This window comes from Nocardioides zeicaulis, assembly GCF_042432345.1.
Taxonomy (GTDB): Bacteria; Actinomycetota; Actinomycetes; order Propionibacteriales; family Nocardioidaceae; genus Nocardioides; species Nocardioides zeicaulis.
Window position 1 is genome coordinate 2580222 of sequence record NZ_JBHLXH010000001.1, and the last position, 53467, is coordinate 2633688.

63 protein-coding genes and 1 pseudogene (2 of these 64 only partly in view) are annotated in these 53467 nt (G+C 73.4%); 40 read left to right on the plus strand and 24 right to left on the minus strand.

Translation table 11 applies throughout. The features are described 5' to 3' along the window. The 6 genes from folP to ACFFJG_RS12650 all read left to right on the plus strand — a co-directional run. Positions 1-537 carry the 3' portion of a dihydropteroate synthase gene (gene folP, locus ACFFJG_RS12625; RefSeq protein WP_446686234.1) on the plus strand. Its footprint begins 330 nt before the window's first position, so only the last 537 of its 867 coding nucleotides appear in the window; the start codon falls outside the window, past its left edge; the stop codon is at positions 535-537. Next, positions 534-902 (plus strand): dihydroneopterin aldolase, encoded by a 369-nt coding sequence (gene folB / locus ACFFJG_RS12630; protein WP_378519085.1) that lies wholly within the window; start codon positions 534-536, stop codon positions 900-902. Before folP ends, folB begins: the two co-directional genes overlap by 4 nt. Continuing rightward, positions 899-1468 (plus strand): 2-amino-4-hydroxy-6-hydroxymethyldihydropteridine diphosphokinase, encoded by a 570-nt coding sequence (gene folK, locus ACFFJG_RS12635; protein ID WP_378519086.1) that lies wholly within the window; start codon positions 899-901, stop codon positions 1466-1468. Before folB ends, folK begins: the two co-directional genes overlap by 4 nt. Continuing rightward, positions 1465-1956: a DUF3180 domain-containing protein gene (locus ACFFJG_RS12640; protein ID WP_378519087.1), complete on the plus strand. Its 492-nt coding sequence runs from the start codon at positions 1465-1467 to the stop codon at positions 1954-1956. The genes folK and ACFFJG_RS12640 overlap by 4 nt, the downstream gene beginning before the upstream one ends. A 9-nt stretch (positions 1957-1965) precedes the next feature. Then, complete coding sequence (locus tag ACFFJG_RS12645; protein WP_378519088.1) at positions 1966-2583, plus strand: hypothetical protein; 618 nt, start codon at positions 1966-1968, stop codon at positions 2581-2583. A gap of 73 nt (positions 2584-2656) precedes the next feature. Continuing rightward, positions 2657-3751, plus strand: coding sequence for a GNAT family N-acetyltransferase (locus tag ACFFJG_RS12650; RefSeq protein WP_378519089.1), 1095 nt, complete (start codon positions 2657-2659; stop codon positions 3749-3751). A 166-nt stretch (positions 3752-3917) separates the two neighbouring features. On the opposite strand, the gene ACFFJG_RS12655 is transcribed toward ACFFJG_RS12650, so the two are convergent. Next, positions 3918-4913, minus strand: a complete 996-nt coding sequence (locus ACFFJG_RS12655) for an ABC transporter ATP-binding protein (RefSeq protein ID WP_378519090.1) — start codon at positions 4911-4913, stop codon at positions 3918-3920. 3 nt (positions 4914-4916) lie between these two features. On the opposite strand from ACFFJG_RS12655, the gene ACFFJG_RS12660 reads away from it, so the two are divergent. From ACFFJG_RS12660 to ACFFJG_RS12670, 3 genes are read left to right on the plus strand one after another with little or no spacing between them, the layout of a single operon-like run. Next, a complete protein-coding gene (locus ACFFJG_RS12660; protein WP_378519091.1) occupies positions 4917-5615 on the plus strand; it encodes an ABC transporter permease in 699 nt (232 codons plus the stop codon). Next, positions 5612-6376 (plus strand): ABC transporter permease, encoded by a 765-nt coding sequence (locus ACFFJG_RS12665; RefSeq protein WP_378519092.1) that lies wholly within the window; start codon positions 5612-5614, stop codon positions 6374-6376. The genes ACFFJG_RS12660 and ACFFJG_RS12665 overlap by 4 nt, the downstream gene beginning before the upstream one ends. 52 nt (positions 6377-6428) lie before the next feature. Beyond that, positions 6429-7391, plus strand: a complete 963-nt coding sequence (locus ACFFJG_RS12670) for an ABC transporter substrate-binding protein (protein WP_378519093.1) — start codon at positions 6429-6431, stop codon at positions 7389-7391. Between the two features lie 32 nt (positions 7392-7423). Here ACFFJG_RS12670 and ACFFJG_RS12675 read toward each other — a convergent pair whose 3' ends face one another. Beyond that, positions 7424-8542, minus strand: coding sequence for a glycosyltransferase family 2 protein (locus ACFFJG_RS12675; RefSeq protein ID WP_378519094.1), 1119 nt, complete (start codon positions 8540-8542; stop codon positions 7424-7426). Positions 8543-8609: 67 nt separating this feature from the next. Between ACFFJG_RS12675 and ACFFJG_RS12680 the strand changes: the two genes are divergently transcribed. From ACFFJG_RS12680 to ACFFJG_RS12740, 13 genes are all read left to right on the plus strand, one after another. After that, positions 8610-9713: a sulfotransferase family protein gene (locus ACFFJG_RS12680; protein WP_378519095.1), complete on the plus strand. Its 1104-nt coding sequence runs from the start codon at positions 8610-8612 to the stop codon at positions 9711-9713. Continuing rightward, complete coding sequence (locus tag ACFFJG_RS12685; protein ID WP_378519096.1) at positions 9710-10672, plus strand: hypothetical protein; 963 nt, start codon at positions 9710-9712, stop codon at positions 10670-10672. Before ACFFJG_RS12680 ends, ACFFJG_RS12685 begins: the two co-directional genes overlap by 4 nt. Before the next feature lie 191 nt (positions 10673-10863). Next, positions 10864-11802 (plus strand): MetQ/NlpA family ABC transporter substrate-binding protein, encoded by a 939-nt coding sequence (locus ACFFJG_RS12690; protein ID WP_378519097.1) that lies wholly within the window; start codon positions 10864-10866, stop codon positions 11800-11802. A gap of 30 nt (positions 11803-11832) precedes the next feature. After that, on the plus strand, positions 11833-12861 hold the full coding sequence (locus ACFFJG_RS12695) for a methionine ABC transporter ATP-binding protein (RefSeq protein ID WP_378519098.1): 1029 nt from the start codon (positions 11833-11835) through the stop codon (positions 12859-12861). Further along, positions 12858-13523, plus strand: coding sequence for a methionine ABC transporter permease (locus tag ACFFJG_RS12700; protein WP_378519099.1), 666 nt, complete (start codon positions 12858-12860; stop codon positions 13521-13523). Before ACFFJG_RS12695 ends, ACFFJG_RS12700 begins: the two co-directional genes overlap by 4 nt. A gap of 134 nt (positions 13524-13657) precedes the next feature. Then, positions 13658-14578 carry a Rossmann-like and DUF2520 domain-containing protein gene (locus ACFFJG_RS12705; RefSeq protein ID WP_378519100.1) on the plus strand — a complete coding sequence of 307 codons (921 nt, stop codon included), beginning with the start codon at positions 13658-13660 and terminating at the stop codon, positions 14576-14578. Further along, the gene (panC, locus tag ACFFJG_RS12710) at positions 14575-15501 is read left to right on the plus strand and encodes a pantoate--beta-alanine ligase (RefSeq protein ID WP_378519101.1); all 927 of its coding nucleotides are present in this window, start codon (positions 14575-14577) and stop codon (positions 15499-15501) included. The genes ACFFJG_RS12705 and panC overlap by 4 nt, the downstream gene beginning before the upstream one ends. Before the next feature lie 18 nt (positions 15502-15519). Next, the gene (gene panD / locus ACFFJG_RS12715) at positions 15520-15936 is read left to right on the plus strand and encodes an aspartate 1-decarboxylase (protein ID WP_446686228.1); all 417 of its coding nucleotides are present in this window, start codon (positions 15520-15522) and stop codon (positions 15934-15936) included. Positions 15937-15945: 9 nt separating this feature from the next. Further along, positions 15946-17658: an L-aspartate oxidase gene (locus tag ACFFJG_RS12720; protein ID WP_378519102.1), complete on the plus strand. Its 1713-nt coding sequence runs from the start codon at positions 15946-15948 to the stop codon at positions 17656-17658. Beyond that, complete coding sequence (gene nadC / locus ACFFJG_RS12725) at positions 17655-18557, plus strand: carboxylating nicotinate-nucleotide diphosphorylase (protein WP_378519103.1); 903 nt, start codon at positions 17655-17657, stop codon at positions 18555-18557. The genes ACFFJG_RS12720 and nadC overlap by 4 nt, the downstream gene beginning before the upstream one ends. Then, positions 18554-19327, plus strand: a complete 774-nt coding sequence (locus ACFFJG_RS12730; RefSeq protein ID WP_378519104.1) for a type III pantothenate kinase — start codon at positions 18554-18556, stop codon at positions 19325-19327. The genes nadC and ACFFJG_RS12730 overlap by 4 nt, the downstream gene beginning before the upstream one ends. A 109-nt stretch (positions 19328-19436) precedes the next feature. Then, positions 19437-19763 (plus strand): histone-like nucleoid-structuring protein Lsr2, encoded by a 327-nt coding sequence (locus tag ACFFJG_RS12735; protein ID WP_378519105.1) that lies wholly within the window; start codon positions 19437-19439, stop codon positions 19761-19763. A 7-nt stretch (positions 19764-19770) separates the two neighbouring features. Continuing rightward, positions 19771-20313 (plus strand): basic secretory protein-like protein, encoded by a 543-nt coding sequence (locus ACFFJG_RS12740; RefSeq protein WP_378519106.1) that lies wholly within the window; start codon positions 19771-19773, stop codon positions 20311-20313. Positions 20314-20322: 9 nt separating this feature from the next. On the opposite strand, the gene ACFFJG_RS12745 is transcribed toward ACFFJG_RS12740, so the two are convergent. The 3 genes from ACFFJG_RS12745 to ACFFJG_RS12755 all read right to left on the minus strand — a co-directional run bounded on the left by ACFFJG_RS12745 (position 20323) and on the right by ACFFJG_RS12755 (position 23164). After that, entirely contained in the window at positions 20323-21144 is an 822-nt protein-coding gene (locus ACFFJG_RS12745) for an ABC transporter ATP-binding protein (RefSeq protein WP_378519107.1), read from the minus strand. Continuing rightward, positions 21141-22223: a taurine ABC transporter substrate-binding protein gene (locus tag ACFFJG_RS12750; RefSeq protein ID WP_378519108.1), complete on the minus strand. Its 1083-nt coding sequence runs from the start codon at positions 22221-22223 to the stop codon at positions 21141-21143. Before ACFFJG_RS12750 ends, ACFFJG_RS12745 begins: the two co-directional genes overlap by 4 nt. 62 nt (positions 22224-22285) lie before the next feature. After that, positions 22286-23164 carry an ABC transporter permease gene (locus ACFFJG_RS12755; RefSeq protein WP_378519109.1) on the minus strand — a complete coding sequence of 293 codons (879 nt, stop codon included), beginning with the start codon at positions 23162-23164 and terminating at the stop codon, positions 22286-22288. 222 nt (positions 23165-23386) lie between these two features. On the opposite strand from ACFFJG_RS12755, the gene ACFFJG_RS12760 reads away from it, so the two are divergent. Next, on the plus strand, positions 23387-25981 hold the full coding sequence (locus tag ACFFJG_RS12760) for an ATP-dependent Clp protease ATP-binding subunit (RefSeq protein ID WP_378519110.1): 2595 nt from the start codon (positions 23387-23389) through the stop codon (positions 25979-25981). Between the two features lie 22 nt (positions 25982-26003). Here ACFFJG_RS12760 and ACFFJG_RS12765 read toward each other — a convergent pair whose 3' ends face one another. Continuing rightward, complete coding sequence (locus ACFFJG_RS12765) at positions 26004-26885, minus strand: iron-sulfur binding domain-containing protein (RefSeq protein ID WP_378519111.1); 882 nt, start codon at positions 26883-26885, stop codon at positions 26004-26006. Between the two features lie 69 nt (positions 26886-26954). On the opposite strand from ACFFJG_RS12765, the gene ACFFJG_RS12770 reads away from it, so the two are divergent. After that, entirely contained in the window at positions 26955-27755 is an 801-nt protein-coding gene (locus ACFFJG_RS12770; protein WP_378519112.1) for a hypothetical protein, read from the plus strand. Positions 27756-28063: 308 nt separating this feature from the next. Here the strand turns inward: ACFFJG_RS12770 and disA are convergent, their stop codons facing one another. From disA to ACFFJG_RS12785, 3 genes are all read right to left on the minus strand, one after another. Next, positions 28064-29146, minus strand: a complete 1083-nt coding sequence (disA, locus tag ACFFJG_RS12775; RefSeq protein WP_378519113.1) for a DNA integrity scanning diadenylate cyclase DisA — start codon at positions 29144-29146, stop codon at positions 28064-28066. Between the two features lie 88 nt (positions 29147-29234). Then, entirely contained in the window at positions 29235-30635 is a 1401-nt protein-coding gene (gene radA, locus ACFFJG_RS12780) for a DNA repair protein RadA (RefSeq protein ID WP_378519114.1), read from the minus strand. A gap of 36 nt (positions 30636-30671) precedes the next feature. Further along, entirely contained in the window at positions 30672-31604 is a 933-nt protein-coding gene (locus tag ACFFJG_RS12785; RefSeq protein WP_378519115.1) for an ankyrin repeat domain-containing protein, read from the minus strand. Positions 31605-31824: 220 nt separating this feature from the next. Between ACFFJG_RS12785 and ACFFJG_RS12790 the strand changes: the two genes are divergently transcribed. After that, positions 31825-32868, plus strand: a complete 1044-nt coding sequence (locus ACFFJG_RS12790; protein ID WP_378519116.1) for a LacI family DNA-binding transcriptional regulator — start codon at positions 31825-31827, stop codon at positions 32866-32868. A gap of 3 nt (positions 32869-32871) precedes the next feature. Here ACFFJG_RS12790 and ACFFJG_RS12795 read toward each other — a convergent pair whose 3' ends face one another. From ACFFJG_RS12795 to ACFFJG_RS12820, 6 genes and pseudogenes are all read right to left on the minus strand, one after another. Beyond that, a complete protein-coding gene (locus ACFFJG_RS12795) occupies positions 32872-33042 on the minus strand; it encodes a hypothetical protein (protein WP_378519117.1) in 171 nt (56 codons plus the stop codon). Positions 33043-33121: 79 nt separating this feature from the next. Beyond that, positions 33122-33538 (minus strand): annotated as a pseudogene (locus tag ACFFJG_RS12800) (CU044_5270 family protein); the annotation flags it as partial. Positions 33539-33553: 15 nt separating this feature from the next. Further along, positions 33554-34099 (minus strand): hypothetical protein, encoded by a 546-nt coding sequence (locus tag ACFFJG_RS12805; protein WP_378519118.1) that lies wholly within the window; start codon positions 34097-34099, stop codon positions 33554-33556. Continuing rightward, positions 34096-34719 (minus strand): RNA polymerase sigma factor, encoded by a 624-nt coding sequence (locus tag ACFFJG_RS12810; protein ID WP_378519119.1) that lies wholly within the window; start codon positions 34717-34719, stop codon positions 34096-34098. Before ACFFJG_RS12810 ends, ACFFJG_RS12805 begins: the two co-directional genes overlap by 4 nt. Positions 34720-34785: 66 nt before the next feature. Beyond that, complete coding sequence (locus ACFFJG_RS12815) at positions 34786-35631, minus strand: ERCC4 domain-containing protein (protein WP_378519120.1); 846 nt, start codon at positions 35629-35631, stop codon at positions 34786-34788. Positions 35632-35745: 114 nt separating this feature from the next. Beyond that, positions 35746-36063: a hypothetical protein gene (locus tag ACFFJG_RS12820; protein ID WP_378519121.1), complete on the minus strand. Its 318-nt coding sequence runs from the start codon at positions 36061-36063 to the stop codon at positions 35746-35748. 489 nt (positions 36064-36552) lie between these two features. Between ACFFJG_RS12820 and ACFFJG_RS12825 the strand changes: the two genes are divergently transcribed. Continuing rightward, positions 36553-36693, plus strand: a complete 141-nt coding sequence (locus ACFFJG_RS12825; protein WP_378519122.1) for a hypothetical protein — start codon at positions 36553-36555, stop codon at positions 36691-36693. 19 nt (positions 36694-36712) lie between these two features. Here ACFFJG_RS12825 and ACFFJG_RS12830 read toward each other — a convergent pair whose 3' ends face one another. From ACFFJG_RS12830 to ACFFJG_RS12840, 3 genes are all read right to left on the minus strand, one after another. After that, the gene (locus tag ACFFJG_RS12830) at positions 36713-37396 is read right to left on the minus strand and encodes a class I SAM-dependent methyltransferase (protein WP_378519123.1); all 684 of its coding nucleotides are present in this window, start codon (positions 37394-37396) and stop codon (positions 36713-36715) included. Next, positions 37393-38031, minus strand: coding sequence for a VOC family protein (locus ACFFJG_RS12835; protein ID WP_378519124.1), 639 nt, complete (start codon positions 38029-38031; stop codon positions 37393-37395). The genes ACFFJG_RS12830 and ACFFJG_RS12835 overlap by 4 nt, the downstream gene beginning before the upstream one ends. A gap of 91 nt (positions 38032-38122) precedes the next feature. Beyond that, positions 38123-38899 carry a DUF3109 family protein gene (locus tag ACFFJG_RS12840; protein ID WP_378519125.1) on the minus strand — a complete coding sequence of 259 codons (777 nt, stop codon included), beginning with the start codon at positions 38897-38899 and terminating at the stop codon, positions 38123-38125. Positions 38900-38925: 26 nt separating this feature from the next. On the opposite strand from ACFFJG_RS12840, the gene ACFFJG_RS12845 reads away from it, so the two are divergent. The 5 genes from ACFFJG_RS12845 (at position 38926) to ACFFJG_RS12865 (ending at position 42917) form a co-directional block, all read left to right on the plus strand. Next, positions 38926-39870, plus strand: coding sequence for a Ppx/GppA family phosphatase (locus tag ACFFJG_RS12845; protein WP_378519126.1), 945 nt, complete (start codon positions 38926-38928; stop codon positions 39868-39870). 2 nt (positions 39871-39872) lie between these two features. Further along, positions 39873-40676, plus strand: a complete 804-nt coding sequence (locus ACFFJG_RS12850; protein ID WP_378519127.1) for a sugar phosphate isomerase/epimerase family protein — start codon at positions 39873-39875, stop codon at positions 40674-40676. After that, positions 40673-41269, plus strand: a complete 597-nt coding sequence (locus tag ACFFJG_RS12855) for a TetR/AcrR family transcriptional regulator (RefSeq protein WP_378519128.1) — start codon at positions 40673-40675, stop codon at positions 41267-41269. The genes ACFFJG_RS12850 and ACFFJG_RS12855 overlap by 4 nt, the downstream gene beginning before the upstream one ends. Positions 41270-41463: 194 nt before the next feature. Beyond that, complete coding sequence (locus ACFFJG_RS12860) at positions 41464-42183, plus strand: ABC transporter ATP-binding protein (RefSeq protein WP_378519129.1); 720 nt, start codon at positions 41464-41466, stop codon at positions 42181-42183. After that, a complete protein-coding gene (locus ACFFJG_RS12865) occupies positions 42180-42917 on the plus strand; it encodes an ABC transporter permease (RefSeq protein WP_378519130.1) in 738 nt (245 codons plus the stop codon). The genes ACFFJG_RS12860 and ACFFJG_RS12865 overlap by 4 nt, the downstream gene beginning before the upstream one ends. On the opposite strand, the gene ACFFJG_RS12870 is transcribed toward ACFFJG_RS12865, so the two are convergent. Next, positions 42898-43287: a hypothetical protein gene (locus ACFFJG_RS12870; protein ID WP_378519131.1), complete on the minus strand. Its 390-nt coding sequence runs from the start codon at positions 43285-43287 to the stop codon at positions 42898-42900. The genes ACFFJG_RS12865 and ACFFJG_RS12870 overlap by 20 nt on opposite strands. 82 nt (positions 43288-43369) lie before the next feature. On the opposite strand from ACFFJG_RS12870, the gene ACFFJG_RS12875 reads away from it, so the two are divergent. The 4 genes from ACFFJG_RS12875 to ACFFJG_RS12890 are packed head-to-tail and all read left to right on the plus strand — an operon-like array spanning position 43370 to position 46273. Then, positions 43370-44305 carry a proline dehydrogenase family protein gene (locus ACFFJG_RS12875; protein ID WP_446686229.1) on the plus strand — a complete coding sequence of 312 codons (936 nt, stop codon included), beginning with the start codon at positions 43370-43372 and terminating at the stop codon, positions 44303-44305. A 29-nt stretch (positions 44306-44334) separates the two neighbouring features. Further along, positions 44335-45135: a pyrroline-5-carboxylate reductase gene (gene proC, locus ACFFJG_RS12880; protein WP_378519132.1), complete on the plus strand. Its 801-nt coding sequence runs from the start codon at positions 44335-44337 to the stop codon at positions 45133-45135. A 54-nt stretch (positions 45136-45189) separates the two neighbouring features. After that, on the plus strand, positions 45190-45699 hold the full coding sequence (locus ACFFJG_RS12885) for a SigE family RNA polymerase sigma factor (protein ID WP_378519133.1): 510 nt from the start codon (positions 45190-45192) through the stop codon (positions 45697-45699). Continuing rightward, positions 45683-46273 (plus strand): hypothetical protein, encoded by a 591-nt coding sequence (locus tag ACFFJG_RS12890; RefSeq protein WP_378519134.1) that lies wholly within the window; start codon positions 45683-45685, stop codon positions 46271-46273. The genes ACFFJG_RS12885 and ACFFJG_RS12890 overlap by 17 nt, the downstream gene beginning before the upstream one ends. Position 46274: 1 nt before the next feature. On the opposite strand, the gene ACFFJG_RS12895 is transcribed toward ACFFJG_RS12890, so the two are convergent. Genes ACFFJG_RS12895 through ACFFJG_RS12905 form a run of 3 tightly spaced genes read right to left on the minus strand, consistent with a single transcriptional unit; the run spans position 46275 to position 47810 of the window. Next, a complete protein-coding gene (locus ACFFJG_RS12895; RefSeq protein WP_378519135.1) occupies positions 46275-46943 on the minus strand; it encodes a TetR/AcrR family transcriptional regulator in 669 nt (222 codons plus the stop codon). A 10-nt stretch (positions 46944-46953) separates the two neighbouring features. Continuing rightward, complete coding sequence (locus ACFFJG_RS12900; protein WP_378519136.1) at positions 46954-47400, minus strand: hypothetical protein; 447 nt, start codon at positions 47398-47400, stop codon at positions 46954-46956. Then, positions 47397-47810, minus strand: coding sequence for a hypothetical protein (locus ACFFJG_RS12905; RefSeq protein WP_378519137.1), 414 nt, complete (start codon positions 47808-47810; stop codon positions 47397-47399). The genes ACFFJG_RS12900 and ACFFJG_RS12905 overlap by 4 nt, the downstream gene beginning before the upstream one ends. Before the next feature lie 108 nt (positions 47811-47918). Here ACFFJG_RS12905 and ACFFJG_RS12910 point away from each other — a divergent pair, with 108 nt between their 5' ends. The 5 genes from ACFFJG_RS12910 (at position 47919) to ACFFJG_RS12930 (ending at position 51910) form a co-directional block, all read left to right on the plus strand. Then, on the plus strand, positions 47919-49100 hold the full coding sequence (locus ACFFJG_RS12910; RefSeq protein ID WP_378519138.1) for an acetoin utilization protein AcuC: 1182 nt from the start codon (positions 47919-47921) through the stop codon (positions 49098-49100). 175 nt (positions 49101-49275) lie between these two features. Further along, positions 49276-49482 carry a helix-turn-helix domain-containing protein gene (locus ACFFJG_RS12915; RefSeq protein ID WP_121141967.1) on the plus strand — a complete coding sequence of 69 codons (207 nt, stop codon included), beginning with the start codon at positions 49276-49278 and terminating at the stop codon, positions 49480-49482. A gap of 116 nt (positions 49483-49598) precedes the next feature. Beyond that, on the plus strand, positions 49599-49700 hold the full coding sequence (locus ACFFJG_RS12920; RefSeq protein ID WP_008356322.1) for a 30S ribosomal protein bS22: 102 nt from the start codon (positions 49599-49601) through the stop codon (positions 49698-49700). Positions 49701-49713: 13 nt separating this feature from the next. After that, the gene (locus ACFFJG_RS12925) at positions 49714-50691 is read left to right on the plus strand and encodes an NAD-dependent epimerase/dehydratase family protein (protein WP_378519139.1); all 978 of its coding nucleotides are present in this window, start codon (positions 49714-49716) and stop codon (positions 50689-50691) included. Beyond that, positions 50684-51910, plus strand: coding sequence for a lysophospholipid acyltransferase family protein (locus tag ACFFJG_RS12930; RefSeq protein WP_378519140.1), 1227 nt, complete (start codon positions 50684-50686; stop codon positions 51908-51910). The genes ACFFJG_RS12925 and ACFFJG_RS12930 overlap by 8 nt, the downstream gene beginning before the upstream one ends. Positions 51911-51943: 33 nt before the next feature. Here the strand turns inward: ACFFJG_RS12930 and ACFFJG_RS12935 are convergent, their stop codons facing one another. Next, positions 51944-53224: a DUF5667 domain-containing protein gene (locus ACFFJG_RS12935; protein ID WP_378519141.1), complete on the minus strand. Its 1281-nt coding sequence runs from the start codon at positions 53222-53224 to the stop codon at positions 51944-51946. Positions 53225-53309: 85 nt separating this feature from the next. Then, positions 53310-53467, minus strand: the end of a protein-coding gene (locus ACFFJG_RS12940) for a sigma-70 family RNA polymerase sigma factor (protein ID WP_378519142.1). It continues 613 nt past the right edge of the window; only the last 158 of its 771 coding nucleotides appear in the window; its start codon lies beyond the right edge, outside the window; the stop codon is at positions 53310-53312.

A 53467-nucleotide genomic window follows, 5' to 3' on the forward strand; every position in this document is an offset into this window, starting at 1 on the left:
GTCGTCGCGGCGACCGGCGCCGTCTACGTCGCCATGCACTGGCGCGCTCACGCCGACCGGATGCGCGACTTCACCGACTACGGCCCCGACGGCGTCGTGCAGTCCGTGCGCCGCGAGCTCGGCGAGCGGCTCGAGGCGATCGAGGCGGCCGGCGTGGCCGTCGACCGGGTCGTCCTCGACCCCGGGCTCGGCTTCGCCAAGCGCCCGCAGCACAACTGGGAGCTGCTCGCAGCCCTCGACGCGGTCGAGGGGCTCGGTCGCCCGGTGCTGGTCGGGGCGAGCCGCAAGTCGTTCCTCGGCTCGCTGCTGGCCGAGGACGGCGTGCCGCGGGCCGTCGACGGCCGCGAGCACGCGCACGCCGCGCTCGTCGCCCTGCTGGCCGCCCGCGGGGTCGCCTGCCTGCGCGTCCACGACGTGCGCGCCACCCGCGACGCGCTCGCGGTCGTGGCGGCGATGGGGCTCACGGAGGAACCGGCCACCCCCGGGTGGCCGTCGGACACGCTGCCGGGACGACCCGGCGAGGAGGAGGACCGGTGACGGACGAGCTGGCGATCACGGGCATCGAGTGCTTCGCGCACCACGGGGTCTTCGACTTCGAGAAGCGCGAGGGGCAGGTCTTCCTGGTCGACCTCGTGCTCGGCATGGACACCCGTGCCGCGGCCGCGTCCGACGACCTGGCCGACACCGTCAACTACGGCAGCCTCACCACGGACGTGAAGGCCGCCGTCGAGAGGGATCCGGTCGACCTGATAGAAACCGTCGCTCAACGCATCGCGGACGTGTGCCTGTTGGACAGTCGTGTTGAATGGGCCCGGGTCACCCTGCACAAGCCTGATGCGCCCATCGACGCGACGTACTCGGACGTCGCGCTGACGATCACCAGAACGCGAGGTAGCTCATGACTGAGACCCCCAACCCCAACATCGTGGACACCGACGCCCTCACCGGCGAGATGCACCCGATCCGCCGGGTCGTGGTGGCGCTCGGGTCCAACCTGGGGGAGCGGCTCTCCTCGCTCCAGGGCGCCGTCGACGCCCTGGCCGACACCCCCGACTTCTTCGTCACGGGCGTGTCGCCGGTCTACGAGACCGAGCCGGTCGACTCCCCGGAGGGCTCCGGCCCCTACCTCAACGCCGTCGTCCTGGCCGACACCACGCTCCCGGCGGCGCGCCTGATGGAGCGCGCGCTGGCCATCGAGGACGCCTACGAGCGCGAGCGCAGCGACGTGCGCAACGCCCCCCGCACCCTCGACGTCGACCTCATCGTGGTCGGCGACCGCCGCTCCAACGAGGACTTCCTGCGCCTGCCGCACCCGCGGGCCCACGAGCGCGCGTTCGTGCTGCAGCCGTGGTACGACCTCGAGCCCGACGCGGTGTTCCCCGAGCGCGGCCCGATCGCCGACCTGCTCGACGCCGTCGACGGCTCGGGTGTGAAGCGGCGCGAGGACCTCACGCTCGACCACCAGTGAGCACGCCCGGGCCCGAGGAGCCGGACGAGCCCCGCGGCTCGCTGCGGCCCACGTCGGCGCGGGCGCTGACCGCCTGCGCCGTGGCCGGCCTCGTGCTCGGCTGGGGCGTGCACCCGCTGTGGACCCAGCTGTTCGGGCACCCGCCCGCGCTGTCGTGGGTGCCGGGCCTCGCGCTGGTGCTGGTCGCGGCGATCATGGTCTTCCTCGCCGCCCACACCTGGCAGACCGTCCAGGTGCGGGGCGAGCGGCTCGAGGTGCACCAGGCGGTCAACCGGCTCGTGCTGGCCCGCGCGAGCGCGCTCGCCGGCACCGTCGTCGCCGCCGGCTACGTGGGGTACGCCGTGAGCTGGCTCGGGGACGGGTCGGTGATCGCCGACCGGTGGATCGCCCGTTCGCTGGTCGCCGCCGCCGGCGCCGCCGTGGTGACGATCGCCTCCCTCGTGCTGGAGCGAGCGTGTCGCACCGACGGGGGCTCGCCCCGGCCCTAGGGTGGCGACATGCCTTCCCAGCAGCCCCAGCAGTCACAGGCGTCGCGGACGCCCGCCCGCCGCCGGCAGCGCAGCACGCGTCTGGCCGTGGCCGTCGCCCTGCTCGTGGCCGCCGCTGCCCTGGTGGTGGCCGCCCTCGCCGTCTCCTCGGGGGTGCTGACCACGGTCGCGGCCGTCGTCGCGCTGCTCGCCGGCGCCGGCGCCACCAAGATCACCCACGCCGAGCTGGTGCTCACCCGCCGCGAGGCCGCGCGCGACCGCGCCGCCCAGGCCCAGGAGTACCGCGCCATCACCGAGCGCCGCACGGCAGAGTCGGTCGCGTTCGCGAACGACATGAAGCGCAAGATCGCCGAGCGCGAGCACGCCATCGACGTCCTCGAGCACGCCCTGTCCTCCGCGCAGAAGAACGCCGCCGAGCAGACCCTCAAGCGCGGCCAGGAGGCTCGTCGCGCCGACCAGGCCGAGCGCCAGCGCGACGAGGTCCAGCGCTTCCGCGACGACGCCGACGAGCGTGCCGCCGAGGCCATCGTGCGCGTCGCCGAGCTCGAGGCCGAGCTCGACGTGATGAGGGCCGAGCTCGACACGCTCCGCACCGCCGCCGCGCGGCGGACGCACCGCAGCGCCTGACACGCCACCCCCGCACGCCCACCCCCGCACGCCACTCCGCCCGCTCTCGTCGGGATGCGGGAGGATGGGGTTCGTGATCCCCGAGGACAACCGGTTCGAGAGCGACCCCTCCGACGTCCTGCCCGACGACCCCGGACTGCCGGAGGGCTGGAGCGCCGAGGCGCCCGACGGCACGGACGCCGCCACGGTGGAGCGGCTCACCGCGCTGCTGCGCGCGCACGAGCGGGCCGGACGCGGCTGGGCGGCCTCGGGTGAGGACGACGTCCGGGTCGAGGTGTCCGAGCACGGCCTGGCGATGCGGGAGAACCTCGTCGTGCGCGACCCCGACGGCGTCATCCGCGCCTGGGGCAGCGTGCACGACCGCGCCGAGGGCCGGATGCTCTTCGTGCACATCGTCGACCGCGAGGTCGACGAGCGGCTGGCCGACCGCTGCAGCGACGTGCTGTTCGAGTGGGCCGAGGCACAGGCCCGCGCGGTCGGGGCGGCGCGCGGCCTCGCCGTCCAGCAGATCGACACCGGCGCCTTCGCCGAGGACGAGCGGCAGCACGCCTGGCTGGCCGACGCCGGCTTCGACCGGGTCCGCACCTGGTGGCAGATGACCCGCTCGGTCGTGGCAGACGAGGCCGAGCTGGTGCCCGACCCGGTTCGCTGGGAGCGGCAGGGCGTGGTCTTCAGGCTGGTCGCGCGCTCCGAGGACGGGATGCCCGACGTCGCCGACCTGCGCGCGGTGCACGAGGTGCTGGAGGGCGCCTTCACCGATCACTTCAACTCCACGGAGGAGACCTTCCAGGAGTTCATCCACCGCCTGCGCGAGGACCCCGGCCACCGCTGGGACCACTGGTGGCTCGCCGAGATCGTCGACGGCGACGGTGAGCCCGAGCCGGCAGGCGCACTGGTCGGCACGGTCAGCGAGTCGGCCACCGGCGCCGACGGCTCCTACGTGTCCTACCTCGGCGTCCTGGAGTCCGCCCGCGGCCGCGGGGTCGCGACCGGGCTGCTCCGCACGATCATCGCCGACGCGGCCGCACGCGGGCGCGACCGCGTCGGCCTCGAGGTCGACGCCGACTCACCGACCGGCGCCGACGGGCTCTACGTCGCGATGGGGTGGGGCACCAAGTACGTCACGGAGTCGTGGCACCGGGACGTGACCATCGTGACGGGGAGCTGACACGGCCCGCGCCGCCTCCCACGGGGGATGTGCGGCCGTGGTGACACGGCTCGTGCCACTTCGGTGACGATCCGGAAGCGGGAGTCAGCACGGCCTGTGTCACCTCGATGACCGCCCGGCCGTGGGAGTCGGCCCCCACCGTGTCACGTCCGGTGGACGGCCGCTGTCAGCGCAGGGAGGCCCGCAGGGCGCGGTGCACGCCGGCGGGGGTGAGGACGCCGACGAACTGGGCGCCGCGCCTGACCCCGACCATCGGACGGTCGTCGCGCAGCATCGTGGCCAGCGCCTCCTCCAGCGAGGAGTCGAGGTCGATGGCGGCCCCGAGGTCGCCGGTCGCGACGCCGTCGAGCGGCTCGAGGTCCTCCTCGCGCAGCCGGGTCACGGTCAGGGTGCGCAGGCCGCCCGCCCCCACGAAGTCGGCGACCTGCTCGTCGGCGGGGTGGGCGAGCAGCTCGGCCGGGGTGGCGTACTGCAGGAGCCGGCCGCCGGTGGCGAAGACCGCGACCCGGTCGCCCATCCGGATCGCCTCGTCGATGTCGTGGGTCACCAGGACCACGGTCTTGTCGAGCTCGGCCTGGAGCCGGCGGAACTCGTCCTGGAGCCGGTGGCGCACGATCGGGTCGACCGCGCCGAAGGGCTCGTCCATCAGCAGCACGGGCGGGTTCGCGGCGAGCGCGCGGGCGACGCCGACGCGCTGGCGCTGGCCGCCGGAGAGCTCGTGGGGGTACTTCCGGGCGTACTGCTCGGGCTCGAGCCCGACGGTGGCGAGCAGCTCGTGGGCGCGCTCACGCGCGGTGGAGCGGGACTCGCCGTAGAGCAGCGGGACGGTCATCACGTTCTGCTCGATGCGCTGGTGGGGGAACAGCCCGATCTGCTGGATGACGTAGCCGATGCCGCGACGCAGCTCGACCGGGTCGGCGTCGGTGACGTCCTGCCCGTCGAGCCAGATCCGGCCCGCGGTCGGCTCGATGAGCCGGTTGATCATCTTCAACGTCGTCGACTTGCCGCAGCCCGACGGGCCGACGAGGCAGACCATCTCGCCGCGGGCGACGTCGAGGTCGAGCTCGTGGACGGCCACGGTCCCGTCCGGGTAGGTCTTGCCCACGCCCTCGAGCCGGATCATCGACCCGCTGCCCGACTCGCCGCTCCGTGTAGCGTCCATGCCGTGACCCTACTGGGAACGGCCGAGGGGCCGAGCTGCTACAGCCGGCTGGTCAACGACTGGATCTGCGGGGACTACGTCGCCGACCGTCGCCAGGAGATCGTCGACGCGACCGTCCAGCACCTCGGGATCACGGTCGTGTCGGTCCTGGTGGGGCTGGCCATCGCGTTCCCCCTCGCCCTGCTCGCCCGGCGGCTGCCGCGCCTGGAGTCGACGGTGCTGGCGGTCACGACCGGCATCTACACCGTCCCCTCGCTCGCGCTGTTCCCGCTGCTCGTGCCGTTCACCGGGCTGACCGCCACCACCGTGGTCATCGGCCTGGCGCTCTACGCCCTCACCATCCTGGTCCGCAGCCTGCTCGAGGGACTGCGCGCCGTGCCCGACGAGGTGCGCGAGTCGGCCACCGGCCTGGGCTACGGCCGCGGCGGCCTGCTGCTCAAGGTCGAGCTGCCGCTCGCGCTGCCGGTCGTGATGGCCGGCCTGCGTGTGGCCACGGTGTCGACGGTCGCGCTCACCACGGTCGGCTCACTGGTGGCCTACGGCGGGCTCGGCAACCTCATCAAGGACGGCGTGCTGACCAACTTCCGCGCCGAGCTCTTCACCGCCTCGGTCCTGTGCATCGTGCTGGCCGTGCTCCTCGACGCCGTGCTGGTGGTGGTGCAGCGCGTCCTCACCCCCTGGACGAGAGGGGCACGCGCATGACCGTCTTCTCCGACATGTGGGCCTTCCTCTCCGACGGCGCGAACTGGTCGGGCAGCGACGGCATCGCCGCGCTCCTGGGCCAGCAGCTGCTGCTCACGGTGACCGCCCTGCTGATGGCGATGGTGGTCGGGCTGCCGATCGCGCTCTGGCTGGGCCACCTGGGACGGGGCGGCTTCCTCGCCATCAACATCTCCAACGTCGGCCGGGCGATCCCGACGTTCGCGCTCCTGGCGCTGCTGGTCGTCGCGCCGTGGCCGGGCACCGACCAGCTCGGGCCCTACGGTCGCGCCGGGCTGGCCACGCTGATCGCCCTCACCCTCTTCGCGCTGCCGCCGATCATCACCAACGCGTTCGTCGCGATGCGCGAGGTGCCCGGCGAGGTCAAGGAGGCGGCGCGCGGGATGGGCATGACCGGCGCCCAGCAGTTCTGGCGCGTCGAGCTGCCCCTCGGCCTCCCGCTGGTCGTGTCGGGGCTGCGGCTGGCGCTGGTGCAGGTCTGGGCGACCGCCACGATCGCGGCGCTGGTGGCCGGTCCCGGCCTCGGCCAGGTGATCACCGACGGCTTCTTCCGCTCCAACTACGGCAAGGGCATCGCGGGTGCGCTCGTCGTCGCCGCGGTGGCCCTCGTGCTCGAGCTGGTGGCCGCGCTGGCGCAGCGCTCGGTGGACCCCACCCGGAGGGGTACGCCCGGAGGTCGGCGCAAGGACGCGTTGTCGGTGAACACCGCTACCGTGGACGTGCCTGCCGAATCCGTCGGCTGACGACGCACCTCCGGACACGCGCAGCGCCGCTGCGGGACACAGAAGGATCACCATGCACCTCGCTCGCTCGCTCGCCGCGGTCCTCGCCGCCAGCGCCCTCGCTCTCTCCGGCTGCGCCGGCGACGACCTCTCCAGCTCGAGCTCCGGCTCGGGCTCCGACGACTCCTCGTCGTCCGGCTCCTCCGACAAGGGCTCGCTCACCATCGCGGGCCAGAACTTCCCCGAGGCCACGCTCGTCGCCTCGATGTACGAGCAGCTCCTGGAGGACGCGGGCTACACCGTCGACACCAAGCTCGTCGACTCCCGCGACGCCTACATGCCGACCTTCCCCGGTGACGTCGACGTCGTCCCGGAGTACGTCGGCGGCATCGTCAACTTCCTCAACACCCAGGCCAACGGCGACAAGGCCAAGCCGTTCGAGGCCGGTGACGGCCAGCAGCTCGCCGACGACGGCAAGCAGCTGCTCGACGACGCCGGGATCACGCTGCTCGACATCTCCCCGGCCACCGACACCAACGCGTTCTTCGTGACGCAGGACTACTCCGACGCCGAGGGCGTGACCACGCTGTCCGACCTCGAGGGCAAGAGCGTCGTGCTGGCCGCGGCGCCCGACTGCGAGGGTCGCCTCGACTGCGAGGGCGGGCTCTCCGACGACTACGGCATCGACGTCACCAAGGTGCTCGAGCTCGGCTACGCCTCCGACCAGACCTACCAGTCGGTGATCAGCGGCGAGTCCCAGCTGGGCGAGACCTCGACCACCGACGGCACCCTGGAGTCGCAGGGCCTGGTCGTCCTCGACGACGACAAGGAGATCCAGCCCGCGCAGAACCTCGTGCCGGCCATCTCCTCGGACTTCCTGTCCGAGCACCCCGACGTCGCCGACGTGCTCAACCCGCTCATGGCCGCGCTCACCACGGAGAACCTCACCGAGATGAACGGCAAGATGGCCGTCGACCGGGCCAAGCCCGAGGACGTCGCCCAGGAGTTCCTCACCTCCGAGGGCCTGCTGGGCTGACCCTCACCCCAGCGAGGGCGGGTCCTCCCACCTCAACCACCGATCTCGTGCCCCCGGAGCGCCAACGCCTCCGGGGGCACGGTCGTCTCGTCGAGCACCGAGGGCGGCACGCTGAGGCGCCACGCCCCGGTGGCCACGTCCTGGGCGCGGGGGGCGGGGCCCTCGAGCGTGGCGACCCACCGCATCAGGGCGTCGACGTCGGCACGCCGGTCCTGCTCGACCAGCCAGCCGGCCAGCCGGTGCACCGGCGGCAGGCCGCTGTGCACCAGCGAGCGCCGGCCCCAGAGCTCCAGCACGCCCGAGCGCAGCAGGCGCCACCACTCCGGCGTGCAGCCGGGCACCAGCAGGAAGTAGCGCCAGAGGTCGCCGGCCAGCACCCGGTCCACGAAGACCTCCTCGACCTCGGCCGAGCCGTGGGCCCGCACGGAGGCGAGCGCCATCCGCTTGGTGGCCCAGCGGTCGGAGAGGTCGCGCACCGACGACTCGCGCGTCTGGGTGATCGAGCCCGGGCGGATGCGCCAGTGGTAGACGACCTCGTCGAGCACGTCGAAGGTGCCGTCGAGGAAGGCGCGGGTGGTGGTGGGCTGGTCCTCGTAGCGCACGCCTTCCGGCCACGACAGGCCGGCGGCCTCCCAGGCCGGGCGGCGCCACACCTTGTTCCACGCGAAGACGTCGCCCAGGATCTCGGGCCGGTCCTCGACGCGCGCGCGGCGCAGCGGCCGGTGCAGCCGGCGCATCCACGGCGGCTCGGTGAGGGCGCCGTCCTCCCAGCGCACGATCGACCCGGTCGCCAGGTCCGAGCCCGAGTCGCGCAGGGCGCCCAGCAGGTCGGCGTACGCCGTCGGCGGCAGCACGTCGTCGGAGTCGAGGAACGCGAGGTGGTCGCCGCGCACGTGGGCGACCCCGGTGTTCCGCGCGGCGCCGAGCCCGGCGTTGGCCTGGTGCACCACCGAGATCCGGTGGTCGCGCGCCGCCCACTCCTCGGCGATCTCGCCGGACCGGTCCGTCGAGCCGTCGTCGACGATGACGGCCTCCCAGCGCGTGTGGGTCTGCGCGAGCAGGGAGCGGACGCAGTCGTCGAGGTAGTCCTCCACCCCGAACACCGGGATCACCACGCCCAGCAGCGGGGCGCGGGAGAACAGGCGCTTCATGGGCGACGACCCTAGGCGACGGCCGGGGACACCTGCCGCAGGGTGGGGCGCCGGTAGGCTGCCCGCCGTGACGGAGCAGCCACGCGCGATCGACGAGATGAACCCCGACGGAGTGTCCCGGAAGGTCCTCTTCGTCGCCGGCGCCGGACGCAGCGGCACCAGCACCCTGGCCGGCATCGTCTCCCGCCTGGGCATGCACGTTCCGCTGCCCGAGGTGCCGCCCGACGACTCCAACCCGCGCGGCTTCAGCGAGCCGCAGTGGGTCGTCGACGTGCACGACGAGTGGCTCGCCGAGTCGCTGGTGCAGGTCAGCGACGCCCGTCCGGGCGCGTGGTTCGACACCGGTCGCATCTGCAGCCGCGAGCCCGCCCGGATCCGGGTCAGCGAGTGGCTCGAGCCGCACTTCGCCGAGCACCCCGAGCTGGTGGTCAAGGACCCGCGGCTGAGCTGGTTCCTCGGGCTGTGGCGCGTCGCTGCGATCCGCACCGGCGCCACGCCCGTCTTCGCCACGATGCTGCGCCCGCCGGCGGAGGTCGTCGGGTCGAAGCAGAAGTACTACGCCAACAAGCTCGGCTCGGCCCACCTCGCGGCCAGCTGGGTCAACATGCTGCTCCACACCGAGCGCGCCACCCGCCCCGCCGAGGGCGACGGCGGACGCGTCTTCGTGCGCTACGAGGACCTGCTCACCGACTGGGTGCGGACCACCACCGCGCTGGGCCACGCGCTCGACCTGCAGACGATCATCCACACCCGCAGCGACCAGATCCGCGAGGTGCACCGCTTCATCGACCCGACGCTGCGCCGGGTGACCTCCACCCTCGACGACCTCGGCCTGCCGCGCCGTCTCCACGACCTGACCGCCGCCACGTGGGACGAGCTCAACAAGCTCGCCGACGAGGGCGGCGACACCGCCGCGTCCCACGCGACGTTCGACCAGCTCCGCGACGAGTACGTCGACCTCTACGACGAGGCCGCGGCGATCAGCCGCTCGTCGGCCGTGCACGCGCGCCTCCAGGGACGCCGCCAGGCGCTCGCGGAGGCGGAGGCGCCGAGCCGCTCGCTGGCCGACCGGGTGCCCCACGACGTCCGCGCCGCCATCCCGCCGTCGGTGCGCCGCGGCGTGCGGAAGGCGCTCGGGCGCGAGCGGGACGCGGCCGGGACCGAGCAGTGAGCGTCCCGGTCGGCGCCGGGGAGGGCATCCACAACCTCGAGGGCCACACCGACTTCGACATCGTGTGGCCGTGGGCCGAGTCGCGCGGGGGACCGGGCGCGCTGCGCCGCGGCGCCACCGCGGTGCTGCGGGTCAAGAACGAGGCGCCCGGCCTGCGCTTCGTGCTCCCCCCGCTGCTGCGCGCGTGCGACCACGTGCTGCTGGTCGACAACGGCTCCGACGACGGCACCGGCGATGAGGCGCTCCGCGTCGCTGCCGAGCACGGCCTGTCCGACCGCTTCACGCTGGAGGAGTACCCCTTCGAGGTGGCGCGCGCCGGCGCCGAGCACCTGGCGGTCAACGAGCGCTCGGTGCACTCGCTGGCCTACTTCTACAACTGGTGCTTCTCCCACGTCCGCACCCGCTACTCGTGGAAGTGGGACGGCGACATGGTCCTCACCACCGAGGGCGAGGTGTCGATGTCCGACCTGTCGTGGCAGGTCGGCACGGCCGACGCCGTGATCCGCTTCCCGCGCCACGGGCTCTACATCGAGTCCGAGCGCCGCGCCTTCCTCGACCTGGGCCTGCGCAACATCGAGGAGTGGGGCTTCCCGATGGGCCCCGACTACGTCTACACCAAGGCGCCGGAGTGGGAGATCCGCACGACGCCCGACCGGATCGAGATGTTCGCCCTGCCGCAGGGGCTCTGCGTCGAGCTCAAGTGGCTCGACGGCGACGAGTTCGCGCACTGGACCAACCCCGAGTCGTTCGCCACCTCCATCCGCAACCGTCGCAAGCGCCGGGAGTGGCTGGTCTGGAACGCCCTCCACGACGGCGAGGTCCCCGAAGGGGTCGTGGAGATCGTGGCGCCCGAGGGCGTGCACGTCGTGGACCACGTCACCCACACCTGGCTGCCGCGGGCGCCGCGCCCGTTCGTCGTCGACGACCCCGACCACGCGAAGCTGCACCTGCGCGCCTGAGCGCTCGTGAGGCGGTTCACACCGTCCTGAGGATGGTCGTGCCGGGCCCGCCGGTTCACCCGTCGTGGTCGTCGTCGATTGAATACTTGTTAGTCGATTGACTTAGTGTTGTTTACGGCGCCGGCCCGGACGTGTCCCTGCCGCCCGACGCGCCCCTGCACTCGACGACGTACGACGAAAGGCACTCCGCCATGTCCGAGCAGCTCCCCCAGATCGCGCCGCCCTCCTCGCGCCGCACCCCCCTCCTCGTCGGCGCAGCCGTCGTCGTGGTCCTCGCCGTGGTCGCGGCGGTCTTCCTCACCCGCGGCGACGACGCCGGAGCGGCGGCCGGCGAGAAGGCCCCCAAGGTCGTCCTCGGCACCGTCGGCGCCAGCGACCCGTACTGGAGGACCTTCACCGACGCCGCGGCCGAGGAGGGCATCGACGTGGAGGTCCGCGACTTCGCCGACTACACCCAGCCCAACCCCGCGCTGGCCGAGGGCGAGCTCGACGTCAACCAGTTCCAGCACCTGGTCTACCTCGCGGAGTACAACGTCGCCAACGACGGCGACATCGTGCCGTTGGGGTCCACCGCGATCTACCCGCTCGGCCTCTACTCCCAGAAGTACGACTCGGTCGACGACATCCAGGACGGCGACACCGTCGTCGTGCCCGACGACGACAGCAACCAGGCGCGCGGCCTGCTGATCCTGCAGTCCGCCGGGCTGATCTCGCTCAAGGACGGCGGGTCGATCTACTCCACGCTCGCCGACATCGACCAGGACGCCTCGCGGGTGCAGGTCAAGGCGATCAAGGCCGACCTGACCCCGACCTCGCTGCCCGACGTCGCGGCCGCGATCGTCAACAACGACTTCGTCGAGAAGGCCGGGCTCGAGTTCGAGGACGCGCTCGCGACCGACGATCCCGAGGACCCCAAGGCGCTGCCCTACGTCAACGTCTTCGCCGTCCGCGCCGAGGACCGTGACGACCCGACGCTGCTCAAGCTGGTCGAGATCTACCAGGACACCCAGGCGGTCCAGGACGGCGTCCAGGACGTCTCGGGCGGGACGGCCGAGATGGTGGAGATCCCGCAGGACGAGCTGCAGACGGCGCTCGACGAGGTCGAGGCCGACACCGCGGCCCAGCAGTAGTCCGAGCCGAGCCAGGAGGAGGAGCCCACGATGCCGCTCGTCGAGCTGACCGACGTGCACAAGACGTTCCCCGGAGGACGCGGCCGGCCACCGGTCGAGGCGATCCGCGGGGTCGACCTGAGCGTGGAGGAAGGGGAGATCGTCGGGATCGTGGGCTACTCCGGTGCGGGCAAGTCGACGCTGGTGCGGCTGGTCAACGCGCTCGAGTCGACGACCTCGGGGAGCGTGCGCATCGCCGGGCGCGAGATCACCGGCCTGAAGGAGCGCGAGCTGCGCGAGGTGCGGCTCGGCATCGGGATGGTCTTCCAGCAGTTCAACCTGTTCCGCTCGCGGACCGTGTGGGGCAACATCTCCTACCCGCTCGAGGTCGCCGGGGTGCCGCGGTCCGAGCGCGACAGGCGGATCTCCGACCTGCTCCACTTCGTCGGGCTCGCCGAGAAGGCGCACAGCCACGTCGAGGAGCTCTCGGGCGGGCAGAAGCAGCGCGTCGGCATCGCCCGCGCGCTCGCCACCAACCCGCGCCTGCTGCTCGCCGACGAGTCCACCAGCGCCCTCGACCCGGAGACCACGCAGGAGGTGCTGGCGCTCCTGCGCCGGGTCAACCGCGAGCTCGGCATCACCATCGTGGTGATCACCCACGAGATGGACGTGGTCCGCAGCCTGGCCCACCGCGTGGTGGTGATGGAGGCCGGGCGGGTGGTGGAGGAGGGCCCGGTCCTGCAGGTCCTCTCCGACCCGCAGCAGCCGGTCACCCGCCGGTTCGTCGCCACGATCGTCGACGACGAGCCCGACGCCGACGCGCTGGCCGCGTTGCACGCGCGCCACTCGGGACGCTTCGTCAAGCTGTCCTTCCGCGGCGACGACGTGCGCCAGAGCGACGTCTTCGCCCTGCTGCTGCAGCACGGCGTGCGCTTCGAGCTCGTCTACGGCGGGATCGAGGAGGTGCAGGGCGACACCTTCGGCAACCTGACCCTCGCCCTCGACGGCGAGCCCGGAGCGGTCGACACCGCCCTCGACAACGTACGGGCCCTGGTCCCGGTGAAGGAGCTCCAGCGATGAGCGACAGCAACATCGGCCAGCTCTGGCCGCTCTTCTGGTCCGCGGCCTGGGAGACGCTCTACATGGTCGCCCTCACCCTGACCCTCGGCGGGCTGCTGGGCCTGCTGCTCGGGCTGGCGCTCTACGTCACCCGCAGCGGCGGCCTCTACGCCAGCCGCCCGGTCAACGCGGTCCTCAACGTGCTGGTCAACTTCTTCCGGCCGATCCCGTTCGTCATCTTCATCGCCGCCGTGCAGCCCCTCGCCCGGGTCGTGGTCGGCACCGGCATCGGCAACCCCGCGATCATCTTCGCGCTGACCATCGCGGCGATGTTCGGCATCAGCCGGATCGTGGAGCAGAACCTGGTGACCGTCGACCCCGGTGTCATCGAGGCGGCCCGCTCGGTCGGGGCCAGCCGCGCACGGATCGTGCGCACCGTCGTGATCCCCGAGGCGCTCGGGCCGCTCGTGCTCGGCTACACCTTCGTCTTCGTCGCGATCGTCGACATGACCGCGATCGCCGGCGTCGTCGGCGGCGGCGGCCTGGGCAACTTCGCCCTGCAGTACGGCTTCCGCCAGTTCGACACGATCGTCACGTGGACCGCCGTGGTCGTGATCGTCGCGCTCGTGCAGGTCGGCCAGCTCGTCGGCAACACCGCAGCGCGCCGCATCCTGCGCCGCTGACCCTGCCGCCAGGGGCGGCGAGTGGCGTGCGTCACCCCTGCGGCGGGTGCCGCCGCGGAATCCGCGGGCGTAGGCTCGATGTTGATCGCAGTAGATCGGTACCCGCGAGGGACTGAAACGAAGAGGTCACCACCATGACGTACGACCGCACCATCCGGGTGGGCGTGATCGGCGCAGGCCGCGTCGGCGCCGTCCTCGCCCGGGCGCTCCGCGACGCCGGCCACGACGTCGTCGCCGCCGCCGGCGAGTCCGACGCCTCGCGCTCGCGCATCGCCGCGCTGCTGCCGGGGGTGCGGCCCGCCAAGCCCACCGAGGTCGCGCGCGCCGCCGACCTGCTGCTGCTGACGGTGCCCGACGACATGCTCGCCAACGTCGTGCGCGTGCTCAGCGACAGCGGTGCGATCCGCCCGGGCCAGGTCGTCGTGCACACCAGCGGCCGCCACGGCCTCGCCGTGCTCGCGCCGGCCCGCGCGGCGGGTGCCCGCACCGCGGCCGTCCACCCCGCGATGACCTTCACCGGCACCGATGTCGACCTGCCGCGGCTCGCCGGGTGCGTGTTCGGCGTGACCGCCGACGCCGCCGACCGCCCGCTGGTCGAGGCGCTGGTCGCCGACCTCGGCGGTCGGGCGATGTGGGTGCCGGAGGAGCGGCGCACGCTCTACCACGCGGGGCTGGCCCACGGCGCCAACCACCTCGTCACCCTCGTCACGGAGGCGATGGAGACCCTGTCCGCGGCGGGCGCCGACGACCCGGCCGGCACCCTGCGTCCGCTGCTCGCCGCCGCCCTCGACAACGCCCTCGAGCACGGTGACGCGGCGCTGACCGGCCCCATCGTGCGCGGCGACGTCGGCACGGTGCGCGCGCACGTCGCCGGCCTGGTCGCCGACGCCCCGCAGACCCTGCCCTCCTACGTCGCGATGGCGCGCGCCACGCTCGACCGCGCGCTCACCGACGGCCGGCTGCTGCCGATCCGCGCCGCCGCCATCCTGCGGGTGCTCGACAGCGCCGAGGTGGCAGCCGCCGTCGACGTGGCCAACGGCGACCAGCGCCGATGACCCGACGCCCGGCCCTCGCGAGCACCCGCGAGGAGCTCGCAGCGCTGCTCGCGCCCGCCCGCCGCGCCGGTGAGCAGGTGGCGTTCGTCCCGACGATGGGCGCCCTCCACGACGGCCACGCCAGCCTGATGAGGGTCGCCCGCGCCCGCACGACCGGCCCGGTCGTGGTGAGCGTCTTCGTCAACCCGATGCAGTTCGGCGCGGGCGAGGACCTCGACCGCTACCCCCGCACCCTCGACGCCGACCTCGAGGTCTGCGCGGCCGAGGGGGTCGACGTCGTCTTCGCGCCGTCAGTGGACGAGATGTACCCCGGTGGCTTCAGCCACGACTCGGTCCACGACGGGGTGACGGTCGCGCCGGGCGCGCTGGCCGAGATCCTCGACGGCGAGTCGCGCCCCGGCCACTTCGACGGCGTGCTGACCGTCGTCGCCAAGCTCTTCGGCCTGGTCCGGCCCGACGTGGCGGTCTTCGGGCAGAAGGACTACCAGCAGCTCGCCCTGGTGCGGCGCATGGTGAGCGACCTCTGCCTGGGGATCGAGGTCGTCGGCGCGGAGACGGTCCGCGAGCCCGACGGCCTCGCGCTGTCGAGCCGCAACGCGTTCCTCGACGCCGAGCAGCGCCGTGCCGCCACCGTCCTGAGCCGCGCGCTGCGGGCCGCGCAGGAGCGAGCGGCCTACGGCGTCCCGGCGGCGCGCTGGGCCGCGATGTCGGTGCTCAAGCAGGAGCCCGCCGTCGACCTCGACTACCTCGCGCTGACCTCTGTCGACCTCGGGGAGCCCCCGGAGACCGGCGAGGGCCGCATCCTCGTGGCCGCCCGCCTCGGCGCCACGCGCCTGATCGACAACATGCCGATCACCTTCGACCGCATCACCCCCGATGCGCGAACGGCGGGGACCGCGACCGCGGCCTCGACCACACCCTGAGAGGAGCGGCTGAGAACCGTGCTGCGCACCATGATGACCTCCAAGATCCACCGGGCGACCGTGACCCAGGCCGACCTGCACTACGTCGGGTCCGTCACCGTCGACCAGGACCTCCTCGACGCCGCCGACCTGCTGCCCGGCGAGCTCGTCCACATCGTCGACGTGACCAACGGGGCCCGCCTCGAGACCTACACGATCGCCGGCGAGCGCGGGTCCGGGGTGATCGGCATCAACGGGGCCGCCGCCCGCCTCGTGCACCCCGGTGACACCGTGATCCTCATCGGCTACGGCCATATGACCACCGAGGAGGCGCGCGCCCACCAGCCTCACGTGGTCTTCGTCGACGCCGACAACAAGGTCCTGGCCACCGGCTTCGACCCGGCCGAGACCTACGGCGACCCGACCCTGCGCCGCGGCGACGCGGTCGCTCGCTAGCCTGCGCGGATGAGCGAGAGCCTCCCCGGACGCCTGCGCGCGCCGGAGCCCGGGTGGACCACCCGGGCCGACGTCGTGGTGGTCGGGTCGGGGATCGCCGGCCTCACCGCCGCGCTACGCATCCACGCCGCCGACCCCGGCCTGCGGCTGCTGGTCGTGACGAAGGACGTGCTGGCGGCGGGCTCCACGCAATGGGCGCAGGGCGGGATCGCCGCCGCCCTCGGGCCGGGCGACACGCCCGCGCAGCACGAGCGCGACACGCTCGTGGCCGGCGCGGGCGCCTGCGACGTCGAGGCGGTGCGGGTGCTGGTCACCGAGGGCCCCGACGCGGTGCGCGAGCTGATCGCGCTCGGCACGCAGTTCGACCACCACCCCGACGGCGAGCTGTCGCTGACCCGCGAGGGCGGCCACCACCGCGACCGGATCGCCCACGCCGGCGGCGACGCGACGGGGGCGGAGATCCAGCGGGCGCTGATCGCGGCGGTCGAGCGTGCCCCGGCGATCGAGGTGGTCCAGCACGCCCTCGCCGTCGACCTGCTCACCGCCGCCGACGGCGGCGTGGCCGGGCTGACCCTGCACGTGCTCGGCGAGGGCCAGCACGACGGTGTCGGCGCGGTGCTGTGCCGCGCGGTCGTCCTCGCCTCGGGCGGCCTCGGCCAGGTCTTCAGCCAGTCGACCAACCCCAGCGTGTCCACCGGCGACGGCACGGCCCTGGCGATGCGGGCGGGGGCGCGCGTGCGCGACCTCGAGTTCGTGCAGTTCCACCCGACCGTGATGTGGCTCGGCCCAGACTCGCAGGGCCAGCAGCCCCTCATCTCCGAGGCCGTCCGCGGCGAGGGGGCGTTCCTCGTCGACGCTCCGCCGGAGGAGGGCGGCACCCGCTTCATGCTGGGCCAGCACGAGCTCGCCGACCTGGCCCCGCGCGACATCGTCGCCAAGGCCATCACCCGGCGGATGCTCGAGACCGGCCGCCCCCATGTGTGGCTCGACGCGCGGCACCTGGGCGCCGAGTTCTGGGAGCGCCGGTTCCCGACGATCCTCCGCGTCTGCCGCGAGCACGGCGTCGACCCCGTCACCGAGCTCATCCCGGTCGCGCCCGCCCAGCACTACGCCTCGGGCGGCGTCGCGACCGACCTGTGGGGACGTACGTCGGTCCCCGGCCTCTACGCGACCGGTGAGGTGGCCTGCTCCGGCGTCCACGGCGCCAACCGGCTGGCGTCGAACTCGCTGCTGGAGGGGCTGGTCTTCTCCCGGCGCATCGCCGACGTGCTGCCCGGCGAGCTGCGGGCGTGGGCCGCGCCCGCGGTCGACGACCGGGCCACCGGCCTCGTGTCGGGCGAGCGCCGCCGCGCCCTGCAGGACGTGATGACCGCCCTTGTCGGGGTGCTGCGGCAGGCCGACGGCCTCGCCGAGGCGATCGAGGTGCTCGGCGACCTCGAGCACGGCGACCCCGTGGTCGGGCCGCCGGCGTGGGAGACCACCAACCTGGTGACCGTCAGCACCGCCCTCGCGATGGCCGCCGCGCTGCGCACCGAGACCCGCGGGTCGCACTGGCGCGAGGACTTCCCCGACCGCGACGACACACGCGCCGGCCACGTCGACGCCCGGCTGGTCGACGGGACCGTCCGGGTGGAGTGGACGTCCGCACCCTCGACCGACCCGTCGACCGCGCCCGCCCCCGGCCCCGACCGCGACCCGGCCACCGTGGAGGTCCCCGCATGACGCGCCTCGACGACGTGCCGCAGGACCTGCGCGACGAGCTCGTCGCCGCCGGGCTCGACCTCGACCACCTGTGGGCGAAGCTCGCCGAGGCGGTCCGCGAGGACCTCCCCGACCTCCGCCTCGACGACCCCACGAGCGGGTCCACCATCCCGGCCGACGACCGCGGCGAGGCGGTCTTCGCCACCCGTCAGGACGGCGTCGTCGCCGGCCTCGGCATCGCCGCCGTGACGTTCACGATGCTCGGCGCCGACGCCACCGTCACCGACCGGGTCGCCGACGGCACCCGGGTCGCGGCCGGCGACGTCGTCATGCGGGTCACCGGCCTGACCCAGCGGATGCTCGTCGCGGAGCGGACCGCCCTCAACGTCGCCTCGCACCTGTCGGGCATCGCCACCGCGACCGCCCGCTGGGTCGACGCGCTCGAGGGGTCGCCGACCCGGGTGCTCGACACCCGCAAGACGCTGCCCGGGCTGCGCGCCTGGCAGAAGTACGCCGTGCGCTGCGGCGGCGGGGTCAACCACCGCACCTCGCTGCAGGACATGGCGATGGTCAAGGACAACCACGTCGTCGCGGCCGGGGGAGTGCTCCCTGCGCTCGAGGCGATCCGCGGCCGCCACCCCGCCCTGCCCGTCGAGGTCGAGGTGACCGACCTCGACCAGCTCGAGGAGCTGCTCGCGCTGCCCGAGCCGCCCGAGCGCGTGCTGCTCGACAACATGGACGACGCGACGATGGCCGAGGCGGTGCGCCGCACCGCCGGCCGGGTGCCACTGGAGGCCAGCGGCGGCATCACCCTGGAGCGCGCCGCCCGGATCGGGGCCACCGGCGTCGACTTCGTCTCGGTGGGGGCCCTCACGCACTCGGTCACCGTCCTCGACCTCGGCATGGACCTCCGGTCATGACCCTGCTCGCCGCCGACATCGGCAACAGCCACACGTTCCTCGGCCTGCTCGACGCCGACGAGGTCACCGCCCACTGGCGCGTCGCGACCGACGAGCGGCGCACGGCCGACGAGTGGGCGGTCCTGATCCGCGGCCTGCTCGGCGACGCCCTCGACGACGTCGACGGCGTCGCCGTGTGCGCGACCGTCCCGGCCGTGCTCCACGAGTGGCGCGAGATGCTGGAGCACCACTTCGCCGACGTGAGGGCGATCGTCGTCGAGCCCGGCGTGCGCACCGGGCTGTCGGTCCTGATGGACAACCCCCGCGAGGTCGGGTCCGACCGCATCGTCAACTCGCTCGCTGCATCGACGCTGCACGGCGGCGGCCCGGCGATCGTGGTCGACTTCGGCACCGCCACCACCTTCGACGTCGTCAACGCGCGCGGCCAGTACGTCGGCGGCGCCATCTCGCCCGGCATCGAGATATCCCTCGAGGCGCTCGGGCGACGCGGTGCCCAGCTGCGCAAGGTCGAGCTCGCTCGGCCCCGTTCGGTGATCGCGAAGAACACCGTGGAGGCGCTGCAGAGCGGCATGGTCTTCGGCGTGGCCGCGCAGGTCGAGGGCCTCGTCGCGCGGATGGTCGCAGAGCTCGGCGTGCCGCCCGAGGACGTCACGGTGATCGCCACCGGGCACCTCGCGCCGCTCCTCGTCGACGAATGCCGGTGTTTCACCGTGCATTCCCCGTGGCTGACCCTGCAGGGATTGCGATTGGTCTTCGAACGCAATTCCTGAATTCGACCGTCAAGCCATTCCTGACCCTTTTGGCGTCATTCTCGCATTCCTGCCACACTGCAATTCGAGAGCGTTTCCCCCAGAACGCCCGAAAGCAAAGGAATTCCCCATGGCACAGAAGGTCAACATCGTCCTCGTCGACGACCTCGACGGCACCGAGGCCACCGAGACCGTCACCTTCGGGCTCGACGGCAGCAGCTACGAGATCGACCTCAACGACGCCAACGCCGCCGCCCTCCGCGAGGCCCTGAGCGGCTACGTCGGCCACGCCCGCAGGCTCACCGGCGGCGGTCGCCGCACCGCCCGCAAGAGCACGGGCTCGTCGTCGTCGAACACCAAGGACGTGCGCGAGTGGGCCAAGGAGCAGGGCATGGAGGTCTCCGAGCGCGGCCGCATCTCCGCCGACGTGCAGCAGGCCTACGACGCCGCCCACTGACCCCCGGATGGGCCACCGGCGCCGCCGCGCCATCAGGGCCTGGGCGCGCAGCCTGGTCACGGAGCACACCCCGGCGGTCGCCGACCTGATGGGGCTCCGGCCGCCCCTGCCGCAGGTGCGCGTGCACGTGCTGCGGCGGCTGGAGAACCCCGCCGTCACCGTCGGCCGGCGCATCGTGCTGTCCGAGCCGTGGTTCGTCGAGCACCCCGACGACGCCGGGGCCGTGGTCCACGAGCTCTCCCACGCCCTGCTCGACCTCAGGAGGGTGCCGGACGGGACGCTCTGGCTGTTCGAGGGGGTCGCCGACCTCGCGCGCAACCACGTCGGCCTGCAGGCCCCCTGGTCCGCGCCGCACCACGAGGCCGGACGGGCGACCGCCGGCTACCAGACCACCGCACACTTCCTGGCCTGGGTCGAGCAGCAGGCGCCGGGCACGGTGGCGCACCTGGTCGCACGGGCGGCGAGCGGCCGCCACGACGACGCGCACTTCAGCGTCGACGGGCGCCCGCTCGCCGAGGTCGTCGCGGCCTACGAGGCCGCGCACGCCTGACGTCGTGGGTCAGCCGTCGGCCCGGATCGCGTGGCGCACCTCGGTGGTGAGCTCGACGTACTCCGGCAGGGACCGGATCTCCTCCACCGGCACCCGCGCACCCTCGCTGCCGAACCGCGCGGGGCGGTCCAGGACGATCTCGCCGGGTCGCGGGCTCATCACGAGCACGCGCGAGCCGAGGTAGACCGCCTCGTCGACGCTGTGGGTGATGAACAGGACGGTCTTGCGGGTCTCGCGCCAGATCTGCAGCAGCTCGCCCTGCAACCGTTCGCGGGTGAGCGCGTCGAGGGCGCCGAAGGGCTCGTCCATCAGCACGATGTCGGGGTCGCCGGCCAGCACCCGGGCGATCTGGCAGCGCTGCTGCATGCCGCCGGAGAGCTCGTACGGGCGGTGCTCGGCGAAGCCGGTGAGCCCCACCATCTCGAGGTAGTGCTCCGCGCGCCGACGACGCTCGGCGGCGGGCACTCCCTGGAAGCGGGGGCCGAGCTCGACGTTGCGGCGCACCGTGAGCCACGGGTAGAGCGTGGGCTGCTGGAAGACCACGCCCCGCTCCGGCGCGGGGCCGGTGACGGGGGCGCCGGCCACGCTCACCGACCCGCGGGTGGGCTCGGTGAAGCCGGCCAGGATGCGCAGCAGCGTGGTCTTGCCGCAGCCCGAAGGCCCGGCGAGGGTGACCAGCTCGCCCGACGCGATGGTGAGGTCGGTCGGCGCGAGCGCCGGCACCGTCTCCCCGGCGACCTGGAAGTCCTTGCTCACCCCGGCCAGCACGATGTCGCGCTCGTGGCCGGTCGGGCGCGCGGCCGTGGCCGCCGCGCCCTCGGCCCGCCTCACTGCCCCACCGACGCCGCGGGACCGGCGTCGACGTGGTCCGCGTAGTCCTGCTTGGTCCCCACGGCGTCGATGCCGCCCTGCTCCTGCAGGAAGCCGGCCGTGGTGTGGAGGTCGTCGGCGAGCTTGCCGCCGAGGTAGTCGGGGCCGGCCTGCTCGGCGGCGTCGAGGTAGGTCAGGCCGGCGAACTGCTTCTCCGCGTCGGCGGGGTCGATGCCCAGCACGACCGCCACCGACTCGGCCGCCTCGGCCGGGTCGTCCTGGATCAGCTTCACCGCGTGGTCCTCGACCTTGGCCCACTGCTCCATGAACTCGGGGTTCTGCTGGGCGAACGCGGCGTCCACGGTGCCGAGGTCGAAGGTCGGGCGGCCCGCCTCGGCGGTGTCCGCGCTGGACAGGATGCGGGTGCCGCCGTCGCCGAGCAGCACGCTCTGCGTGGGGTCCCACACCCAGGCCGCGTCGATCTGGTCGCCCTGCCAGGCGCCCGCCATCTTCTCTGGGTCGAGGTTGATGACCTTGACGTCCTTCTCGGGGTCCATCCCGGCGTCGAGCAGCGCCTGCAGCAGCGAGTAGTGCGCGGTGCTGCTGAACGGCACCGCGATCGTGGCGCCGCGCAGGTCCTCGATGCCCTTCACCGACGGGTCCTTGGCGATGAGGGACTCGGCGTCGCCGATGACGTCGTGCACCCACACCACGTCGAGGTCGACGTCGGCGTTGGTCGGGGCGGAGGAGGCGATCGTGGCGGGGGAGGAGCCCATCAGGCCCAGGTCGACCTCGCCGGCGGCGTAGTAGCCGACCACGTCGCCGCCGGAGGCGGCCTGCACCCAGCTGATGTCGGCGTTGGGCATGCACGCCTCGAGCAGGCCGAGGTCCTTGACCACCACGTCCCCGTTGGGCACCGCCTGCCAGGCGATGCGGGCGGTGGTGTCGATCGACTCGTCGGGCGTCCAGGGGCAGGCTGAGTCCTCGGCCGGCGCGGCCGTGGAGGAACGCCCCGACTCCACGCACCCGCTGAGCGCGAGGGCGAGGCAGGCGGTGGTGACGGTGGCGCCGAGGATGCGGCGGGTCGACTGGGTGTTCAACGGGGTCTCCTGGTGGTGGGGTGTGCGGGACGTTCCGAGACGGTCGGGGGTGCGCAGCGGGCTCACGCCTTGCCGCGCCACGGCACGAGGACGCGCTCGAGCGCGCGCAGGCCGAGGTCGAGGGCGATGGCCGCGAGGCCGATCACGACGATGCAGGCGACGACGAGGTCGCTGCGCAGCTGCTCGCCGGCGAGGTAGGCCAGGCCGCCGATGCCCGGGATGCCGTTGGCGATCTCCGCGGCCACGACGGTGGTCCACGCGAAGCCGGTGGCCACCCGGATGCCGGTGAGGACGTCGGGGAGGGTGGCGGGCAGCACGACCGCCCAGAGGGTCTGCGGCCGCCGGGCGCCGAGGCTCAGGGCGGCGTTGACCTGGTCCTCGCGCACGCCGCGGACCGAGGCCATGGTGGCCATCGCGATCGGCGGGAAGGCGGCGAGGAACAGCAGCCAGATCTTGGAGGTGTCGCCGATGCCGAACCAGACGATGAGCAGTCCGATGTAGGCCAGCGGCGGCAGGGAGCGGAGGAAGCTGAGGTACGGCTCGAGCAGCGTGCCGAGGAAGGTCGTGCCCATGACGAGCCCGAGCGGCACCCCGAGCGCGATGCCCCCGCCGACGCCGGCGGCGATGCGCTGGAGGCTCGCGAGGAGGTGCTCCCACAGGTAGTAGTTCTGCTCGCCGCGCACCAGCCGGCTCGAGCCGGCGCTGACCGGGTGGTCGGAGTTGGCGCGCACGAAGGCGTCCCACACCGCCCCGGGCGAGGGCAGGAACAGCGGGCGGACCAGCCCGGCCCGGGTCACCGCCCACCAGGTGCCGAGGAGCAGCGCGAACGTCGCCACGTGCAGGGCCGCCCGGCGTGCCCGCAGGCGCCGGGTGGCCCGGCGTCGCTGGTCGGCGACAGCCCGCTCGGGCGCGGTGGGGCGGGCGAGGGTGGTGCTGCTCACGGGAGGTCCTCCGGTCGTCGGAAATCCCGAGGAGCATAACTGCATTGACTTACTCGACAATGGATCGGGTCCGCCTGCCGGACGTCATGACCGTTCGCTGTCAGCGGACGGGCTCGTGTGCGGGGAGGGAACACGTAGGCTGATACCGGGCGTTGAGCCCAGTGTCCGCACCCCGGCCCTGCGCCGGTCCCGCGGGCCACGCAGACGGAGCAAGGAGCGCACATGTTCGAGCGGTTCACCGACCGAGCCCGACGAGTTGTCGTGCTGGCCCAGGAAGAGGCCCGCATGCTCTCCCACAACTACATCGGGACCGAGCACATCCTGCTCGGCCTCATCCACGAGGGCGAGGGCGTCGCAGCCAAGGCCCTCGAGTCCCTCGACATCTCCCTGGAGGCCGTGCGCGCCCAGGTCGAGGAGATCATCGGCCAGGGCCAGCAGGCGCCCTCCGGCCACATCCCGTTCACCCCGCGCGCCAAGAAGGTGCTCGAGCTGTCGCTGCGCGAGGCGCTGCAGCTCGGTCACTCCTACATCGGCACCGAGCACATCCTGCTCGGCCTGATCCGCGAGGGCGAGGGCGTCGCCGCACAGGTGCTGCAGAAGCTCGGCGCCGACCTCAACCGCGTCCGCCAGCAGGTGATCCAGCTGCTGAGCGGGTTCCAGGGCAAGGAGTCGGCCGCGGCCGGCGCCCAGACCTCCGGTTCCGGTGGCGAGGCGCCGTCGAGCTCGCTGGTCCTCGACCAGTTCGGCCAGAACCTCACCCAGGCCGCGCGCGAGGGCAAGCTCGACCCGGTCATCGGGCGCGAGCAGGAGATCGAGCGCGTGATGCAGATCCTCTCGCGCCGCACGAAGAACAACCCCGTCCTCATCGGCGAGCCCGGCGTCGGCAAGACCACGATCGTGGCCGGCCTGGCCCAGGACATCGTCAAGGGCAACGTGCCCGAGACGCTCAAGGACAAGCAGATCTACACCCTCGACCTCGGTGCCCTCGTCGCCGGCTCCCGCTACCGCGGTGACTTCGAGGAGCGCCTCAAGAAGGTGCTGAAGGAGATCCGCACCCGCGGCGACATCGTGCTCTTCATCGACGAGATCCACACCCTCGTCGGTGCCGGCGCGGCCGAGGGCGCGATCGACGCCGCCAGCATCCTCAAGCCGATGCTGGCCCGCGGCGAGCTGCAGACCATCGGTGCGACCACCCTCGACGAGTACCGCAAGTACCTCGAGAAGGACGCCGCGCTCGAGCGCCGCTTCCAGCCGATCCAGGTGCAGGAGCCCTCGATCGCGCACACCATCGAGATGCTCAAGGGCCTGCGCGACCGCTACGAGGCCCACCACCGCGTCACCATCACCGACGAGGCGCTGGTCTCCGCCGCGACGCTGGCCGACCGCTACATCTCCGACCGGTTCCTGCCGGACAAGGCGATCGACCTCATCGACGAGGCGGGCTCGCGACTGCGCATCCGCCGGATGACCGCTCCGCCGGACCTGCGCGAGTACGACGAGAAGATCGGTGACGTGCGCCAGCGCAAGGAGGCGGCGATCGACGGTCAGGACTTCGAGGCCGCCGCCCGCCTGCGCGACGAGGAGAAGCAGCTCGCCGCCAAGCGCGCCGAGCGCGAGAAGCAGTGGCGCGCCGGCGACCTCGACGAGATCGCCGAGGTCGACGAGGAGCTCATCGCCGAGGTCCTCGCGGTCGCCACCGGCATCCCGATCGTCAAGCTGTCGGAGGAGGAGTCCACCCGTCTGCTCAAGATGGAGGACGAGCTCCACAAGCGCGTCATCGGCCAGGAGGAGGCCGTCAAGGCCCTCTCCCGCGCCATCCGACGCACGCGTGCGGGCCTCAAGGACCCCAAGCGCCCCGGCGGGTCGTTCATCTTCGCCGGCCCCTCCGGCGTCGGCAAGACGTGGCTGTCCAAGACGCTGGCGGAGTTCCTGTTCGGCGACGAGGACGCGCTCATCCAGCTCGACATGAGCGAGTTCTCCGAGAAGCACACCGTCTCGCGGCTCTTCGGCTCGCCCCCCGGCTACGTCGGCTACGAGGAGGGCGGCCAGCTCACCGAGAAGGTGCGGCGCAAGCCGTTCTCGGTCGTGCTCTTCGACGAGGTCGAGAAGGCGCACCCCGACATCTTCAACAGCCTGCTGCAGATCCTCGAGGAAGGTCGCCTGACCGACTCGCAGGGCCGGGTGGTCGACTTCAAGAACACCGTCATCATCATGACCACCAACCTCGGCACCCGCGACATCTCCAAGAGCGTCAACCTCGGCTTCGCCCAGACCGGCGACGCCGCGGGCTCCTACGAGCGGATGAAGACCAAGGTGTCGGAGGAGCTCAAGCAGCACTTCCGTCCCGAGTTCCTCAACCGTGTCGACGAGATCGTGGTCTTCCCGCCGCTGTCGCGCGAGCAGATCATCGCGATGGTCGACAACATGATCGCGGCCGTCGAGCTCCGGCTGAAGGACCGCGACATGTCGCTCGAGCTGACGCAGCCCGCGAAGGACCTGCTGGCCGAGCGCGGGTTCGACCCGGTCCTCGGTGCCCGACCGCTGCGTCGCACGGTCCAGCGCGAGATCGAGGACGTGCTCGCCGAGAAGATGCTCTTCGGCGAGGTCGGCCCGGGCCAGATCGTCCTGGTCGACGTCGAGGGCGAGGGCCCGGCGGCGACGTTCACCTTCCAGGGCCAGAAGAACTCGGCCGTGCCCGACATGCCGCCGTTCGAGACCGCCGACCTGGCGATCGAGCCGCAGCGTGACGACGAGGGCAACCTCGAGGGCCCGGACGACTCCGAGGGTCCGGTCGACGTCCCCCGCGACCCGGCCTGACCCCCAGCCGAGTCACCCACGATCACCCCGGGAGCGCCCAGCGCCCCGGGGTGATCTGCGTCAGCAGCCCGTCCGCGACCAGGCCGGCCAGGCACCGCTCGCGCTGCTCCGCGCCCGGCCACGCGGCCTCGACCTGGGCCGCGGTGACCACGTCGGCGTCGCGGGCCAGGGCCAGGATCCGGCCGCGGCACTGGCGGTCGGTGCCCGCCCAGGCCTGCCCGCGGCGCGGCGGTCCGTCGTAGGCCGGGTGGCCGGCCGCGCGCCAGGCGCAGAGCCCGGCGACCGGGCAGGCGTCGCAGGCGGGCTGCCGGGCGGTGCACACCAGCGCGCCGAGCTCCATGGTCGCGACCGCCCACGTCGCCGCGGTGGCCTCGTCGTCGGGCAGCAGCGCGGTCGCCACGTCGCGCTCCGCACGCGTGACGGCCGTGCTGGGGAACTCGACGCCCGTCACCGCGCGGGCCAGCACCCGGCGCACGTTGGTGTCGAGGACGACGTGCCGCTTGCCGAAGGCGAAGCTGGCGATGGCCGAGGCGGTGTAGTCGCCGACGCCGGGCAGCGCGAGCAGGTCGTCGTAGGACGACGGCACCTCGCCGCCGTGGCGCTCGACGATCGCCGTCGCGGCGGCGTGGAGGCGCAGCGCCCGGCGCGGATATCCCAGGCGGCCCCACATCCGCACGGCCTCGCCCGTCGTCTCGGCCGCGAGGTCGGCCGGGGTCGGCCACCGCTCCAGCCAGGCGGCGTGGACGGGCAGCACCCGCACGACCGGCGTCTGCTGGAGCATCAGCTCGCTGACCATCACCGACCACGGCGTCGCGTCGAGCCCGCGCCACGGCAGGTCGCGCGCGTGCTCGTCGTACCAGGCGAGCACGGACTCGTGCAGGGCGGCGGTCTGTGCTGCGTCCATCGTCGGTGATCGTAGGTGAGGCCGGTGCGCCTCCGCCGGGTCGGGCCGCCCGCTCCCTACCCTGACCCCATGGCGACGACCGTGCGACCCCGGGGACCGCTGCCCTCGCGCGTCTACTGGCGGCGCCGGCTCGTGGTGCTCACCGTCCCGCTGCTGCTCGTCGTCGTGCTCGCCCGCGTGCTCGGCGGCTCGTCCGACGCGAAGGACGAGGCGGCCGGAACGGCGACGCAGGCCGGCGCGCAGGTGCAGCAGGACGCCCCCGTCGCCGGGCCCACGGCCATCGTGCCGACGGGCAGGAAGGGCAAGAGGGGCCAGGGCCAGGGCACGGTGGAGACCACCCCGCCCGCACCCGTCCTCGCCGAGCCGAGCGGTCCTTGCGACGACGCCGACATCGTGGCGACCCCCGTCCTGACGACCGTCACCGGGGGCGCCGACGTGCCGATCACCCTCAACCTCCGCACCGTCACCACCGAGGCCTGCACGTGGCAGGCCTCGCCGCAGACGCTCACGGTCACGATCACCTCGGGCGAGGACTTCATCTGGAGCACCCGCGAGTGCCCGGCCGCGATCGCCCCGCAGGACGTCGTCGTACGACAGGCGGTCGACACCCCGGTCGTGGTCGTCTGGAAGGGCGCGAAGCGCTCCGACGAGACCTGCTCAGGACGGGCCGGCTGGGCGCTCCCGGGCTTCTACCACGCGGAGGCTGCGGCCCTCGGCGGCGACGGCACCGACGTGCAGTTCGAGCTGGTCGCCAAGCAGCCCGAGGTGGTCACCGAGACCCCCCAGCCCGAGCAGCAGGGTGGCAAGGGCAAGAACGGCGACACCGTCCACACCCCCGGCGAGGACGGCCAGGGCAACTCCGCCGGCTGACCTCCGCCCGCCCGCCTGCCCGCCCGTCGTACGAGCGGTGCGTGAGGCGGCTTTTCGCCCCGCAGAACACGCCTCACGCACCGCTACTCTTCAAGCGGCGTACGAGCGGTGGCTGAGCCACGTTCTGGGTGCCGAAAAGGTGGCTGGGTCACCGCTGGTGGGCTGGCGGCGTACGAGCGGTGGCTGAGCCACGTTTTGGGCGCGGAGAAGGTGGCTGCGTCACCGCTGGTCGGGTGCCCCGACGCGCCACCGGCTTGCTCGACCTGGCCGCCCGACGCCGCGCGCGCGACCGCGCGCGGCTGGGCGTCTCAGATGTAGCGCTCGGTGATGCTCGACTCGGCGAGGCGGGAGAGGCCCTCGCGTACCGAGCGGGCGCGCAGCTCGCCGACCCCGTCGACGGCCTGGAGGTCGTCGACCCCGGCGGAGAGCAGCTGCTGGAGGCCGCCGAAGTGCTCGACGAGCCGGTCGACCACGGCGGCCGGCAGACGGGGCACCTTGGCGAGCAGCCGGTAGCCGCGGGGTGCGACGGCGCCGTCGAGGTGCTCGGCGCCGCCGAGCCCGATCGCGCGGGCCACCGCGGCCGGGTCGACGAGGTCGGTGGGGGAGAGCCCCTCGAGCTCGGCGAGGTGCGCCTCCGGCGTGGCCGTACGACGACGGCTGCCGGGGAGGTAGTCGCGCACGACGAGCTCCCGCTCGGCGTCGACGCCGGTGACGAGCTCCTCGAGCTGGAGCGAGAGCAGCCGGCCGTCGGTGCCGAGCTCGAGGACGTAGTCCTCGATCTCCCGGGCGATCCGGATGACCATCTCCAGGCGCTGGGCGACCACGGCGACGTCGCGGACGGTGACGAGGTCCTCGATCTCGAGGGCGGAGAGGGTCGCGGACACCTCGTCGAGGCGCAGCTTGTAGCGCTCGAGGGTGGCGAGGGCCTGGTTGGCGCGCGACAGGATCTTGCCCGAGTCCTCGAGCACGTGGCGGATGTCGCCGACGTAGGCGGCGATGATCTGCATCGACTGCGAGACCGAGATGACCGGGAAGCCGGTCTGCTTCGCGACCCGCTCGGCGGTCCGGTGGCGGGTGCCGGTCTCCTCCGACGGGATCGTGTGGTCAGGCATCAGGTGCACGGCTGCGCGGTGGATGCGGGTGACGTCCTTGTCGACGACGATCGCGCCGTCCATCTTGGCCAGCTCGCGCAGGCCGGTGGCGGTGAACGGGACGTCGAGGCTGAAGCCGCCGGTGGTGATGGACTCCACGACCTTGTCCTGCCCGAGCACGATCAGTGCGCCCGTGCGACCGCGGAGGATCCGCTCGAGGCCGTCGCGCAGCGGCGTGCCCGGCGCGATCGAGGCCAGGGTCGCGCGCAGGCGGAGCTGCTCGTCGATGCGCTCTGCCACCGGGTTCCTCCACCTGCTGTGTCTGGGCGCCCCCAGCGCCGTCGGGTGAAGTGTAGGGGCGGCGGGAGGGGTTGTCAGAACGCTCGCGTCACAGAGGCGGCGTGAGGTCGAGGGTGAGGAGCGCGCTGACGATGTCGTCGACCTCCACCACCCGCAGCCCGTCGACCATCCGGCGCGTCGGGATGCCGCGCTCGCTGGGCAGCGCCCGCCCGCGCGGCACGACCGCGACCTTGAAGCCGAGGCGCGCGGCCTCGGCGAGCCGCTGCGGCAGGTCGCGCACCCGGCGCAGCTCGCCGGCCAGCCCGATCTCGCCGATCGCGACGGCTCCGCGCGGCGGCGGGACGCCGAGGTGGGAGCTGGCGACGGCGACGGCGATGGCGAGGTCGGCGGCGGGGTCGTGGAGCTTGGCGCCGCCGACGGTCGCGACGAAGGTGTCGCTGCCCGCGATGCGGAGGCCGGCGTGGCGCTGGAGCACCGCGAGCGCGATGTCGACGCGCGAGGACTCCACGCCCGAGACGGTGCGGCGCGGCCGCTCGAGCGGGGACGGGGTGAGCAGCGCCTGCACCTCGGCCAGCAGGGGCCGGCGGCCCTCCATCGTCACCGCGACGCAGGTGCCGGACACGTCCTGCGTGTGGTGCTCGACGAACAGGCCGGTGGGGTCGGCGACCGCAGAGATGCCCTCGGAGGACAGGTCGAAGCAGCCGACCTCGTCGACCGGGCCGTAGCGGTTCTTCATCGCGCGGACCATGCGGAAGCGGGAGTTGCGGTCGCCCTCGAAGTGGAGCACCACGTCGACGAGGTGCTCGAGCACGCGCGGGCCGGCGATCGAGCCGTCCTTGGTCACGTGGCCGACGATCACGGTCGTGATGTTGCGGGTCTTGGCGACGCGGATCAGCGCGGCCGCGACCTCCTTGACCTGCGTGACGCCACCGGGCACCCCGTCGACGCCGGAGGCGCCGATCGTCTGGATCGAGTCGACGACCAGCAGCGTCGGGCGGACCTCCTCGATGTGCGTCAGGACCGCGCCGAGGTCGGTCTCGGCGGCGAGGAAGAGCTCGTCGTGCACGCCGTTGGTGCGGTCGGCGCGCAGCCGCACCTGCGCGGCGGACTCCTCACCGGTGACGTAGAGGGTGCGGTGGCGGATCCGGGCGGTCTGCGCGGCGACCTCGAGGAGCAGCGTGCTCTTGCCGACGCCGGGCTCGCCGGCCAGCAGGATCGCCGCCCCGGGCACGAGCCCGCCGCCGAGCACCCGGTCGAGCTCGGGGACGCCGCTGGTGCGCGCGACCGACTCGGAGATCGGCACCTGGCCGATCGGCACCGCGGGGGTGGAGACGGGGCCGGCGCTCGCCCGCAGCGTCGGGGCGCCCGCCTCGGCGACCGAGCCCCACGCCTGGCACTCGCCGCACCGCCCGACCCACTTCGCGGTCTCCCAGCCGCACTCGGTGCAGCGGTAGGTGGAGCGGGCCCGGGACGAGCTCTTGGTCGGCATGGCCCCCACGCTAGGCGAGCCCACCGACACCGCACGTCAGCCGGCCAGGAGCGCCGCGATCTCGTCGTACCCACGGGCGCGCGCGTGCGCGAGCGCGGTGACCCCGTCGTCGTCGGGGATGGAGCGGTCGGCCCCGTTGCGCAGCAGCACCTCCACCACCCGCTGCCAGCGCTCGGTGCCCTCACCGAGGACGACCGCCTCCAGCAGGGCGGTCCAGCCGAGGTCGTTGACGTGGTCGACGTCGACGTCGGTGTGCTGCAGCGCCCAGCGGACGTAGGCCACGTGCCCGCGCTCGGAGGCGGGGATGATCGAGACGCCGCCGTAGCGGTTGCGCAGCGTGACGTCGGGGTCGAGCGGCAGGAGCAGCTGGCCCATCGCGACGGATCCGGTCACCCCCGTCACCAGCCACGGGGTGTCCTGCTGGTCGTCGACCGCGTCGGGATCGGCGCCGAGCCGTGCCAGCAGTGCCGCCACCTCGAGCCGGTCGCCGATGACCGCCAGCAGGAGGGGCGTACGGCGTCGTGCGTCGCGCACGTCGACCGGGGCCCCGGCCCGCAGCGCCAGCGCCGCAGCGTCGGCGTCGCCACGGGTGGCGGCGCGCAGGAGCGCCTCGCCGGGCGCGGGCACCGGCTCGTCGGCACGGGCCAGCAGTCGAGCCAGCGCGTCGTGGCCGAGCCCGCGGGCCAGGTCGCCCGGCGTACGACCCTCCGCGTCCGTCGTGCCGGCCTCGGCGCCCCGGGCGAGCAGCACCCGTGCCCTCGCCCGCCCCTCCTCCCCACCCAGCCCCGCCGCCTCGTGCAGGGGCGTGGGACGGGCCTCGGGGGCGGCGGTGGTGTCGGGCACGGCACTCTCCGTCGGTCGCGGTGGGCGGGGGTCGGCGGGTGTGGGGTCGGGGCCGCCCGCGCACCCCGCGAGCAGCGCGAGCAGGCCGGCCCCGGCGAGCACGGGACGGACGGTGGGGCGGTGCACGCCCCGATCCTCGCAGCGCGCACCACACGACGTTCTCCACAGGTTGCCGCCGCGGTCTGTGGAGAACCCGCCCCTGCTGTGGAGGAGGGGACCTTCGGCTGGGAGGGCACCGGGCGCGTCGGGCGCGGACCGACCCCTGGTGCGTCACCCGTCGCGGCGGTCTGGTCCACGACGCCGGGGGCATATGCTCACCTCGAGTTTGATCGATCAAGGGGGACCCATGGCGCGCAGCGACCAGCGCAACGGCGGCCAGCTGCCGGTCACGCCGCCGACCCTCGCCGACGTCGCCGAGCGCGCGGGCGTCTCGCGGCAGACGGTGTCCAACGCCGTCAACAACCCCGACCTGCTGCGCCCCGACACCCTGGAGCGGGTGCGCCAGACGATCGCCGAGCTGGGCTACTCGCCCAACCGCGCGGCGCGCAACCTCCGTACCCGCACCTCCTCCCTCATCGGCCTGCGCTTCGCCCCGGCCCAGGAGGGCACCGCCAACGCCGCGATGGACCGGTTCGTCCACTCCCTCGTCGAGGCCAGCGAGGAGGTCGGCTACCACGTCCTCCTCTTCCCCGGCGACGACGAGGACCCCGTCGTCGGCTACGACAACCTGCTCCGCTCGACCGCGGTGGACGCCTTCGTCGTCACCGACACCTACCTCGGCAACCCGCAGGCGGCGTGGCTGAGCCAGCAGCGCGCCCCGTTCGTGGCGTTCGGCCGTCCCTGGGACGACGACGAGGCCCGTCACCCGTGGGTGGACGTCGACGGCGCGGCCGGCATCCGGCTGGCCACCCAGCACCTCATCGACCGCGGTCACACCCGCATCGCGTGGATCGGCTGGCGCAAGGACTCCCCGATCGGCGAGGACCGCCGCTCGGGCTGGACGCAGACCATGCACGACAACGGCCTGTCGACCACCGGCCTGGCCTCGCGCGTCGAGGACGTCGTGCACAGCGGCGCCGAGGCGGCGGCGGTGCTGCTCGACTCGGCGCGCCCGACGGCGTTCGTCTGCGCGTCCGACACCCTCGCGATGGGCGTGCTCCACACCCTCTGGATCCGTCAGCTCGCGCCCGGCACCGACGTCGCCGTCGTGGGCTTCGACGACTCCCAGGTCGCGCAGGTCTTCCCGGTCGGCCTCACCTCCGTGCGCCAGCCGCTGGAGGACGTCGCCGTGGAGATCGTCAAGGCGCTGCGCGCCCTGCTGTCGCACCAGCCGGTCACCGAGCGCGGGGTGCTCCTCGAGCCGACCCTCGCGATCCGCGAGTCGAGCTGACGCTCAGCCCCCGCTCTTGCCGCTCTTCTTGCCGCCCTTCTTGCCCAGCTCCGCCTGGGCCGCAGAGGACGTGCGGGGGTTGGACTTCCCCTCCTTGCTCGCCTTCGCGTTGGCCTTGCGGGCGGTCGTGCTGCCCTTGCCCTTCTCCTCGGCCACGGTCCCTCCTGCTGTCATCGGGGTGTCATCGGATGTCATCGGGTGTCATCGGGTGTCACGGATGACCAGGAGTACCCCGCCGGCGTGACCACCAGCCCTACGCCGCGGACCCCGGCTCCTGCCCGGCGCGGTCGACCACTGCGGTCTCCAGGATCGCCGTCGCGCCGAACAGGGTGTCGGGCGAGCCGTCGGGGTGGGTGAAGAACCACCGCGTCCCACGCAGCTCGAAGGTCGTCGCGTCGAAGACCCACGTCGTCCGGGTGTGGAAGCGGGCGTCGCTGCGGCTCACGCCGATCCCGGGCCGGCCGAGCGCGTCGGTGGCGCGGCGGCCGACCTCGACCCCGTCGATGCGGGTCACGGCCCGGTAGAGCGCGGCTGCGGTCCGGGGCGGCACCAGCTGCTCGGAGAGCAGCGAGCCGACGAGCTCGAAGGTGGCCTGGTCCTGCTCCTGGCCGTCCACCGGGGGAGCCACCTGCTCCAGCTCGCCCAGCAGCTGGTCGGGGTCGGTGGGGAGCGCCGCGAGCCAGGCCTACGTCGGTCGCCGGGCGCCCGCGGGCGACGGACCGCCGAGCTCGAGCGGCCAGTCCTGGCCGAGCTCGCGGATCATGTCGTCGCGCCAGCCGTAGGCGGACGGGTCCTGGCCCAGCCACGTCTCGCGCTCGTGGACGGCACCGAGCACGACGTCCTCGCCCAGACGACCCTCGTTGGTGATCGCGGCGCTGCGCGTGTAGACGATCTGGTCGGGTCGCACGCGGACCGCGGGCGCGGCCAGTGCGCGGTCGGCGGCCCGGTCGAGCACCCGCACGGCGGCCGAGGAGGCGAGGACCGGACGGTCGGCGACGGGTGCCGGGGCCGGCGTCGTGCCGCCGAGCGCGAGCACGGCCACCGTGGCCACGGCGGCGGCGCAGGCCAGGACCGTCGCGGGCGCGGCGACACCGAGGGCCACCTTGCGACGGACGTCGTCGCGCTCGATGGCGCCGTCGACGCGGGCTGCGAGCCGGGCGCGGTGGGCGGTGGAGAGGGTGATCGTGCCCGGGGCGGGGCACGTGCGGCGGAGCTCGTCGAGGTCGTTCACGGTCGTCCTCCTCGGACGGGGTGCTCGGCAGGGTCGCGGGGATCGGTCGGCTCGTGGGGGGCGTTCGGGTCGGGGGGCTCCGCGACGAGCGCGCGCAGCCGGGCGCGGGCCCGCGAGAGCCGCGAGCGCACCGTCCCGACCGGGATGCCGAGGGCCTCGGCCGCCTCGGCGTACGACATCCCCGACCACACGCAGAGGGACAGGACCTCGGCCTCCGCCCGGCGCAGCGAGCCGATGACCTGCGCCGCCCGGGCGAGCGCGTCCGCGTCGTCGAGGCGCTGGACGGCCTCGTCGGCGAAGTCCGGGACGACCTCCTCGCGCGGTCGGTGGGCCAGGAAGGTCACCAGCCGGCGACGGCTCCGGCGCGCGTTCAGCGCCTGGTTGGTCGCGATGCCCCACAACCACGGCTTGAGCGGCCGGTCGTCGTCGGCGAGCAGCGCGCGCGAGCGCCACGCGGCGAGGAACGTCTCGGAGGTGACGTCCTCAGCGGTTGTCCAGCTGCCGGTCAGGCGGTCCGCGTGGGTGAAGACGCCGTCGACGTGCTCGGCGTAGACCGCGTCGAACGCGGCCCGGTCCCCCTGGCGGAGCCTCCGGCGGAGGTCGCGGTGTCCTGTGCTCACGACCTTCTCCTGTCCGCCGGGTCCGCCGGTTCCCGGTCGGCCGGTGAATTCTGCACGGGCGGGCCGTCAGCCCTCCGAGGTGGCGACGACCTCCCCGGTCAGGGTGTCGACCAGCTCCGTGCCCGGAGCAGCGGACCGCAGCGCCCGGAGCGCGATGGCGCGCCGGTCGAACGACAGGGGAGCGGCCACCGCGCCGTCCTGCGGGCCGCTCAGCAGCCACCGCCTCGGCGGCCGGTCGCCGCGCGCCGGGCGCTCCGGCTCGGGGTCGCGGTCAGCCGGCGCCACGAAGGGCTCGTTGAGGGCCTGCGCCAGCCTGCTCGCGCGGACCCTGCCGATGCCGGGGTGGCCGCGCAGTCCGTCGGGCGCGGCTGCTGCCAGGGCCGACACGCTGCCGAAGGCAGCTAGCAGGCTGCGCGCCATCGTCGGGCTGATGCCCGGCACGACCGACAGCATCACCTCGGCCTGCCCCGACGGGTGCCGCGGTGCCCGCCGTGGCCCCTCGGTGTGGACCGTCGGCGCAGCGCGCCGGGCCCGTTTGGCCAGCCGCACCAGCCACGCCGCGCTGTCCTCGGCGTCCAGGCTGTGCAGGACCGAGAAACCGTCCTCGACCAGGCGGCACACCGCCCCCCGCCACGCGTCCTCGGCGATGTGGCGCGGCTCGCCCTCGATGACGAGCACCGCCTGCGGAAACGCGGACTGCAGGCGCGCCGCCTGGTCGAACAGGCGGCCGTCACGGATCGACGCACCGAGGTCCGTGGGCCCCTTCCGCTCGACCGCGAGGCCCTCGCCGAGCACGTAGTCGCCGACCGGCAGGTCGGTCAGCCGGACGTCCAGCCCGGCCGCGGCCAGCGCGGCGGGGATCCCGCTCTCGCGCTCGCGGTGGTCGACCCACACCGGACCCGTCTCGAGCACCCGACGAACGTACCCCGCCGCGCCAGTCGTGCCACGCCATCGTGGTGCCGGCGACCGGATCTGCCGAGATCCGATAGTCCGCTTATGCCGACGAGCGGACGGCTCCACAGGTCGTCACGCTGAGTTGACGACTGCCCACCCGACGAAGATGGCGACGCCAGACATGAACTCCACAAGGCATCCCGCAGCGACCGCCAGGACGGGGAGGTATCGCCGCAGGACTGCCCCTGCTGCCACCACGATGAGTACCGAGCAGACCACGCTCAGCGACGCCCACTCGCCGAAGTCCTTGCTGTAGAAGACACCCGTGCCACGTGACATGTCGCTCACCATGACCCACACGAGGAGAGACGCCAGCGCTTGGAGGACGAAGGCTCGACGGACTAGCAGAGAGGCCTGCACCTCGATGCGAGCAGTCACGCGCTGCGACATGGGGACGAGTATGGCCACGGGCGGTCACGATGTCTGCTCCGACAGCAGCCGGACATGCCGCGGCCTGCTCATCAGGGCCGGCCGACGAGCGTTCGCTCGATCAGCCGACGGCCGGGCACGTCCCAGGACGGACAGACCTGCTGCGCACGTGCGGCGGATCCGGCCCCGCAGTGGCGGTTGCACGGGCAAGAACCGCCGCACGTGCGGCGGTGCCGGGGTAGGCAAGCGTGCGGCCGCCAGTGCGCAGACCCGCTGAGGTGAGCCAGGCATGACCGGAGCCGACGGTCAGCGTCGTACACGTGTCCGAGATCTCGCCTTCGGACTGGCCGGCGGTGGGCGACAAGTGGGACACATGTGCCCGGGCGGGCAGCACGGCCCCGTCTCGACCATCCGACGAACGTACCCCGGGCCTCGCGACGACGTCCGCGAGACCTGTCCCACATCCCGCATCGCCGGGCGCCTTGCGGGTAACGGTGCGGACGACGTCCGATGGGCGCGGCCGCCGCCGTCGCCTCGACCCCCGGGGAGACCGCCATGTTCTTCTTCTTCAGCAACCGTCTGGGATGCGGCGGCTCGCTCCTTGTGTCGCTCGTGATCACTGCGATCCTCGTCGCGATCTTCCTGCTCTGACCCCGGGCACCGCGCGACGCTAGTAGTGCCGCCACCAGAGGTTGACGGTGTAGTCGACGGTGGTGCCGGTGTGGGAGGCCAGCGCCTCCTCCGCGGCGTCGTGGGGGAGCTCGATGCGCACGACGGCCTCGAGGTCCTCGCGGGTGGCGAACGACCAGCCCATCTCGATCGGCCGGCGCCGCCAGCCCTGGAGCGACCAGAACCGCTCGACCGCGACCGGGTCGACCTCGGGGAAGCCCCGGCGGAACCAGGCGCCGAACGTCGAGCGGGTCGGGTCGTTGTCGATCACGAACGCCGTGCCGCCGCGGCGCACGACCCGGTCGAGCTCGCGCAGCCCCGGCTCCGAGCCGGGGCCGAAGAAGTAGGCCCAGCGGGCGTGGACGACGTCGACCGAGGCGTCGGGCACGGGCAGCGCCTGGGCGACGCCCTCGCGGACCTCGACGTTCGCGAGCCGGCGCGTACGTCGCCGGGCCAGGGCCGCCAGGGGCGGGTGCGGCTCGACACCCACGACCTGCGCGGCCGTGGCCGACCACACCGGCAGGTGGAACCCACTGCCGCAGCCCACGTCGAGCAGGGTGCGCCCGGACCAGTCGCCGATCTCCTGCATGGCGGCCAGGATGCGGCCGTGCGGGTCGGCGGCCCGGTTCTCCAGCTCGTAGAGCTCGGGGGTGTTCCAGATGTTCGGGCTGGGGCGGGCCCTCAAATGCGGACGAGGCCGTTCGGGGTCTGGATCTGGGCGGCGACGATGCCGGGGGTGCCGTTGGGGGCGACCCACTCGACCTTCACGTCCTCCAGCGGCGCCTCGACGGTCTCGCCCAGCCACTCGCTGACCCGCTGCGGGTCGCCGGCGATCTCGAGGCACCCCAGCGAGAAGTCGCCGGTCGCGGTGCTGCTCGGGTGCAGGTCGTCGGGGGAGTCCCAGTGGATGAAGAACGGCAGCTGCGGGTCGGAGATGAGGCCGTGCACGCCGATCTGCTTCCACAGCAGCTCGGTGCCGTCGGGGCGGTGCCGGTTGCCCTTGACCGCCTCGCGGCCCAGGCGGGCCTCGACGGTCGAGATGTCCGGGACCGAGACGACCCAGCCGAGCCAGCCACCGCCGAGCGCCGAACGCGCGCGCACGGCCTGGCCGAAGGGAGCCTTGTCGCTGGCCGGGTGGTCCAGCACCTCGACGATCTCCATGTAGGTCCCGCCGCTGAGCGGCAGGATCATGTTGCGGGTGCCGAAACGGGGGTGAACCCCACCGTCGACGAACTCGGTGCCGAGCAGCCCCCCGATGCGCTGGGCGGTGCTGGCAAGTCCATCAGGTCCGGCGGCGAAGCTGACGTGGTCCAGGCGCATGACCAGATTCTGGGTCGCCTGCAGGTCGCGCTTGACACCGGGGTCGGAATCTCTTGACGTCGAGCGAAAATCCGGGCGGAATCCGCGGTCGTCAGCGGGGATCGGCCGGGTGCAGCGCGAGCGCGCTGCGCGAGCGGACGTGGGCGTCGCAGTGGCGCACCAGCTCGGCGTACCCCTCGCGCCCCATCAGCTCGACGAGCTCGGCCGCATGGGTCAGGAAGACCGGCTCCGGCGCGACGTGGGCCTCGGTGTTGCCCGAGCAGTACCAGTCGAGGTCGTGCCCGCCCGGACCCCAGCCGCGGCGGTCGTACTCGCCGATCGAGACCTCGGTGTAGGCCGTCCCGTCCTGCTGCTCGACCTCGCGGAACTGGCGGCGGATCGGCAGCTGCCAGCACACGTCGGGCTTGGTCTCCAGCGGGTTGCGGCCCTGGCGCAGCGCGAGGCCGTGCAGCGCGCAGCCCGCACCGCCCCCACCGCCGGCGGGGGCGAAGTCGGTGCGGTTGTGGAACACGCACGCCTGCTGGTCGTCCACGATCACCGCGAGGGTCTTGCGCTCGCCGTCGTCGTCGGTCTCGACCCAGTCCGAGCGCCGCACCACGCGACCGGGGTGCAGCTGCCAGTCGTCGGCGGTGAGCTGCGCGACGAAGCCGGCGACCCGCTTCTCGTCGGCCTTGTCGGAGAAGTGGGCGCCGAGGGTGCAGCAGCCCACGTCGGGGGCGTCGGCGTAGATGCCCTGGCAGCCCTGCCCGAAGATGCAGGTGTACGCCGACGTCAGCCAGGTCAGGTCGCAGCGGAAGACCTGCGAGTCGTCCGCCGGGTCGGCGAACTCGACGAAGGCGCGGGGAAACACGAGGTCGACCTCTGGCACACCGTCACCCTAGTAGCGTGGCGGGCATGCGCCTGGGCGTCCTCGACATCGGTTCCAACACCGGCCACCTGCTGGTGGTGGACGCGCACGGCGGTGCCGCGCCGCTCCCGGCCTCCTCGCACAAGCAGCCCCTCCGGCTCGCCGAGCACCTCGACGAGCAGGGCGCCGTGACCCCCGCCGGTGTCGACGCGCTGACCGACTTCTGCGCCTCGGCGACCCGCATCGCGGAGGACAAGGGGTGCGAGGAGATGCTCGGCTTCGCGACGTCGGCGGTGCGCGACGCGGTGAACTCCGACGAGGTGCTGGCCCACGTCGAGCAGCACACCGGCGTCGCGCTGGAGGTGCTCTCCGGTGAGGACGAGGCGCGGCTGACGTTCCTCGCCGTACGCCGCTGGTTCGGGTGGTCGGCCGGCCGGCTCGCCGTGTTCGACATCGGCGGCGGGTCGCTGGAGATCGCCGGCGGCACCGACGAGGGCCCCGACGTGGCCTGGTCGCTCCCGCTCGGCGCGGCCCGGATGGCGAGGTCGTGGTTCGGCGGCGGGCGCCCGTCCGAGGAGGCCGTGCGCGACCTGCGCCGGCAGGTGCGCGCCGAGATCGCCCGCGACGCCGGCCACCTGCTGCGCCCGGGTGTGCCCGACACGGCCGCGGCCACGTCGAAGACGTTCCGCTCGCTCGCGCGCATCTGCGGCGCCGCGCCCAGCGGCGAGGGACCGCTCGTGCCGCGCTCGCTCGAGCTCGAGACGCTGTCGGGCTGGATCCCCAAGCTGATGGAGATGGACGACGCGGAGCTGGCCGCGCTGCCCGGCGTCTCGTCCAGCCGCACCCACCAGATCGTGCCCGGCGCACTGGTCGCCGAGGCCTGCATGGACATCTTCGACCTGCCCGCGCTGCAGATCTGCCCGTGGGCGCTGCGCGAGGGCGTCATCCTCGAGCGCCTCGACCAGATCTCGGTCGTCACCAGGCAGCGCTGACCATGTCCTCTCCGACGACTCCGCTGATCGGGCTGTCGACCGCCTCGGTCTACCCCGAGTCGACCGCGCACGCCTTCGGGTGGGCGGCCAGCGTCGGCTACGACGCCGTCGAGGTGATGGTCGGCATCGACTCGCTCAGCCAGCAGGTCGACGCGGTGCAGCGGCTCAGCGAGCACCACGGCGTACCGATCTGCGCGATCCACTCGCCCTGCCTCCTCTTCACGCAGCGGGTGTGGGGCACCGACCCGTGGGTCAAGCTCGAGCGGTCCGCCGAGATGGCCCACGCGGTGGGCGCCGACGTCGTGGTCGTGCACCCGCCGTTCCGCTGGCAGAAGGACTACGCAGCCGGGTTCGTGGAGGGCATCGCCTCGCTCGAGGCCCGCACCGGCATCGCCTTCGCGGTCGAGAACATGTACCCCTGGCGCGCGACCTCGCGCCGCGGGATGGAGATGTACCTCCCCGGCTGGGACCCCAGCGACGAGGACTACGCGAACACCACCGTCGACCTCTCCCACGCCGCGATCGCGCGCAGCGACGTCGTCGCGATGGCCGAGCGGCTCGGCGAGCGGCTGCGCCACGTGCACCTCACCGACGGCACCGGCTCGGCCAAGGACGAGCACCTCGTGCCGGGGCGCGGGGTGATGAACGCCGACGGGTTCCTGCGCCACCTCGCCGGCACCGGCTTCACCGGGCACGTCGTCCTCGAGATCAACACCCGCCGCAGCGCCGACCGCACCGAGCGCGAGGCCGACCTCCGCGAGTCGCTGGAGTTCGCCCGCGCGCACCTCGGGGTGGGCACGCCGTGACCTCCGGCCGCGCCGTGCGCGGTCGCCGCCCGGGCGCGCCCGACACCCGCGCCGAGGTGCTGGCCGCCGCCCGGGAGTCGTTCGCCGGCAAGGGCTTCCGAGGTACGACGATCCGCGCCGTCGCTTCGGCGGCCGGCGTCGACCCGGCGCTGGTGCACCACTACTTCGGCACCAAGGACGACCTCTTCCTCGCCGCTCTCGAGCTGCCCGTCGACCCGCGCGAGGTGCTCGCGCCCGTCGTCGCGGCCGGTCCGGACGGGGCGGGGGAGCGGTTCCTGCGCGCGTTCCTCGCGGTGTGGGACGACCCCGACCTCCAGGTGCGGCTGCTCGCCGTCGTGCGCTCGGTGCTCGCCGAGGGCGGCGGGTCGCTGCTCAAGGAGGGCTTCATCCCCGTCGTCGTCGGACCGGTGCTCGCCCAGCTCGTCGCCGACCGCCCCGAGGTCAGGGTCCCGCTCGTGGCCAGCCAGGTCGTCGGGCTCATCGTCACCCGCTACGTCGTGGGGCTGCCCGCGATGGCCGCCATGCCCGCCGACGACCTCGTCGCCCGGATGGCCCCGGTGCTGCAGCACTACCTCACCGGCGACCTGCCGTAGGCGTCGTACGCCCGTACCCACTGTTTGGGGCGGTGAGTGAGGCAGGTTCTGCACGCCCAGAACACGTCTGGCTCACCGCTGGGGCGCTGTGCGTCCTCCGAGCGGTGAGTGAGGCAGGTTCTGCAGGCCCGGAACGTGTCTGGCTCACCGCTCGGGCCTTGACCACGCCGCGCCCCGGGCGCACAATTCAACACATGATGAAAAACGTCGTGGAGGTCCGCGACCTCGTCGTCGTACGGGGCGGGCGCGAGGTGCTGCCCGGCATCTCGCTGGACGTGGCGCCGGGCGTCACCGGGCTGCTGGGACCGAGCGGGTGCGGGAAGACGACGCTCCTGCGCTGCCTCGTCGGCGCCCAGCGGGTGCGGTCGGGTGAGGTGCGGGTGCTGGGGGAGCCGGCCGGCAGCGCCTCGCTGCGCACCCGGGTCGGCTACGTCACCCAGGCGGCCAGCGTCTACGACGACCTGACGGTCGCGGAGAACCTCGCCTTCTTCGCCCGGGTCCTCGGGGTCGGGCGTGCGGCGGTGGACGAGGCGGTCGACGCGGTGGCGCTCGGCGACCACCGCGACCAGGTGGTCGGCCGGCTCTCCGGCGGGCAGCGCAGCCGCGCGGGCCTGGCGGTCGCGCTGCTCGGCCGCCCGGACCTGCTGGTCCTCGACGAGCCGACGGTCGGCCTCGACCCGGTCCTGCGACGCGACCTGTGGGCGCTCTTCCACCGCATCGCCGAGGAGGGGGCGGCCGTGCTGGTCTCGAGCCACGTCATGGACGAGGCCGAGCGCTGCCACCGCCTGCTCCTCATGCGCGAGGGGCGGGTCATCGCCGACGGCACCCCGGACGAGGTGCGTGCCCGCACCGGGGCCGCCGACGTCGAGGGGGCCTTCCTGCGCCTGGTCGATGACGCGGGGGCCCCGGCATGAGCGCGCGCGTCACGCTCGCGGTCGCCGGCCGGGTGCTGCGCCAGGTGCGGCGCGACCAACGCACGCTCGCGATGCTCCTCCTCGTCCCGTGCGCGCTCATCAGCCTGCTGTGGTGGATGCTCGAGGACCAGCGAGGTGGCGTGTTCGACCGCTTCGGTCCCGGGCTGCTGGCGATGTTCCCGTTCATCGTGATGTTCCTCGTGACCAGCGTGACCACCCTGCGCGAGCGCTCGTCCGGCACGCTCGAGCGGCTGCTGACCATGCCGATGGGCCGGCTCGACTTCCTGCTCGGCTACGCCCTCGCGTTCGGCCTGCTGGCCGCCCTGCAGTCCGCGCTCGCCGTCGCGGTCAGCGTCGGGCTGCTCGGCCTCGACGTGCAGGGCCCGGTCTGGCTGCTCGGCGTGGTCGCGGTGGCCGACGCCGTCCTCGGCACGGCGCTGGGCCTGCTGGTCAGCGCGTTCGCCACGACCGAGTTCCAGGCGGTGCAGTTCATGCCCGCGTTCGTGCTGCCCCAGGTGCTGCTGTGCGGGCTGTTCGTCCCGCGCGAGACGATGCCCGGGGTGCTGGAGGCGGTGAGCGACGTGCTGCCGATGTCGTACGCCGTCGACGCGATGCAGGACCTCGGACGCACGAGCGCCACGGGCGAGGTGTGGTCGTCGGTGGGCGTGGTGGCCTGCTTCGCGCTCGCCGCGCTCGCGCTGGGCGCGGCCACGCTCAGGCGTCGGACGCCGTGACGTCGCGGTCGGCGCGGAGGAACAGCCAGCCGGCCGCCGCGAACAGCACGGCGTACATCACGGTGAGCATCACCACGTCGGTCACCGACGCGCCGACCCGGTCGGTGATGACGAGGCCGACGGACCACGCTCCTGCCGCCACGGTCGTGAGTGCGGCGCACCCGAGGGCGAGCGCCATGCCGTGCGGTCGGAACCTGCTGGCGAGCGCCACCAGCAGCGCGACGACCGGCGCCGCAAGGTAGATCGCGTCGTGCCTGCCGTCGCCGACGATCCCGAGGGCGCCGATGCCGAGCAGGAGGAACAGGACGGTGCCGAGCGAGGCGCCGACGGCGAGGACGTAGCGCGAGGTCGGCGTCGAGGTCGAGGTCATGTCCCGACGCTAGGCGTCGACCCGGGTGCGACGGGTGGAGGAGGTGTGAAGGTCCGGTGGAGGTCGGCGTAGCCTTCGGAGCATGTCGTTGCTCCGCCAGCCGATCCTCCTCCTCGCCCGCAGCCAGGCGGTGAAGAAGCTCGTCTCGACCATGCCCGTCTCCAGCGGGATCGTGACCGGCTACGTCCCCGGCGAGACCACGCACGACGCGGTCGAGGCCACCTCCGGGCTCGTCGACGACGGCCTCCGGGTCACGCTCGACTTCCTCGGCGAGGACACGACCGACGCCGCCCAGGCGGAGGCCACGGTCGCGGCCTACAAGGAGCTGCTCGCCGACCTGACCGCGCGCGGGCTCTCGGGCCACGCCGAGGTGTCGGTCAAGCTGAGCGCGATCGGGCAGTTCCTGCCCGACAACGGCCACAAGGTGGCGCTGGAGAACGCCCGCGACATCTGCCGCGCGGCCCGCAACGCCGGCACGACGGTGACCCTCGACATGGAGGACCACACCACCACCGACTCGACGCTGTCGATCCTCCGCGAGCTGCGCAAGGACTTCCCCGAGACCGGCGCGGTGCTCCAGGCGATGCTGCACCGCACCGAGGCCGACTGCCGTGCCCTGGCCTACGAGGGCTCGCGGGTGCGGCTGTGCAAGGGCGCCTACATGGAGCCCGAGTCGGTGGCGTTCCAGGACCGGCTCGAGATCGACAAGTCCTACGTCCGCTGCCTCAAGGTCCTCCTCGGCGGCCAGGGCTACCCGATGATCGCCACCCACGACCCGCGGATGGTGCAGATCGCCTCGTCGCTGGCCAGCCGCTTCGGCCGCCACGCCGGCACCTACGAGTTCCAGATGCTCTACGGCATCCGCCCCGAGGAGCAGAAGCGCCTCGCAGCCGCCGGCGAGACCGTGCGGGTCTACATCCCCTACGGCACCGAGTGGTACGGCTACCTGATGCGCCGCCTGGCCGAGAAGCCGCAGAACCTCGCCTTCTTCGCCCGCTCCCTGATCAGCAAGAAGTGAGTCCGAAGCCGGAGCAGTAGATTGCGGGCATGAGCACTGCGATCATCGGCGCCGGCGTGATGGGGGAGACCCTGCTGTCCGGGCTGGTCCGGGCCGGGCGCCGCGTCGACCAGCTGATGGTCGGCGAGAAGCGCAGCGAGCGCGCCGCCGAGCTGGAGGAGCGCTACGGCGTCGCCGTGGTGTCCAACCGCGAGGCGGCCGCGAAGGCCGACACGGTCGCGCTGGTGGTCAAGCCGCAGGACATGGCCGACGTGCTCGCCGAGATCGCCCCGGAGCTGCGCGCAGGCCAGCTGGTCGTCTCGCTCGCGGCCGGCATCACGACCGGCTTCATCGAGTCGCGCGTGCCGGAGGGCGTCGCCGTCGTCCGGGTCATGCCCAACACCCCGGCGCTGGTCGACGAGGGGATGGCCGCCATCTCGCCCGGCTCCCACTGCGACGACTCCCACCTCGCCGAGGTCGAGGACCTGATGGCCTCGACCGGCAAGGTGCTGCGGATCCCCGAGAAGCAGATGGACGCGGTCACCGCCATCTCCGGCTCGGGTCCCGCCTACATCTTCTTCGTCGTCGAGTCGATGATCGAGGCCGGCGTCCACCTCGGCCTCCCGCGCGCCACCTCGACCGAGCTCGTCGTCCAGACGCTCGTCGGCTCGGCCGCCATGCTGCGCGAGACCGGCACCCACCCGGTGGTGCTGCGCGAGCAGGTCACCTCGCCGAGCGGCACGACCGCCTCGGCGCTGCGCGAGCTGGAGATCCACCGGGTGCGCGCGGCGTTCCTGGCCGCGATGGAGGCCGCGCGCAACCGCTCGCGCGAGCTCGCCGAGGGTTCCTGACAACCCCCTCGCCGCCACCGGAGTCCTGGTGGGTGTGACGAGAGACGAGACCCGATGATCTCCCGGGGCGACCAGCCTGCCTTCGACGCATTCGTGCGCCGGTCCTCCGACCGGCTGCTCCGCACGGCCTACCTGCTGTGCGGGGACCGCGGGCACGCCGAGGACCTCGTGCAGACGGCCCTCCTGCGCACGGCGCGCCGGTGGCCGTCGGCGCGGACCGCACCCGAGGCGTACGCCCGGCGCGTGGTGGTCAACCTCGCCAAGGACCGGTGGCGCAGCCAGGGCCGCCGGCCGGGTGAGGCGCCGCTCGAGGCCGACGTGGCCGTCCCCGTGCGTGACGGGGTGGCCGACCGCGACGAGCTGCTCCGGGCCGCGCGGCAGCTGCCGCCCGGTCAGCGTGCGGTGCTGGTGCTGCGCTACTTCGACGACCTCAGCGTCGCCGACACCGCGGCGGCGCTCGGGTGCTCGACGGGGACCGTCAAGTCACAGACCGCGCGCGCCCTGGAGCGACTCCGGGCCGCACTCACCACCGAGCAGGAGCTGAGCGATGCTGACCGACGATGACCTGACCCGACAGCTGGGCGAGGCGTTCCGCCTGGACGCCCGCGAGATGACCTACGACGGCCCGGTCCCGCAGCTGCGGACCCGCCCGGTCTGGGCGCGACCCGGACTGGTGGCCCTGCCCGCGGCGGGGGCCGTCGCGGCCGCCGTCCTGGTGGCGGGCTCGCTCGGCGACCCGGCACCGCCGGCGACGCCCGGTGCGGCCACGGCCGCCCCCTCACCGGCGGGCCCGGCCGACCCCGTCGGCCCCTCCCGCTCCGCCGCCGGGACGGTCACCGAGGAGATCCACCTGGCCGGGATGACCTTCAGCTACGAGCGCGGTGCCGGCGACCCCGCCCTCGACGACCAGTTCCTGCGCGAGTACGACCCCGGCGAGCTCCCCGCCTGGGCGCAGCCGGTCGAGCTCGAGCAGGGTGCGTCCGCGAAGGTGTGGGTCGGCCAGGACCCCGCCACGGGCACCGTGTCGATGTTCGTCGAGTCGCCCCAGCGGTGGGAGGGCCGGCTGGTCGGGCTCGCCTCGCCGAGCATCACCGTCGAGCAGATGACCTCGCTCGCCCAGACCGGCCGGCTGAGCTGAGTCAGGCGCCGCGCAGCTGACGGACCACGACGAGCGCGTCGTCGACCAGGCCCCGCACCAGCGGCAGCCGGGTCAGGCGGGCCGCGCGGTCCACGAGGGGCACGACGCCCGCGACGAGTGCTCGCGTGCGTCGCTGCCCCTCGCTGTCGTCGTGGACCCAGAAGAGCACGACGCCCATGTGCAGCAGCCACAGCAGCTCCGGCAGCTCCTCGCGCAGCGCGGGCGCCACCTTGAGGTCGGAGCCCTCGACGACGCGTCGGAAGAGCGCGGTGCTGGCCTCGCGCGCCGGCGCCGACTGCGCGGAGAACGGAGACAGCGGCGAGCGCGGGTCGGCCGCGTTGCGGAAGAACTGGCCGCCGAAGTCGTGGTACGGCGCCGCGAGGTCGAGGAACGCCTCCATCACCCCGCGCAGCCGGTCGGCGAACGCCGTCGCCTCGTAGGCCGGCTCCGCGGCGAGCGCGTGCTCGGCCTGGAGCTGGTCGTAGAAGGCCTGCACGAGCTCCTCCTTGCCGGAGAAGTAGTAGTAGGCGCTGCCGAGCGACACCCCGGCCTCGTCGGCGATCGCGCGCATGGTGGTCGCGTCGTAGCCGCCCGCGCGGAACAGCGTCAGCGCGGCCTCGACGATCCCGGCGCGGGTCTGCTCCGCCTTGGTCGACCTCTTCTCCGCCACGGCTGCCACCCTAGGAGACCACCCTCCGCGCGAGCGGACCCCCGAGCAGCGAGGCGGCCAGCACCGGCCACGCCAGCGCCCACTCCTCGGTGCTCGTCGGCCAGGAGAGGTCGGGACTCGTGCCCCAGGCAGCGGTGAGCGCAGCAGGCAGGGCCAGCACCGTCAGCGGCGCCAGCACGACGCCCCAGGCGTACGCCCGTCGCCGGAGCACCTCGCCCTGCTCGACGACCCCGACCAGGAGCAGCAGCTCGGCCCCGACGAACAGCCCGACGACGCCGCCGAAGAAGCCTCCGAGGACCAGGCCGAGGAACGCGACGCCCACGCCGCCCCCGAGCAGCGGGTCCGTCCACGCGAGCTGGACGCCGACCAGTGCGCCGATCGCCGCCCCCGCCGCGATGCCGAGGAAGCCGCCGAGGGGGACCCAGACCACCCGGCGGGCCGGGTCGACCCCGCTCACGACCGGGCCTCGTCGGGCGTGAAGCCGCCGATCCACGTCGAGAGCGGCACGGCGAGGGCGACGCCTACGGGCAGCACCAGCACGGACAGCCAGCCGAGGAAGGGCGGCACGGCCACCCCGAGCGCCACGAGCGTCGCTGCCGGACCGAGCGTGCGGGCCCGGCGGCGGGCCGCTGCCCGGCCGAGGTGGCTGCCGACCAGGAAGGTCATGGCCACGCCGACGGCGAGGCCCACGGCCGCGCCCACGGGTGCGCCGTAGACGGCACCGATGGTGGCGCCCACCACGACCTCGCCCGGATCGTCCAGCGCGAGGGCGAGGCCGAGGACGATGGTGCCGACGGCACCCCCGCTCAGCCCGCCGGCGATCAGGCCTGCGGGGATCCAGAGCGGTTCGGGTCGGTAGCCGGGCACAGCGTCTCCTTTGTTGAACGTGTTCAAAACAAGCGTGCCAGAGTTTCTGAACATGTTCAAGACGTCCGGTGCGCGGACAGCGGCCGGTGCGGGGGTAACGTCCGCCGCATGGAGTGCGCCGGGCCCACGTCAGTCGTGTTCGACCCGACGCTCACCGCCTACAACTTCGGGCCCACGCACCCGATGTCGCCGGTGCGGGTCGACCTCACGATGCGGCTGGCCGACGAGCTGGGCGTGCTCGACCGCCTGGTGCGCGTCGACGCCCCGGTGGCCACCGACGAGCAGATCGCCACGGTGCACGACCCGGGACTCATCGCCTCGGTCACGCGCGCGGGCAGCACCCCGGGCTACGAGGACGCCGGGCGCGGCCTCGGCACGGAGGACGACCCGGTCTTCGAGGACATGCACCTGGCCAGCGCCCACGTCGTCGGCGCGACCCTCGAGGCGGTGCGACAGGTGTGGAGCGGGGAGTCGCTCCATTCGGTCAACATCTCCGGCGGGCTCCACCACGCGATGCCCGACCGGGCCAGCGGCTTCTGCATCTACAACGACGTCGCGGTCGGCATCACGCAGCTGCTCGCCGACGGCGCCGAGCGGGTGGCCTACGTCGACATCGACGTGCACCACGGCGACGGCGTCGAGAAGGTCTTCTACGACGACCCGCGCGTGCTCACCGTCTCCCTTCACGAGACCGGGCAGATGCTGTTCCCCGGCACCGGCTTCCCGACCGACACCGGGGGCCCCGGCGCGGAGGGAACGGCCGTCAACGTCGCTCTCCCGCCGGGCACGTCCGACGCCGGGTGGCTGCGCGCGTTCCACGCCGTCGTCCCGCCCGTGCTGCGCGAGTTCCGCCCCCAGGTGCTGGTCACCCAGCACGGCTGCGACTCCCACATGAACGACCCGCTGGCCCACATGATGCTGAGCGTCGACGGGCAGCGCGCGGCGTACCTCGCCCTCCACGAGCTCGCCCACGAGGTCGCGGGCGGCCGCTGGGTGGTCACCGGCGGCGGCGGTTACTCGGTGGTCGACGTGGTCCCCCGCGCCTGGACCCACCTGCTCGCGATCGCGTCGGGCCACCCGCTGGATCCCGAGCTGGCGACCCCGCCGGCCTGGCGCGAGCACGTCGAGCAGGTGCTGGGCGCGGACGCGCCGCACCGGATGACCGACGGGCGCACGCCGGCCTACCGCGACTGGTCGGGCGGCTACGACCCCGAGACCTGGCTCGACCGGGCGATCCACGCCACCCGCATGGAGGTCTTTCCCCTCCACGGCCTCGACCCGCTCCCGTAGCAGTCCCGGAAGACGGCGGATCGAGGAGGCAAGTCGACACGCCGTAGTCCCACAAGTTTCTCTGGCATTCCTCTTCCCCACGCGTCACGCGAGCCCTATTCTCACCAGAAGCGGTACGCCTGTGACGCCGGTGGGGAAGCCGGCGCCGTCACCGCTCAGAAGGATCGGTGGCCCCATGGCTGAGAACACCCCCGGCGACATGTCCGAGGCGCACTTCCTGACGATCGCCGAGGTGGCATCGAAGATGCGCGTCTCGAAGATGACGGTCTACCGCCTGGTCCACGGCGGCGAGCTGCCCGCGGTTCGCGTCGGCCGCTCGTTCCGCGTCACGGAGGACGACGTCAACGAGTACCTCCGCAAGAGCTTCTACAACGCGGGCTAACCCGGGCCCGGACGCGTCCGGGCCGCCCGGGAGACTCGATTCCACCCTCTCCGCGCCTCCCCAGTAGGGTGTGCGGGTCCGGCCGACGAGCGTCGGCCGAAAGGGAAGGTCTCACCGTGGGTTCTGTCATCAAGAAGCGGCGCAAGCGCATGGCCAAGAAGAAGCACCGCAAGCTGCTCAAGAAGACGCGCGTCCAGCGCCGCAAGCTCGGCAAGTAACACCCCCTCGCCCATGGGTCGGGTCGTGCTGGTCACCGGGATCTCCCGGGACACAGGGCGACGCTTCGCGCGCGCCGCGGCCCGCGACCCGTCCATCGAGCGAGTGATCGGCGTCGACGTCGTCCCCCCGCGGGGCGACATCGGGGACGTCTCCTTCGTCCGTGCCGACATCCGCAGCCCCGTCATCGCGAAGGTGCTCGCCAAGGAGGACGTCGACACCGTCGTCCACATGAGCGTCATCGCGACCCCGGGGTCTGCGGGCGGTCGCGGCACGATGAAGGAGCTCAACGTCATCGGCTCCATGCAGCTGCTCGCGGCGTGCCAGAAGTCGACGACCCTCCGGCGCCTGGTCGTGAAGTCGACGACCACCGTCTACGGCTCCGGCCCCCGCGACCCGGCGATGTTCACCGAGGAGATGGGGCCCAAGCGCCTGCCCTCCTCGGGCTACGCCAAGGACGTCTACGAGATCGAGGGCTACGTCCGCGGCTTCGCACGACGGCGTCCCGACGTCGACGTGACCATGGTCCGCGCCGCCAACGTGGTCGGGCCCGGGGTCGCGAGCCCGCTGACCAACTACTTCCGGCTGCCGGTCGTCCCGCGCGTGCTCGGCTTCGACCCGCGCATGCAGTTCCTGCACGAGGACGACCTGATGCGCGTCCTGCGCCACGCCGTGACCACCGACGTCTCCGGCACCTTCAACGTCGCCGGCGACGGGCTGCTCACCCTGTCCCAGGCCGTACGTCGCCTCGGCACGCCCTCGGTGTCGCTGCCCAGCTTCGCCGTGGGCCGGCTCGGCGCCACCATGCGCCAGGCCCGCCTGTCGGACTTCTCGCCCGAGCAGCTGGGGTTCCTGACCTACGGTCGTGGTGTGGACACCACCCGGATGCGCACCGAGCTCGGCTTCGAGCCGCGGTACACGACCGCGGAGGCGTTCGCCGACTTCTGCGACTCCGTCGCCCCGCACCGGCACCGGGAGGCCGTCGGTGGCTGAGGAGGCGCAGGACGGCGCCCGCCAGGACGCGGTGGTGATCCCGATCGGGACGGGTGGCCGTCCCGGTCGCGGCACGGGCCGCGCCCGTCCGTCCGCCGCGGCGCGCGACCTCGCCCCGCGCAGCGCCGGCACGCCGGCCTCCCGGCCCACAGCGAAGAAGTCCGCACCCCAGAAGTCCGTGACGAACGAGTCCGCGACGAGGAAGCCCGCGGCCCCGAAGCCTGCCGCGGAGGGGCCTGCCCCCGACGCGTCCGCGGAGCCGGCCCCCGAGGTGGGCGCCGCACCCCGCCCGGCGTCCACGACCGACGAGCGGGTCCCCGAGACCGGGATCCCCCTCGGCGAGTGGCTGGCCGCCCTGCAGGGGGCGGCGCAGGAGGTCCTCGGCGACGACTGGGAGCGTCGGCTGGCCGAGCTGATGGCGTTCGTTCGCCGGCGCCTCGAGGGCGACTACGAGGTCGACGACTACGGCTTCGACCGTGAGCTCACCGAGCGCTTCTTCATGACCGCGCTCCGTCCGGTGGCGGAGAAGTGGTTCCGGCTCGAGGTGCGCGGGCTGGAGAACATCCCCGCCGAGGGTGGCGCGCTGGTGGTCTCCAACCACTCCGGCACCGTCCCGGTCGACGGGCTGATGACGATGCTCACCGTCCACGACCACGCCGGGCGCTTCCTGCGCCCGCTGGGCGCCGACCTGGTCTTCCGGCTGCCGGTGGTCAGCTCCCTGGCCCGCAAGAGCGGCGCGACCCTGGCCTGCAACGAGGACGCCGAGCGGATGCTGTCCGGGGGTGAGCTGGTCGGCGTGTGGCCCGAGGGGTTCAAGGGCATCGGCAAGCCGTTCAGCGAGCGCTACAAGCTGCAGCGCTTCGGGCGCGGTGGCTTCGTCTCGGCCGCGCTCCGCACGGGCGTGCCGATCATCCCGCTGTCGGTGGTCGGCGCGGAGGAGATCTACCCCCTCGTCGGCAACGTGCCGTCGCTGGCCCGCCTGCTCGGCGTGCCCTACATCCCCATCACGCCGTTCTTCCCGTGGCTGGGGCCGCTCGGCCTGGTGCCGTTGCCCTCCAAGTGGATCCTGGAGTTCGGCGAGCCGATCCGTACCGACTCCTACGACGCCGCCGAGGCCGAGGACCCGATGCTCGTCTTCAACGTCACCGACCAGGTGCGCGAGACCATCCAGCACACGCTGTTCGACCTGCTGCGCGAGCGCGACGGCGTCTTCGGCTGACGCCTGCCGGCGGACCCGCCGCGGCGGGGACCGCTAGGGCAGCAGGCCCCCGGTCGCGTCGCCCAGCAGGTTGCCGGTGGCGCCGTTCACGGTCCCGGTCACGTCGTTGATCAGCCCGCCGGTCGCGTCGTCGAGGGTGCCCGTCAGGCCGCCGATCGCGCCGCCGGTGGCGTCGTCGAGGCCGGTGATGACGGTGGAGGTGGTGCCGGTGACGGTGGTGGTCACCCCGTCGGTCAGCTCGGTCACCGGGTCCTGGCCGCCGCCCTTGGTGGGCGTCGGCGAGGGCAGGGTCGGCACCGGGCCGGTGGGCGTCGGCGTGGGCCCGCCGGACGGTCCGCCGGTGGGTCCGCCGGTGGGGGCACCCGTGGGGACGCCGCCCGCCGTGGGCGCGACGCCGGTCTGCAGCTGGGGCGGCACGGTGACGCCGCTGAGGTCCTGGCCGGACACCGGTGCGGCCTCGAGCTGGACGTCGTCGGTGTCGAGGCCCGACATCAGGTCGACCGGCGCACCCGAGAGCAGGAACTCCGGCGTCGTGGTGACGCCTCCCCCGCAGGCCGGGCACGCGTCGCCGGCCTCGAGGTCGAGGTCGGTGAGGGCGCGCCCGGCGGCGACCAGCGCGTCGCGGGCGCTGGTCGGCAGCGACGTCTGCAGCGTCTCGAGGCGCGCGATGCTCGTGGCCGCGAAGTCGCGGGCGTGCTGGACGTCGCCGCGGCTGCCGCCGTCGTCGTAGGCCGCGATCAGGCTGCGCATGCCCTCGCTGGACTGGCGGGTGAAGGTGTCGAGGGTCTCCGGCACCAGCGCCTCGGGGGCGCGGTCCTCGGCGGCCAGCGACTCCAGCTCGTCGAGGCGCGTGCGGGCCTGCGCCAGGAGCGCGCGGCCGCGCTCGGAGTCGCTGTCGGCCAGGCGCACCTGGGCGGACTCGATGCCCCGCTTGACGCCGTAGAGCGACTCGCCGGGCAGGGCGCCCTGCGAGGCGACCGCCATCGTCGCGGCGGCGCCGACCATCGCGGCGCTGCCGAGGACGACCGCGAGGCCGCGGCGTCGCGGCGCCGCGGTGGAGGGCATCGCCAGGCGCTCCGGCGCGGCAGGGCGGCGTACGAGGACGGTGTCGGTCTCGGCCATCAGCCGCTCGCGCAGGTCGCTGACGAACTCGGGCCGCGCGCTCACCTCGGGCAGCGCCCGCAGGTCGGCGACGACGCGGAGGAGCTCGCCGTGGCGCTCGAGGTCGCGCGCGTCGAGCGGCGTCCCCGGGGCACGGGAGAGGAGGGCCTCGAGCTCGTCGGCGCGACGGCGTGCCGAGAAGGCGGGTGTCATCGGGCTCGTCCTGTCTCAGTGGTGCTGCTGGTGGGTTCTCCCCACCGGACGAACGAGGCAGGAGCAGCGGGGGTTACGGGGTGTGTCACGCGTCTCTCCACCCCTCCGGCACCAGCTTGGCCAGGTTGCGCACGCCGCGCAGCTGCAGCTGCTTGACGGCGCCGTCGCTGCGGTCGAGCACCTTCGCCGTCTCCGCGATGGACAGGCCCTGCAGGAAGCGCATCACCAGGCAGTCGCGCTGCT

Bases quoted from the DNA above. Each gene is read 5' to 3' on its own strand.
- ACFFJG_RS12795 (WP_378519117.1), bottom strand. From the start codon at position 33,042: ATGACAGCAGGAGGGACCGTGGCCGAGGAGAAGGGCAAGGGCAGCACG.
- ACFFJG_RS12790 (WP_378519116.1), top strand. From the start codon at position 31,825: ATGGCGCGCAGCGACCAGCGCAACGGCGGCCAGCTGCCGGTCACGCCG.
- ACFFJG_RS12740 (WP_378519106.1), top strand. From the start codon at position 19,771: ATGGGCCACCGGCGCCGCCGCGCCATCAGGGCCTGGGCGCGCAGCCTG.
- panC (WP_378519101.1), top strand. From the start codon at position 14,575: ATGACCCGACGCCCGGCCCTCGCGAGCACCCGCGAGGAGCTCGCAGCG.
- ACFFJG_RS12655 (WP_378519090.1), bottom strand. From the start codon at position 4,913: ATGGACGCTACACGGAGCGGCGAGTCGGGCAGCGGGTCGATGATCCGG.
- ACFFJG_RS12825 (WP_378519122.1), top strand. From the start codon at position 36,553: ATGGGCGCGGCCGCCGCCGTCGCCTCGACCCCCGGGGAGACCGCCATG.
- ACFFJG_RS12720 (WP_378519102.1), top strand. From the start codon at position 15,946: ATGAGCGAGAGCCTCCCCGGACGCCTGCGCGCGCCGGAGCCCGGGTGG.
- ACFFJG_RS12765 (WP_378519111.1), bottom strand. From the start codon at position 26,885: ATGGACGCAGCACAGACCGCCGCCCTGCACGAGTCCGTGCTCGCCTGG.
- radA (WP_378519114.1), bottom strand. From the start codon at position 30,635: ATGCCGACCAAGAGCTCGTCCCGGGCCCGCTCCACCTACCGCTGCACC.
- ACFFJG_RS12935 (WP_378519141.1), bottom strand. From the start codon at position 53,224: ATGACACCCGCCTTCTCGGCACGCCGTCGCGCCGACGAGCTCGAGGCC.
- nadC (WP_378519103.1), top strand. From the start codon at position 17,655: ATGACGCGCCTCGACGACGTGCCGCAGGACCTGCGCGACGAGCTCGTC.
- ACFFJG_RS12925 (WP_378519139.1), top strand. From the start codon at position 49,714: ATGGGTCGGGTCGTGCTGGTCACCGGGATCTCCCGGGACACAGGGCGA.
- ACFFJG_RS12735 (WP_378519105.1), top strand. From the start codon at position 19,437: ATGGCACAGAAGGTCAACATCGTCCTCGTCGACGACCTCGACGGCACC.
- ACFFJG_RS12705 (WP_378519100.1), top strand. From the start codon at position 13,658: ATGACGTACGACCGCACCATCCGGGTGGGCGTGATCGGCGCAGGCCGC.
- ACFFJG_RS12845 (WP_378519126.1), top strand. From the start codon at position 38,926: ATGCGCCTGGGCGTCCTCGACATCGGTTCCAACACCGGCCACCTGCTG.
- ACFFJG_RS12870 (WP_378519131.1), bottom strand. From the start codon at position 43,287: ATGACCTCGACCTCGACGCCGACCTCGCGCTACGTCCTCGCCGTCGGC.
- ACFFJG_RS12670 (WP_378519093.1), top strand. From the start codon at position 6,429: ATGCACCTCGCTCGCTCGCTCGCCGCGGTCCTCGCCGCCAGCGCCCTC.
- ACFFJG_RS12675 (WP_378519094.1), bottom strand. From the start codon at position 8,542: ATGAAGCGCCTGTTCTCCCGCGCCCCGCTGCTGGGCGTGGTGATCCCG.
- ACFFJG_RS12885 (WP_378519133.1), top strand. From the start codon at position 45,190: ATGATCTCCCGGGGCGACCAGCCTGCCTTCGACGCATTCGTGCGCCGG.
- ACFFJG_RS12890 (WP_378519134.1), top strand. From the start codon at position 45,683: ATGCTGACCGACGATGACCTGACCCGACAGCTGGGCGAGGCGTTCCGC.
- ACFFJG_RS12730 (WP_378519104.1), top strand. From the start codon at position 18,554: ATGACCCTGCTCGCCGCCGACATCGGCAACAGCCACACGTTCCTCGGC.
- ACFFJG_RS12910 (WP_378519138.1), top strand. From the start codon at position 47,919: ATGGAGTGCGCCGGGCCCACGTCAGTCGTGTTCGACCCGACGCTCACC.
- ACFFJG_RS12820 (WP_378519121.1), bottom strand. From the start codon at position 36,063: ATGTCGCAGCGCGTGACTGCTCGCATCGAGGTGCAGGCCTCTCTGCTA.
- ACFFJG_RS12700 (WP_378519099.1), top strand. From the start codon at position 12,858: ATGAGCGACAGCAACATCGGCCAGCTCTGGCCGCTCTTCTGGTCCGCG.
- ACFFJG_RS12915 (WP_121141967.1), top strand. From the start codon at position 49,276: ATGGCTGAGAACACCCCCGGCGACATGTCCGAGGCGCACTTCCTGACG.
- ACFFJG_RS12850 (WP_378519127.1), top strand. From the start codon at position 39,873: ATGTCCTCTCCGACGACTCCGCTGATCGGGCTGTCGACCGCCTCGGTC.
- ACFFJG_RS12695 (WP_378519098.1), top strand. From the start codon at position 11,833: ATGCCGCTCGTCGAGCTGACCGACGTGCACAAGACGTTCCCCGGAGGA.
- ACFFJG_RS12875 (WP_446686229.1), top strand. From the start codon at position 43,370: ATGTCGTTGCTCCGCCAGCCGATCCTCCTCCTCGCCCGCAGCCAGGCG.
- ACFFJG_RS12860 (WP_378519129.1), top strand. From the start codon at position 41,464: ATGATGAAAAACGTCGTGGAGGTCCGCGACCTCGTCGTCGTACGGGGC.
- ACFFJG_RS12645 (WP_378519088.1), top strand. From the start codon at position 1,966: ATGCCTTCCCAGCAGCCCCAGCAGTCACAGGCGTCGCGGACGCCCGCC.
- ACFFJG_RS12665 (WP_378519092.1), top strand. From the start codon at position 5,612: ATGACCGTCTTCTCCGACATGTGGGCCTTCCTCTCCGACGGCGCGAAC.
- ACFFJG_RS12760 (WP_378519110.1), top strand. From the start codon at position 23,387: ATGTTCGAGCGGTTCACCGACCGAGCCCGACGAGTTGTCGTGCTGGCC.
- ACFFJG_RS12835 (WP_378519124.1), bottom strand. From the start codon at position 38,031: ATGCGCCTGGACCACGTCAGCTTCGCCGCCGGACCTGATGGACTTGCC.
- proC (WP_378519132.1), top strand. From the start codon at position 44,335: ATGAGCACTGCGATCATCGGCGCCGGCGTGATGGGGGAGACCCTGCTG.
- folK (WP_378519086.1), top strand. From the start codon at position 899: ATGACTGAGACCCCCAACCCCAACATCGTGGACACCGACGCCCTCACC.
- ACFFJG_RS12690 (WP_378519097.1), top strand. From the start codon at position 10,864: ATGTCCGAGCAGCTCCCCCAGATCGCGCCGCCCTCCTCGCGCCGCACC.
- ACFFJG_RS12770 (WP_378519112.1), top strand. From the start codon at position 26,955: ATGGCGACGACCGTGCGACCCCGGGGACCGCTGCCCTCGCGCGTCTAC.
- ACFFJG_RS12865 (WP_378519130.1), top strand. From the start codon at position 42,180: ATGAGCGCGCGCGTCACGCTCGCGGTCGCCGGCCGGGTGCTGCGCCAG.